Raw genomic sequence first — 57,671 nt, 5'->3', positions numbered from 1 at the left:
AGTTCGTCGACGGGGATGGAGGAGGTGTTGGTGATCAGCAGGGTTCCGGGCCGGACCAGTCCGGAGACCTCGGACAGGACGGCGGCCTTGACGGCGGCGTTCTCGGTGACCGCCTCGATGACCGCGGTGGAGCCGCCGACGGCCTTGAGCGAGGTGCCGGTGGCCAGGGTGCCGGGGGCCGTCCCGGCGGGCAGGGCTCCCATCAGCTCGGCCAGCCGGAGTTCACCCTCGATCAGCTCCCCGGCCCGGTCCAGCCGTTCGCGGTCGGTGTCGACCAGGTGGACCGGCAGGCCGTGTCCGAGGGCGAGGACGGTGATGCCGACGCCCATCACCCCGGCTCCCAGGACGGTGAGGGCGGGGCGCGGGGGCGGGTCGTCGTACGGGGCCGCGGTCAACGGGTTCTCCTTCGTCTTCACAGGTCGTCGGGGGTGCGGAGGGTGGTGCCGAGCCAGTCGGCGACGGCGTCGCCGGTGGTCGCGACATGCTCTTCCATGATCGAGAAGTGGTCTCCGGGGACATCGAGGACGGTGTCGGCACCGGCCCACGACGAGCGCCAGTCGCCGGCTCCGGCGGACGGGCGGCCGAGCGGGGTGGAGGCGCGCACCAGCAGCAGCGGGGCGCGGACCGGCGGTGGGGTCCAGTCGTCGAGCAGACGGAAGTAGCCGCCCATCGCGGTCAGCCGGGTTCCGTCCATCGGGGCCGCCCGGTCCTCGCGGGCGAACATGCCGCCCAGCAGGACGTCGTTGAACTGGGTGATGCCCTGGTTGTCGGAGAGGTAGGTGTCCAGCAGCACCACGGCCGCCGGGCCCTCGCCGCGCTGTTCCAGCGCGGCGGCCACTCCGTGGGCGAGCGTGCCGCCGGAGGAGGAGCCGGCCAGGACGAGCCTCCGTCCGGGCAGCTCCCGGAGCAGGGTCGTGGCCTGGAAGTCCAGGAGGGCCGCCATGTCGGCGGGCAGTTCCTCCTCGGGGGTGAATCCGGGGGCGTCCAGGGCGGCGACGGCGTAGTGGTCCCGGAAGCGGGCGGCGAAGCGGGCGTACTGGTGGGCGCCGCCGAGGGCGACGACGGAGCCGAAGCAGACGAGTACGGGGGCGTCGGCGCGTTCGTTCAGGCGCAGCAGCCGGGGGCCGGTGCCGGTGGCCGCGAGGTCGCCGCCGCGGTGGAAGGCCGGACGGAGGGCGGAGGCGTTCTTGAGCAGGGCGATGCCCTCGTCGGTCCGGCCGAGTGCGCAGGCGCGGCGGAACAGCACGCTCACCGGGTCGTCGGGGTCGGATGCGGCGGCGGTCACGGGTGCGGGTGCCGCCGCGGGCCGGTGGGGGTCGTCCGTACGGGCCTCGGCGGCGAGGCGGGCCGCGAGCGCGGCGGGAGTGGCGCTGTCGAAGACGGCGGAGGGCCGCAACCGCAGTCCGGTGAGGTCGGCCAGCCGGTTGCGGAGTTCGACCGCCGTCAACGAGTCGAATCCGACGGAGAGGAAGGGCTCCGTCGCGGAGAGCGCCCCGGAGTCGGTGTGGCCGAGGACCTCGGCGGCCTGGGCGAGGACGAGTTCACGCAGGATCAGCTCGCGTTCCGGTGCGTCGGCGGCGGAGTCGAGCCGGTGCCGCAGCGCCGCGGCGGCACTCGGCGCCCCCTTCGCCCCGGTCGCCGCGGCCGGGCCGCGCCGGACCAGGGAGCGCAGCATCGGGTGGACCGGCCCGTCGCCGCGCGCGGTGAGGTCGAGGTGGGCCAGGACGACGGGGCTGCCGTCCGCCGGCGGGGCGGCGTCGGCGGCGCACACCGTGTCCAGCAGGGCCATGGCCTCCTCGTCGGAGAGGCCGCGGGCGCCGCGCCGGTCGATCCGCCGCCGTTCGGCACCGTCGAGGCCCGCCGTCATTCCGCCGACCCGCTCCCAGGGCCCCCAGGCCAGGGACAGGCCGGGGAGACCGAGCCGCCGACGTTCCGCGGCGAGGGCGTCGAGCGCGGCGTTGGCGGCCGAGTAGGACGCCTGGCCGGGGCTGCCCAGCACACCCGCGGCGGAGGAGAAGACGATGAACGCCGAGAGGTCCGCCCCGCGTGTCAGCCGGTCGAGGTGGTGGGCGGCGTCGAGCTTGGGCCGCAGGACGGCGGTCACCCGCTCCTCCGTCAGCCCGTCCAGCAGACCGTCGTCGAGCACTCCGGCGGTGTGGACGACGGCGCACAGCGGATGGCGTTCGGGGATGGCCGCCAGCGCGACGGCCAGCGCCTGATGATCCGTCACATCACAGCGTACGGAGGTCAGTTCGGCTCCGGCTTCGGCCAGCTCCGCCGTCAGCTCCGGCAGGCCCGGGGCGTCGGCGCCGCGACGGCTCAGCACGCGGAGGTGGCGTACTCCGTGCGCGGCGACGAGATGGCGGGCCAGGACGGCGGCGAGAGCACCGCCGCCGCTCAGCAGCACGGTCCCCTCGGAGGGCCCGAACGGGCCGTCGGGCCGGGCCGCCGCCGAGGCGGGGGCCGTGGGAGCCGGTAGCCGGACCAGCCGGGGCGCGTACAGGACACCGCCACGCAGGGCCGCCTGGGGTTCGCCCGTGGCGAGGAGGTCGGCGAGCGCGCCCCCGAGACCGTCCGGGTCGGCACCGTCGGTGTCCAGCAGCACGAACCGGTCCGGGTGTTCGAGCTGGGCCGCGGCGAGCATGCCCCGGACGGCCGCCGCGCCCAGGTCCGCCGGCCGCGCCCCGAGCGGGCCGGTCGCCCCCCGGGTGAGGACCACCAGGGGCGTACGGGCGGTGCTGTCGTCGGCCAGGTGGGCCTGGAGGCGGTCCAGGACCCCGGACACGACCGCGTGCACCGCCTCGGGGTCCGTGTCCCGGGTGGGGGCGCTCCCCGTCCCACCGGCCGGGGTCCCGGTTCCGGTGCCGTCGGACGGGGGGCAGACCAGCAGCATCGCGTCCGGGGCCGCGGGCAGGGGTTCGGCGGGGAATCCGGCCGGCAGCAGCCGCTCGTCCCGCGGGCCGAGGAGCCCCCAGCGGGTGACCGGGCGCGGGCCGGGCCCGGTGGTGACCGGCGTCCAGCCGACGTGGAGGACGGAGCCGGCGGAGGCCCGCAGCGCGGCGGTGGAGGCCGTGCGCAGGGTGAGCGCGCCGACCGTCGCCACGGTACGCCCCGAGGGGTCGGTGATCCGCGCGGCGACGGTGTCCGGGCCGTCGGGGCGCAGCAGGACCCGCAGGACCTGCGCGTCGGAGGGCTCGATCCCGACGCGCTGCCAGGAGAACGGCAGGGGGACCCCGTCTGCGGGCTCCCCGGTGCTTCCGCGCAGACCGGCCGTCTGGAGGGCCGCGTCCAGGAGGGCCGGGTGCACGGCGAAACCGTCCGCCCCGCTGCCGGGGAGGCCGTCGGGCCGGGCCACTTCGGCGTGGATCGCGTCCGGGGTGCGCCAGGCGGCGCGCAGGCCCCGGAACGCCGGGCCGTAGCCGACGCCCCGGGCTTCGAGGAGCCCGTACAGCTCGTCCACGTCCAGGGGGACGGCGTCGGGCGGCGGCCATGCGCCGGCCGGTTCGGCGGCCGTGTCGTCGACATCGACGTCGGCCGAGGGGTCCTGGGGGCCGACCGTACCGGTCGCGTGCCGAGTCCAGGGCGCGGCCTCGGCTCCGGGGGCGGGCTCGGGCCGGGAGTGGAACTCCACCGGGCGGCGCCCCGTGGAGTCCGCCGCCCCCACCCGTACCCGCAGGTGGACTGCGTGGTCGCCGGTCGCGTCGCCGGGCAGCAGCAGCGGGGCGGCGAGGGTCAGTTCGTCCACGAGGGCGCAGCCGAGGCGGCGGCCCACGTGCGCGGCCAGCTCCACGAGGGCCGCGCCGGGCACGATCACGGCCCCGGCCACGGCGTGGTCGGCGAGCCAGGGGTGGGTGGCCGGGGAGATCCGGCCGGTGAAGAGGGTGCCCGCGTCGTCGGGCAGTTCGACCTCGGCACCGAGCAGCGGGTGGTCCACGGCCGACTGCCCGGCGGCCACCGGGTCCCGGCCGGCCGGGAGGGCGTCGAGCCAGTAGCGTTGTCGCTGGAAGGCGTAGGTGGGCAGGTCCACCCGCTGGCCGCCGGTCCCCGCGAACAGCCGCTCCCAGTCGACCCGCAGGCCCCGGACGTGTGCCTCGGCCAGGGCGGTCTGGAACCGGCGGAGCCCTCCGGCCCCGCGCCGCAGGGTGTCGAGCACCAGCGTCTCCGGGGCGCCCGTGTCGGCGGCCGTGTCCTCGATCCCGTACATCAGGGCGGGCTGGGGGCCGACTTCGACGAAGACGCGGTGCCCGGACGCCAGGAGCGATCGGGTCGCCCGCTCGAACTCGACGGTCTGCCGGAGGTTGCGGTACCAGTACCCGGCGTCCAGGGCCTCCGTCTCCAGCAGACCGCCGGTCACGCCGGAGTAGTACGGCACGGCGCCCGGGAGGGGGGTGATGCCGTCCAGGTCGGACAGCAGGCGCTCACGGATCTCGGCCACGTGCGAGGAGTGCGACGCGTAGTCGACCTCGATACGGCTCGCCCACACCCCCTCTTCCAGAAGTTCCCCCACCAAAGCCGCGACCGGATCCGCGTCGCCCGAAACCACCGTCGACGAGGGGCCGTTGACGGCTGCCACCGACAACCGGCCCGCCCACGGGGCGATGCGCTCGCGCACCACGTCCACCGGCAGCGGGACCGACGCCATGCCACCGCGTCCCGCCAGCTCCCCCACCGCACGGGAGCGCAACGCCACCACGCGTGCCCCGTCGTCGAGGCTCAGACCGCCCGCCACACAGGCGGCCGCGATCTCGCCCTGGGAGTGGCCGACGACGGCGTCCGGAACGACGCCGAACGACCGCCACACCTCGGCCAGCGACACCATCACGGCCCACAGCACCGGCTGCACCACGTCGACCCGCGCCAACAGCCGCTCCGAACCCAGCGCCTCCGCCAACGACCAGTCGGTGTAAGGCTCCAACGCCCGCCCGCAGTCGGCCATCCGCTCCGCGAAGACCTCCGACTCCGCGAGCAGTTCCGCGGCCATCCCCACCCACTGCGAGCCGTGGCCGGGGAAGACGAGCACCGAGCGGCCCGGGAGCCGGCCGCCGCCGGACACCAGTCCCGCCGCGCCCGCGCCGCGCGACAGGGCGGCGACACCGGCCAGCAGTTCGTCCCGGTCCGCACCCACCACCACGGCACGCTCCGCGAATCGCGAACGCCCCACCGCCAGCGCACGGCCCACGTCCACGACGTTCAGCCCCGGTTCCGCCACCACCCGCTCGTGCAGCGCCGCCGCCTGGGCGCGCAGTGCGTCCGGGGTGCGCGCCGACAGTATCCAGGGGACGGCGACGGGCACCGGTCCCGGCGCCTCGGTCGGGCCGACCGGCTTGTCGGGGGCGGCCGTCGGGGTTGCGGGGGCCTCTTCGAGGATGACGTGGGCGTTGGTCCCGCTGGCGCCGAAGGAGGACACCCCGGCCCGGCGCGGCCGTCCCGTCTCGGGCCAGGGGGCGGCCTCGGTGAGCAGGGAGACGGCTCCCTCGGTCCAGTCGACGGCGGGCGAGGGACGGTCGATGTGCAGGGTGCGCGGCATCACTCCGTGCCGGATCGCCAGCACCGACTTGATAACCCCGCCGACACCCGCGGCGGCCTGGGTGTGGGAGAGGTTGGACTTCAGCGACCCCAGCCTCAACGGGCGGTCGGCGGGCCGGTCCTGGCCGTACGTGGCCAGCAGCGCCTGGGCCTCGATGGGGTCCCCGAGCACGGTGCCGGTGCCGTGCGCCTCCACCATGTCCACCTCCGACGGGGCGAGTCCGGCACGGGTGAGGGCCTGGCCGATCACGCGCTGCTGCGCGGGCCCGTTCGGGGCGGTCAGCCCGTTGCTGGCGCCGTCCTGGTTGACGGCCGAGCCCCGGATGACCGCCAGGACGGGGTGGCCCGCGCGCCGCGCGTCCGAGAGGCGTTCCAGCAGGAGCAGGCCCAGGCCCTCCCCGAACCCGGCTCCGTCCGCAGCGGAGGAGAAGGACTTGCTGCGGCCGTCGGGTGCCAGGCCGCGCTGACGGCTGAATCCGGCGTACAGCCCGGGGGTGGACATCACGGTCACCCCGCCGGCCAGGGCCAGGGTGGTGTCGCCGGAGCGCAGTCCCTGGCAGGCGAGGTGGACGGCGACCAGGGAGGACGAGCAGGCGGTGTCCAGGGTGACCGCCGGGCCTTCCAGGCCCAGGGTGTAGGCGATCCTCCCCGAGGCGACGCTCGGGATGCTGCCGGTGCCGAGGAAGCCCTCCACCTCGTCGGGCACGCGTTCGAGGCGGGACGCGTACTCCCCGTAGATCACTCCGGTGTAGACGCCGGTGCGGCTGCCGCGCAGGGTCGTCGGGTCGATGCCCGCGCGCTCCACCGCTTCCCAGGACGCTTCCAGCAGCAGCCGCTGCTGCGGGTCCATGGCCAGGGCCTCGCGCGGGGAGATGCCGAAGAAGCCGGGGTCGAAGCCGGTGGCGTCGTGGAGGAAGCCGCCTTCCCGGACGTAGAAGGTGCCGGGGGCGTCGGGGTCGGCGTCGAAGCCGCCCTCGACGTCCCAGCCCCGGTCGGTGGGGAACGGCGAGACGGCGTCGCGTTCCTTGAGCAGCAGCTCCCACAGGTCCTCCGGGGTGCGCACACCCCCGGGGTAGCGGCAGCTCATCGCCACGATGGCGACGGGCTCGGCGGATTCGTCGCGGAGCCGCCGGTTCTCCTCCCGCAGGCGCTGGTTGTCCAGCAGCGAGGCGCGCAGGGCGGCGACCACCTGGTCCGTGTCGGCGGGCATGGGGTTCGGCTTCTCCTTCTGCGGCTGTCGGTCAGTCACGTTCGCCGTCCAGGGCCATCCGGACGAGTTCGTCGACGGCCATGTCCTCGATGCCGTCGGCGCCGGGAGTGCCGGTGCCGTCCACCGGGGCCGCCGGAGCCGCCGGGTGGCCGACGAGGTCCAGGAGCGTGTCGAGGAGACCGGCCCGGCGCAGGGCGGCGGGCGGGACCGTGGCGAGCAGGGAGCTGATCTCGTGGTCCGGCGTCCCGGCCGCCCTGCCGCCGACGGCGGGTCCGCCCGGCCCGTCGGGTACCAGGCGGGTGCTGAGGTAGGCGGCGACGGCGGCGGGGGTGGGGTGGTCGAAGACCAGGGTCGCGGGCAGCCGGCGGCCGGTGGCGGCGCTGAGCCGGTTGCGGAGTTCGACGGAGGTGAGCGAGTCGAAGCCGAGGTCCTTGAACGGCTGCTCCGGGTCGATGGACCCGGCTCCGCCGTGGCCGAGGATGTCGGCGCCCCGGCTCCGTACCAGGTCGAGCAGGGCCGCGAGGCGGTCCTCCGGGGAGAGGCCGGTCAGCCGGCGGAGCAGCGAGTCCGCCGCGGCGGCGTCCGCCCCGGAGGCCGGGCGGCGTACGGTGCCGGGGACCAGGGCCGAGAGCAGGGCCGGGACGGGCGCGGTCCGGGCCGCCGTCCGGAGCCGTCCGAGGTCGATCCTGACCGGCACGAGCAGCGGTTCGTCCAGGGTGAGGGCCGCGTCGAACAGCGCCAGGCCCTCCTCGCTGCCGATGGCCGCGGTGCCTCCCCGGGACATGCGCCGCAGGTCGGCGGCGGTCAGCGTCCCGGTCATGGTGCTACGGCGCTCCCACAGGCCCCAGGCGAGTGACTGGGCGGGCAGCTTCAGGGCCCGGCGGTGCTGGGCGAGCGCGTCGAGGAAGGCGTTGGCCGCCGCGTAGTTGCCCTGACCGGCGTTGCCGACCGTGGCGGACGCGGAGGAGAACAGGACGAAGGCCGACAGCGGCAGATCACGGGTGAGGTCGTGCAGATGGAGGGCCGCGTCGACCTTGGGCCGCAGTACGTGGCGCATCCGCGCGGGCGTCAGCGACTCGACCGTACCGTCGTCCAGGACACCGGCCGCGTGGACGACCGCGCTCAGCGGACGGTCGGCGGGGATACCGGCGAGCAGGGCGGCGAGCGCGTCCCGGTCGGCGACGTCGCACGCCTCCACGTCCACCCGGGCGCCGTGTCCGCGCAGTTCGGCGGCGAGGCCGGCCAGGCCCGGGGCGTCCGCGCCGCGCCTGCCGACGAGCAGCAGGTTCCGCACGCCGTGCGCGGTCACGAGGTGCTGGGCCACCAGACCGCCGAGCGCGCCGCCCGCTCCGGTGACGAGGACGGTGCCACCGGGCGCGGCGATACCGGACGGGGTGTCGGGGGCGGAGGCGGGAGCGGGGCCTGCGAGCTCGTCCGGGGCCGGGGGGTGAGGGCCTGTGCGTGCCTCCGGGTCCGAGGCCGGATGGGGGCCGGTGAACATGCCCTTGTCCGGGTCCGGGCCGGGGCGCGTGTCCGTACCCCGGTTCGGGTCCGTCGTGATGGTGGCCCTGGTGAGCCGGGGCGCGAGGAGTCGCCCGGCGCGGATCGCCAGTTGGGGTTCGGTGCCTGCCAGGGCCCGGGGCAGCAGCCCGGTCACGGCGGCCGGGTCGTCGGTGTCGATCAGCAGGAAGCGGTCCGGGTGCTCGGACTGGGCCGAGCGGACGAGGCCGCGGACGGCGGCACCGGTGAGGTCGGTGACCTCCTCACCGGCCGCCGTGGAGACCGCGCCCCGGGTGACGAGGACGAGCCGGGTGCCGTCGTCCCAGCGCGGATCGGCCAGCCACTCCTGGACGAGCCGCAGGGCGTCGTCCAGTGCGGTGTGTACGGATGCGGCGTCGGGCGGGGAGACAGGGTGCGGGGTGGGGTCGCACCAGGCCAGCACGGCGGCGGGCGACGGTGCTCCCCCGTCCAGCGCGGCACCGAGCGCGGCCGGGTCCGGATAGCTGTCCGCGTCGGGGAAGCCCGACCGATCGCCGAGGGCGGCCCAGTGTCCGAGAGGGGCGGCGGCTGCGGTGTCGGGAGCCGCCGGCCACTGGAGCCGGTAGAGGGATTCCGGGCCGCCGGCCGGGCGGAGGGCGTCGAGATCGACCGGGCGGACGGCGAGCGCCCCGACCGAGGCGACCGGGAGGCCGTTCGGGTCGGTCGCGTCGATCGCCACCGACCCGTCCGGCCGGAAGCCGAGCCGTACCCTGAGCGCGGTGGCCTCGGAGGCGTACAGCCTGACCCCGCTCCAGGAGAACGGCAGCCCGGCGGACGGCCGGTCCGGGCCCGGTCCGCTCGCCGGCCGGTCCCGCAGGAACAGTCCCTGGAGGGCGGCGTCCAGCAGAGCGGGGTGCACGCCGAAGGCGGCGGCGGCCCGGTGCTGGTCCTCGGGCAGGCGTACCTCGGTGAAAATCTCGTCGCCCCGGCGCCAGCCGCCGGTGAGACCGCGGAAGGCGGGGCCGTAGCCGTAGCCGGAGGCGTCGAACCGGTCGTACAGGTCGTCGACGGGGATCGGGACGGCGCCGGGCGGCGGCCAGGAGCCGGGGTCGTCCGGTGCGGGCGGTGGCTTACGGGTCGCGGCGTCGGCGGTGAGTACCCCGGTCGCGTGCGCGGTCCAGTGCGGAGTCGTCGCGTCCTCACGGCAGGAGAACAGGTCCAGGGAGCGGCTGCCGTGCGCGTCCGCCGCGCCGACCCGCACCTGCAGGCGTACGGCGGTGTCGGCGGGGATCAACAGGGGTGACTGGAGCGTCAGTTCCTCGACCGTGTGGCATCCGGCCTCGTCCGCCGCGCGTACGGCGAGTTCCGCGAAGGCCGCACCCGGCAGCAGGACCGTACCGGCCACGGCGTGGTCGGCGAGCCAGGGGTGGGTCCGCAGCGACAACCGGCCGCTGAGCAGCAGTTCACCCGTGTCGGCCAGCTCGGTGGCCGCTCCGAGGAGGGGGTGGCCGGCGGGGTCGAGCCCGGCCGATCCCACATCGGCCGCCGTGGTGAGCGCGGGTTCGGGCCAGTAGCGGCTGCGCTGGAAGGCGTACGTCGGCAACTCGACCCGCCGCGCCCCCGGGAACACCCCCGACCAGTCCACGCCCAACCCCCGCTCCCAGGCACGGCCCACCGCACGCAACACCTGCTCCTGGCCGCCCTCACCGCGCCGGAGCGTCCCCAGTACCGCCGCCTCCACACCGGCGGCCTCCACCGACTCACCCACCGCCACACCCAGAACGGGGTGCGGACTGGCCTCGACGAAGAACCGGAATCCATCGGACAACAGCGCCTCCGTCGCCTTCCCGAGCTCGACGGTCTCGCGCAGATTCCGGTACCAGTACTCCGCGTCCAGACCCTTCGTGTCCAGCCAGCCACCCGTCACCGTCGAGAAGAACGGCACCGCACCGGACTGAGGCGTGATCCCGGCCAGATCGGAAAGCAACTGCTCGCGGATCTCCTCCACATGCAAGGAATGCGACGCGTAATCCACCTCGACACGACGGGCCCGGACCCCCTCACCGGCCAGCGCTTCCAGGAGCCCGGCGACGGCGTCGGCATCGCCTGAAACAACTGTCGAGGAAGGGCCGTTGACCGCCGCGACCGACAACCGGCCGCCCCATCCGGACAGACGCTCCCGCACCACGTCCACCGGCAACGGCACCGAGGCCATGCCACCACGCCCCGCCAACACCCCCACCGCACGAGAACGCAACGCCACCACCCGCGCCCCGTCCTCCAGGCTCAACCCACCCGCCACACACGCAGCGGCCACCTCACCCTGCGAATGACCCACCACGCCATCCACAGCCACCCCGAACGACCGCCACACCTCCGCCAACGACACCATCACCGCCCACAACACCGGCTGCACCACATCAACCCGCGCCAACAACCGCTCCGAACCCAACGCCTCCGCCAACGACCAATCCACATAAGGCGCCAGAGCCCGCTCACACTCCGCCATCCGCCCCGCGAAAACCCCCGACTCCCCCAACAGCTCCGCAGCCATCCCCACCCACTGCGACCCCTGACCAGGGAAAACCAGCACCGAACGGCCGTCGGCCGTGCGGCCGCCGTCCCCCGCTCCCGATGCGTCGTCAGCCATCTCGCCCAGCAGGGTGCGGAGTTGGTCCCGGTCCCCGATCAGCACCCTCCGGCACTCGAAGGCGGTGCGTGTGTTCAGGGCGGACCCGATGTCGCGCGGATCGGATGCGGGGCTGCCGTCCAGGTGGCGGCGTAAACGGTCGGCCTGGGCGCGCAGTGCCTGCGGGCTCTTCGCCGACAGCAGCCAGGGGACCGTCGGCAGGGGGGCACGCTCGGCAGGCGGGCCGTCGTCGTCCTGGGGGGCGTGTTCGAGGATGGTGTGGACGTTGGTGCCGCTCAGGCCGAAGGAGGACACTCCGGCCCGGAAGGGACGGCCTCGGTGCAGCGGCCAGGGTTGCTGCTCGGTCGCGAGGGCCAGGGCTCCGCGTGTCCAGTCGACGTGGCAGGAGGGCCTGCCGACGTGCAGGGTGCGGGGTACCTGCCCGTGCCGCATGGACAGCACCGTCTTGATGACTCCGGCCACCCCCGATGCCGCCTGGGCGTGGCCGAGGTTGGACTTGAGCGAGCCGACCAGCAAGGGCCGTTCGGCGGGCCGGTCCTGGCCGTACGTCGCCAGCAGCGCCTGCGCCTCGATCGGATCGCCGAGCGTGGTGCCGGTACCGTGCGCCTCCACCACGTCCACGTCCGCCGCGGTCAGCCCGGCGTCCGCCAACGCCGCACGGATCACGCGCTGTTGGGAGGGCCCGTTGGGGGCGGAGAGGCCGTTGCTGGCGCCGTCCTGGTTGACGGCGGAGCCGCGTACCACCGCCAGGACCGGGTGTCCGTTGCGGCGGGCGTCCGAAAGCCGCTCCAGCAGCAGGACGCCGACGCCCTCGCCCATGCCCATGCCGTCCGCGTCGTCCGAGAACGCCTTGCAGCGGCCGTCCTCGGCCAGCCCCCGCTGACGCGAGAAGCTGATGAGGGCACCGGGGGTCGCCATCACGGCGACGCCGGCGACCAGCGCGAGCGAGCAGTCCCCGCCGCGCAGCGCCCGACCGGCGAGGTGCAGGGCGACGAGGGAGGAGGAGCAGGCCGTGTCGATGGTCACCGCGGGGCCTTCGAGGCCCAGGGTGTAGGCGACCCGGCCGGATACGACGCTGGGGGCGCTGCCGGTGAGCAGGTGGCCGTCCCCTTCCTCCGACTGGGCGACGACGGCCGCGTAGTCGGCGTAGTTGACGCCGGTGAACACTCCGGTGCGGCTGCCGCGCAGGGCGGCCGGGTCGATGGCCGCGCGCTCGATCGCCTCCCAGGTGGTCTCCAGGAGCAGCCGCTGCTGCGGGTCCATGGCCAGGGCCTCGCGCGGCGAGATGCCGAAGAACTCCGCGTCGAAGTCGGCCGCATCGTGGAGGAAGCCCCCGTGCCGGGTCGTCGAGGTGCCGGGGTGGTCGGGGTCGGGGTCGTAGAGGGCTTCGATGTCCCAGCCCCGGTCGGTGGGGAGGTCGGAGACGGCGTCGCCGCCGTCGGCAAGGAGGCGCCACAGCTCTTCGGGGGTGCCGATGCCGCCGGGGAAGCGGCAGGCCATGGAGACGATCGCGATCGGTTCGTCGTCGGGCGCGGGCGGATGCGCGGCGGCGTCCGTGACGGAGCGGGCCGGGTCGGAGAGGTGCGGGGCGGAGGGGTCCGGGTCGGTGGTCCGGCGGCCGAGCAGTTCGGTGCGGATCTCCCGGGCGAGCGCGGTGGACGACGGGTGGTCGAAGATCAGGGTGGACGGCAGCCGCAGTCCGGTCGCCGCGTTGAGCCGGTTGCGGAGTTCGACGGCGGTGAGGGAGGCGAAGCCCAGGTCCTGGAAGGCTCTGCCGGGGCGGATCGCGTCCACCGTGGCATGGCCGAGGACGGCTGCGGCGTGGGTGCGGACCAGATCGAGCAGCAGCCGGTGCTGTTCGGATTCGACGAGGGCGGCGAGCCGTTGACGCAGCAGTGCGGCGGCGGGCGCCTCCGCCTCTCCGGCCGTGGCCTCCAGGGCGCGGCGGGCTTCGGGGATGCCGGTGAGCAGCGGGCTGGGGCGGGCGGAGGTGAAGACGGCGGCGAACCGCTCCCAGTCCACATCCGCGACGGTGAGAACGGTCTCGTCGTCGTCGAGCGCCTGGCGCAGGGCGTGGAGGGCGACGTCGGGGGCGATCCGGGGCAGGCCGTGCTGCTCCAGGTTGAACAGGTCGGCGTCCTCTGCGGCGACGCGGTCCTGCCAGGGGTTCTCGGCCTGCCAGATGCCCCAGTCGATGGTGGTGGCGGTGAGGCCGCGTGCCCGGCGGTGCTGGGCCAGGGCGTCGAGGTAGGCGTTGGCGGCGGCGTAGGCGCCGTGGTCGCCGCTGCCCCAGACTCCGGCGATCGAGGAGAACAGGACGAAGGCGTCGAGTTCGCGGTCGAGCAGCGCGTCGAGGTGTTCGGCTCCGGCGGCCTTGGCCGCGACGATCTGCTCGAACGCGGACATCGGGGTGCCGTCCAGCGGGGCGAGCGCCACGAAGGCGGCCGCGTGGACGACCGCGGTGACCGGGTCGCCCGCCGTCTCCAGGCCGGTGAGCAGCTCCGCCACCGCCTGACGGTCCGACAGATCGCAGACGGGCAGGGTCAGTCGTACGCCGAGGGCGGCCAGTTCCGCGGTGAGTTCGGACGCTCCGGGCGCCTGGGGGCCACGGCGGCCGGGCAGGACGAGGTGGGTGGCGCCGCTGCGGGCCAGCCAGCGGGCGAGGTGCGGGCCGACGGCTCCGGTGCCGCCGGTCAGCAGGACGGTGCCCCGGGGCTTCCAGTGCCTCGTGGGGGTGCCGCTCCGGGGGGCGCGCCGGAGGCGGCGGGCGAGGATGCCGGTGGGGCGCAGGGCGAGCTGGTCCTCGCGGCGGACGCCGCCGCCGGTGCCATCGCCGCTCGTGCCGGATCCAGCTGTGCCGACGCCGTTCGCTCCGGTGCCGCCCGTGCCGGATCCGCTCGCACCGGGGCCACCCGTGCTGGGTCCGCCCGTGCCGGGGACGGAGGCCGTCAGTACGGCGGCGAGCCGGGTCCTGGCCCGGGCGTCCAGCTCCGGTGGCAGGTCGATCAGTCCGCCCCAGCGGGCGGACAGTTCCAGTGCGGCCACCAGGCCGGTGCCCCAGACCAGCGCCTGGCGGGGCCGGGTGACCGGGTCGTCCGGGCCCGTGGACACCGCCCCGGTGGTGGCGCACCAGAGGGGTGCCGTGAGGCCGAGGTCGCCCAGGGCCTGCACCAGGGCGACGGTGAGCGCCGTCCCGGTGGGCAGGGCCGGGTGGTCGGGGTGGGGCCGGTCGGCGGCGGCCAGCAGCGACAGCACGCCCGTCGGGACGAGGCCGCCGAGGGCGGTGGCGAGCGTGTCCGCGAGGTCCGTGCGGTGGACGGCGTCGGCTGTGAGTTCCGCCGTGACGACGGTGGCGCCCGCTTCGGTGAGCGCGAGCAGCGGGCCCCGTACCCGAGGGTCTTCGTCTCCGGCGGGCAGGACGACGAGCCAGGTCCCTGCGGGGGCGGCGGCCGACGGGTCGGGCAGGGGCTGCCAGCCGATGCGGTAGCGCCAGGAGTCGATGACGCTCTCGTCGCGCCGTTGTGCGTGCCAGCCGCGCAGGGCGGGGAGTACGGGGGCGAGGGCCTCCTCGTCGACGGCGAGGCGGGCGGCGATCTCGGCCGGGGCGTCGTGGTCGACCATGTGCCAGAAGGCCGTGTCGTGCGGGTCGGCGGCCGCTCCGGTGCCGGGCGCAGTCTCCGGCTCCAGCCAGTAGCGCCGCAGTTGGAAGGGGTAGCTGGGCAGGGCGGTCGGGCGGGCGTCGATACCGGCGTACACCGCGGACCAGTCGACGGCCGCGCCCGCCACCCACAGCTCGGCGGCCGAGCGCAGGGCCCGGCGCAGCCCGCCGTCGTCGCGGCGCAGGGTGCCGACGACCACGGGCGGCTCCACGGCGCCGGTGGCCTCGGCGGTGTCCTGGAGGGCCATGGTCAGGACCGGGTGCGGCGACACCTCGACGAAGACCTCGTGGCCCTGCTCGACCAGGGAGCGTACGGCGGCGTCGAAGCGGACGGTCCCGCGGAGGTTGCGGTACCAGTAGTCGGCGTCCATGACCGTGGTGTCGAGCCGGTCGCCGGTGACGGTGGAGAACAGCGGTGTCCGGGCCGGGAGCGGGCGTACGTCGGCGAGCGCGGTCAGCACCTCGGACCTGATCCGTTCGACCTGGGCCGAGTGGGAGGCGTAGTCCACGGGTACGGACCGGGCCCGTACGCCCTGTGCGGCGCAGCGGGCGAGCAGCGCGGCGAGGGCCTCCGGCTCTCCCGAGACCACCACGGCGGCGGGCCCGTTGACGGCGGCCACCGACAGCTTCCCGGCCCAGGGGGCGAGCGCGGCGCGGACCTCGTCCTCGGGCAGGGAGACCGCGACCATGCCGCCGAGTCCGGCCAGCGCCCGGATGGCCCGGCTGCGCAGGGCGACGACCTTCGCGCCGTCCTCCAGGCTCAGCGCTCCCGCCACCACGGCGGCGGCGATCTCTCCCTGGCTGTGCCCGACCACGGCGTCGGGCCGGACGCCCCAGGACTCCCAGTGCGCGGCCAGGGACACCATCACCGCCCACAGCACCGGCTGCACCACGTCCACCCGTTCCGGGTCGGGCGCCCCGGGCGCTCCCTCCAGAACGGCGGGGAGCCGCCAGTCGACATGGGCGGAGAGCGCGGCGTCGCAGGCGGCGAGACGGTCCCGGAAGGCGGGGCTGGTGGCGAGCAACTCCCGGGCCATACCGGTCCACTGGGAGCCCTGACCGGGGAACACCAGTGCCGTCCGGCCCTCGACGACCCGGCCGGTGCCCATGACGACATCGGCGGGGACGGCGTCGGAGGAAGCGGTGGCGTCGGAGGAGGTGGCGTCCGGGGGCGTGGCGGGGAGGTCCGTGCCCGGGGCGGCGGGGAGGTCCGGAACGGGTGCCGTGGAGAGGTCCGGAACGGGTGCCGTGATGAGGTCCGGGACAGGTGCGGTGGAGACGTCCGGAGCAGGTACGGCGGGGAGCTCCGGGACAGGTGCGGACACGGCGGCGAGTCCGTTCAGCAGGGCGTGGTGATCGGCGCCGATCACCACGGCCCGGTGCTCGAAGGCGGACCGGGTGGCCGCCAGCGAGAAACCGATGTCGGCCGGCCGTGCGGGCGAGCCCGTGGCGAGCCGGGCGCGCAGTCGGGCCGCCTGGTCCCCGAGCGCGGCGGCGGTGCGGCCGGACAGCACCCAGGGCAGCACGGCCCCGGGCGCGCCCGTCGGCTCCGCCGACGGTCCATCGATCCGTGCTTCCGGCGCGCCGGTGACCGTTTCCGGCCCGCCGGCCGCTTCCGGTGCCGACTCGGCCGGTTCCGGCGCCGGTTCAGCCGGTGCCGGTGCCAGCTCGACCGGCTCCGACTCCGGTGCCGGTGCCGGTTCCGGTGCCTGTTCGAGGACGAGGTGCGCGTTGGTGCCGCTCATGCCGAACGAGGACACCCCGGCCCGGCGCGGCCGGTCGACGGCGGGCCAGGCGCGGGCCTCGGTGAGGAGTTCGACGGCGCCCGAGGACCAGTCGGCGTGCGGGGTGGGCGCGTCCAGATGCAGGGTGCGCGGCAGGACACCGTGCCGCAGGGCGAGGACCGTCTTGATGACCCCGGCGACCCCGGCGGCGGCCTGGGTGTGCCCGATGTTCGACTTCAGCGAACCCAGCCACAACGGGCGGCCGGCAGGCCGGTCCTGGCCGTACGTGGCCAGCAGCGCGTCGGCCTCGATCGGATCGCCGAGCGTGGTGCCGGTACCGTGCGCCTCCACCGCGTCCACGTCGGACGCCGTCACGCCCGCGTCCGCCAGCGCCGCCCGGATCACCCGCTGCTGGGAGGGGCCGTTGGGGGCGGTCAGGCCGTTGCTCGCACCGTCCTGGTTGACCGCCGAACCGCGCAGCACGGCCAGCACCGTACGGCCGTTGCGGCGCGCGTCCGACAGCCGCTCCAGCAGCAGCATCCCCACGCCCTCGCCCCAGCCGGTGCCGTCCGCCGCCGCCGCGAACGGCTTGCAGCGGCCGTCGGGGGACATCGCGCCCTGCCTGCTGAACTCGACGAACACCGCCGGAAGCGCCATCACGCTGACGCCGCCGGCGAGCGCGAGCGAGCACTCACCCGCCCGCAGGGCCCGCGCCGCGAGGTGCAGCGCCACCAGCGAGGCCGAACAGGCGGTGTCCACGGTGACGGCGGGGCCTTCCAGGCCGAGCGCGTAGGACACCCGTCCGGACATCACGCTCATCGAGTTCCCCGTCATCAGGAACCCCTGGACGGCCTCGGCGGCTCCCGGACCCAGCGTCGCGTACCCCTGGTCGATGGCCGCCGCGTACACCCCGGTACGGCTGCCCCGCAGGGTGAGCGGGTCGATGCCGGCCTGTTCGACGGCCTCCCAGGACGCCATCAGCAGCAGCCGCTGCTGCGGGTCCATGGCGACCGCCTCACGGGGCGAGATGCCGAAGAACTCCGGGTCGAAGTCGGCCGCGCCCTCCAGGAACGCGCCCCGCCCGGGGACCGTGCCGCCGGACGGCCAGACGGACTCCCAGCCCCGGTCGCCGGGAACGGCCGCGACGGTGTCGCGGCCGTCGGCGAGCAGGTCCCACAGGTCTTCCGGGGTGCGGACACCGCCGGGGAAACGGCAGGCCATGGACACGATCGCGATGGGCTCACTCGTACGGGCCTCGGCCTCCCGCAGCCGCTGCCGGGTGTTCCGCAGGTCGATGGTCACCCGGTTGAGGTAGTCGCGCATCCTCTGGTCGCTCACTGGACACCGCTGCTTTCGTCTCGGGCTGCTCGGGTCTCGTCTCCGGGTGCGCGGGGTGCGCGCACGGCGCGTACGCAAACGGCGTGAAGTACAAGGAAGTTCGGGAGTACGCGGACGGCCGGGAGTACGCGTACGGCGTGGGGCGCACGGACCGGTGCCCCGCTCATGCCGGCCCCAACTGGCGGTCGATGTAGTCGAACATCTCGTCGTCGGTGGCCGCCTCGATCAGTTCGGGGGCCAGCTCCTCCGCTCCGTCCGTGGGGCGGGCGGTGGCGGCCGGTGTCCCGCCGGGCAGCGGGCGGGCCAGCACTTCCCTTATGCGGGCGGCGAGTTCGTCGCTGACACCGTCCGGCGGCAGGGCGTCGAGCAGGGTCTCCAGGGTGTCGAGCCCGGCCCGGACCGCCGCGTCCGCGGTCGGGCGGGCGGCGGTGGCCCGCCCGGCGAGGTGCCGGGCCAGCGCCTCCGGGGTGGGGTGGTCGAAGACGAGCGCGGGCGGCAGCCGCAGCCCGGTCGAGGAGGCCAGCCGGTTGCGCAGTTCGACCCCGGTGAGGGAGTCGAAGCCGACGTCCTTGAACGGGCGGGCCGGGCGGACCAGGTCGGGCGAACTGTGGCCGAGCACCGCAGCGGCGGTGCCCCGCACCAGGTCGAGCAGGGTCCGGTGCAGCTCGGCCTCGGGCAGCTCGGCGAGCTGCCGGGCCATCGAGCGGGCCGGTGCGGCGGCGGGGGCCGCGGTGGTACGGGCGGGGCGGACCAGTCCGCGGAGCACGGCGGGCAGCCGGTCGTCCGCCCGCAGCGCGGACGGGGCGATCCTGGCCGCGAGCCGGTAGGCGTACGGGGAGTCCAGCGCCGCGTCGAACAGGGCGAGGCCCTCCACCGAGGTCAGCGCGCCCGCCCCGGTGCCCCGGCCCGCGTCCACCCCTGCGGTCATCCCGCTGCGCTCCTCCCACAGGCCCCAGCCGATGGACAGTCCGGGCAGTCCCTCGGCCCGGCGCTCGGCGGCGAGGGCGTCGAGGACGGCGTTGGCGGCGGCGTAGTTCGCCTGCCCCGCCGCACCGAACTGGGCGGCGCCCGAGGAGAACAGGACCAGCGCCGCGAGGTCGAGGTCCCGGGTGAGTTCGTGGAGGGCCAGCGCCGCGTCCGCCTTGGGCCGCAGGACGCGGTCGAGCCGGTCCGGGGTCAGGCCGGTGACCGTGGCGTCGTCCAGGACACCGGCCGCGTGGACGACGGCGGTCAGCGGGTGCGCGGCGTCCACCGACCCGAGCAGGGCGGCGAGCGCGGCGCGGTCGGCGGTGTCGCAGGCGGCGACGGTCACCGACGCCCCGAGCCCGGTCAGCTCCCGCACCAGCTCCGGAATTCCGTCGGCGGAGCCACCCCGGCGGCCCGCCAGCAGCAGGTGCCGGATGCCGTGCGCGACGACCAGGTGCCGGGCCAGGAGCCGCCCCAGGGTGCCGGTGGCCCCGGTGATCAGGACGGTCCCCTCGGGGTCCGGGGGCGTGGGGAGCAGCAGGACGTTCTTGCCGACTCCCCGGGCCCGGCTGAGCGAGCGCAGGGCGGCCGGGGCCTCCCGGACGTCCCAGCCGGTGACGGGCAGGGGGCGCAGGACGCCCTGCTCGAACAGGCGCAGGACGTCGGTGAGCATCTCTCCGATCCGCTCCGGGCCGGCCTCCATCAGGTCGAACGCCCGGTAGCGCACCCCGGGGTGCAGGCGGGCGACCGCCTCGGGGTCGCGGACGTCGGTCTTGCCCATCTCCACGAACCGGCCGCCGTTCGGCAGCAGCCGCAGACCGGCGTCGACGAACTCCCGCGCCAGACTGTCCAGTACGACGTCGACGCCGCGCCCGCCGGTGGCCGTCAGGAACTTCTCCGCGAAGTCGGTGGTCCGGGTCGAGGCGATGTGCGCGTCGTCCAGCCCACCGGCCCGCAGAACGTCCCACTTGGCGGGCGAGGCCGTCGCGAACACCCGCGCCCCGGCGTGCCGGGCGAGCTGGACCGCCGCCATGCCGACACCGCCCGCTCCGGCGTGGACCAGGACCGATTCCCCGCGCCGCAGCCCCCCGAGGTCGAAGAGGCCGTAGTAGGCGGTGAGGAACACCACCGGCACGGAGGCCGCGCGGGCGAAGGACCAGCCCGCCGGTATCCGGGCGACGGTACGGCGGTCGGCGACGGCGGTCGGGCCGAACGCGCCCCCGAAGATCCCCATCACCCGGTCCCCGGGCGCCAGGTCGTCCACCCCCGGGCCCACCTCGATGACGGTCCCGGCGCCCTCGCTGCCCAGGCCCTGCTGTTCGGGGTCGGGGTCCAGGCCGAGCGCGGCGATGACGTCGTGGAAGTTCAGCCCGGCGGCGCGCACCGCGATCCGTACCTCGCCCTTGCCCAGCGGGGCGAGGGCCTCGGGAGCGGGCTTGGCCGTGATGTCCTCCGGGGAGCCCCGGCCGTCGGTGGTGAGCCGCCAGGCCCTGCCGTCCGGCAGGGACAGCGTGCCGTCCGGCCGTCCGCCGCGCACCAGCCGGGGCAGCAGGGGCGGCCCGGTCCGCAGCGCCAGCTCGGGTTCCCCGGCGGCGAGCGCGGCGGGCAGCAGGTCCGCCGGATCGGCGGTCCCGGCCGCGTCGACGAGGACGAAGCGCCCGGGGTGCTCGGCCCGCGCGCTGCGTACCAGGCCCCACAGGGCGGCCTGGGCGGGATCGACGGGCCGGTCGACCGGCCCGGTGCGGACCGCGTCCCTGGTGAGCAGCGCCAGCCGGGCCCCGGCGAACCGCTCGTCGGCCAGCCACTGCTGTACGAGGGCGAGGCCCCGGTGCGCGGTGGCCCGGACCCGGTCGGCGGCGTCGGGCAGGTCGGCGGTGGCGACGGCCGCCACGATCACCTCGGGAAGGGCTGCGCCCGCTTCGAGGGCGGCCCCCAGGGTGTCGAGGTCCTGCCACGACACCGCGCCGGGGACGGCATCGCCGAGGGCGCCCCAGGAGGACGGGGCACTGTCGGCGGGGCCGGCGGCCGGCGTCCAGTCGAGGCGGTACAGCAGGTCGGTGTGGGCGGACGTGGGGAGCGGCCCGCCCTCGGCCGGAGGCCGCAGCAGCAGGGACTCCACCCCGAGCACCTGACGGCCCGACAGGTCGTGGGCGTGCAGGGTCACGGCGTCCGGAGCGTCGGCGGCGAGCCGTACCCGCAGTGTGGTGGCCCCGCCGATCCCGCCGGTCACCCCGTTCCAGCTGAAGGGCAGCCGGGCCCGGCCGTCCTGGTCGGGCAGCAGTGCGGCGGTCTGGAGGGCCGCGTCCAGCAGCGCGGGGTGCAGTACGCATCCGGCGGCGTCGGCGTGCTGCGGCTCCGGCAGCACCACCTCCGCGAACACCTCGCCGCCCCGGAGCCATGCGGCACGGATCCCGCGGAAGGCGGGGCCGTAGTGGTGACCTGCCTCCGCGAAGCGCTCGTAGAGGTCGCCGGTCTCCACGGGTTCGGCACCGGCCGGCGGCCAGCTCAGCAGACCGGCCGGGTCCCCGGCGGGCCGGGGCGCCAGCGTCCCGGTGGCGTGCTCGGTCCAGGGCACGTCGGCGTCCCGCGCCGTACGCGCGAAGACGCTGAGCCGCCGTCGGCCGTCGCCGTCGGGCGCGGCGACCCGGAGCTGGAGGTGGACGGCGCCCTCGTCCGGGAGCGCGAGTGCCGATCCGAGGGTGAGCTCCTCGACCACCGGGCACTCCGCCTCGGCCCCGGCACGCAGCGCGAGTTCGAGAAAGGCCGTGCCGGGGAAGAGGACGACGCCCGACACCGCGTGGTCGGCGAGCCAGGGGTGGGTGTCCAGCGAGATCCGGCCGCTGAGCAACAGCTCATCGGCGTCCGCGACCTGCGTCGCCGCGCCGAGCAGCGGGTGCCCGGTCGTGGCGAGCCCCGCCGAGGCGACATCCCAGCTGGTGGTCGGAACGTCGAGCCAGTAGCGGCTGCGCTGGAAGGCGTACGTCGGCAACTCGACCCGCCGCGTCCCCGGGAACACCCCCGACCAGTCCACACCCAGTCCGCGCTCCCAGGCACGGCCCACCGCACGCAACACCTGCTCCTGGCCGCCCTCACCGCGCCGCAGGGTGCCGAGCACCGCGGCGTCCACACCCGCCGCCTCCACCGACTCCCCCACCGCGACACCCAGAACGGGGTGCGGACTGGCCTCGACGAAGAACCGGAACCCATCGGACAACAGCGCCTCCGTCGCCTTCCCGAACTCGACGGTCTCGCGCAGATTCCGGTACCAGTACTCCGCGTCCAGACCCTTCGTGTCCAGCCAGCCACCCGTCACCGTCGAAAAGAACGGCACCGCACCGGACTGAGGCGTGATCCCGGCCAGATCGGAAAGCAACTGCTCGCGGATCTCCTCCACATGCGAGGAGTGCGACGCGTAATCCACCTCGATCAACCGCGCCCGCACCCCTTCGGCGACAAGCCCCTCCACCAGCTCTGCGACGGCGTCCGCATCACCCGAAACCACCGTCGACAAAGGGCCGTTGACCGCCGCGACCGACAACCGGCCGCCCCACCCGGACAGACGCTCCCGCACCACGTCCACCGGCAACGGCACCGACGCCATGCCACCACGCCCCGCCAACACCCCCACCGCACGGGAACGCAACGCCACCACCCGCGCCCCGTCGTCCAGGCTCAAACCGCCCGCTACGCAGGCAGCGGCCACCTCACCCTGCGAATGACCCACCACCCCGTCGACGGCCACCCCGAACGACCGCCACACCTCCGCCAGCGACACCATCACCGCCCACAACACCGGCTGCACCACATCCACCCGGCCCAGCAGACGCTCCGACTCCAACGCCTCCGCCAACGACCAATCCACGTAAGGCGCCAGAGCCCGCTCACACTCCGCCATCCGCCCCGCGAAAACCCCCGACTCCGCCACCAGCTCCGCAGCCATCCCCACCCACTGCGACCCCTGACCCGGGAAAACCAGCACCGAACGGCCGGAGGCCAAGCTGTCGCCGGACAGCGCGGCCCTCTGTGACAGCGCGGTCAGGTGCTCGGCGAGGTTCTCCTCCGTGCCCACGAGCGCCGCGCGGTGGCCCAGTGCGCTGCGGCCCGTGGCCAGGGAGAAGGCCACGTCCGCCGCTCGGACGCCCGACCCGTCGGTGATCCGGGCCGACAGCGCGGCGGCCTGGGCGCGCAGCGCCTCCGGAGTGCGGGCCGAGAGGAGCAGGGGTACGGCGGCGGGCACGCTCTCCCGTGCTGCGGGCTCCGGTTCCACGGGCTCGGGTCCTGCGGACTCCGGGGTCCCCGGCCTGTCGACGAGCCGGCCTGCGGCGGCTGCTGTCGGGTCGGCCGGGGCCTGTTCGAGGATGACGTGGGCGTTGGTGCCGCTGACGCCGAAGGAGGAGACACCCGCGCGGCGCGGGCGGCCCGTGTCGTCCCACGTACGGGCCTCCGTCAGCAACTGCCCTGCCCCCGCCGCCCAGTCCACCTCGGGCGTCGGCCCGTCCACGTACAGCGTCTTGGGCATCACCCCGTGCCGCAGGGCGAGTACGGACTTGATGACCCCCGCCACACCGGCGGCTGCCGAGGCGTGTCCGATGTTGGACTTCAGTGAGCCGATCCAGACGGGACGGTCGCCGGGCCGGTCCTGCCCGTACGTCGCCAGCAGGGCCTGCGCCTCGATCGGGTCACCCAGCCTGGTCCCCGTACCGTGCGCCTCCACCACGTCCACATCCGACGCCACCAGCCCCGCGTCCGCCAACGCAGCCCGGATCACCCGCTGCTGGGAGGGGCCGCTCGGCGCCGTCAGGCCGTTGCTCGCGCCGTCCTGGTTGACCGCCGAACCGCGCACCACCGCCAGCACGGGATGCCCGTTGCGGCGGGCGTCCGACAGCCGCTCGACCAGCAGCATCCCCACGCCCTCCCCGAAGGCGGTCCCGTCGGCTGCCGCCGCGAAGGACTTGCAGCGGCCGTCCGGGGCGAGCCCGCCCTGCCGGCTGAACTCCACGAAGAGTTCGGGGCTGCACATCACGTTGACACCGCCGGCCAGGGCGAGCGAGCACTCGCCCGACCGCAGCGCCCGGACCGCGAGATGCAGGGCCACCAGCGAGGACGAGCACGCCGTGTCCACGGTGACGGCGGGGCCTTCCAGGCCGAAGAAGTAGGCCAGGCGTCCGGAGACGATGCTTCCCGAGTTTCCGGTGCCGAGGAACCCTTCGACGTCCTCGGGGATGTAGGGCAGCAGCCGGGCGGCGTAGTCCTGCTGCATCAGGCCGACGTACGTGCCGACCGGGGCGCCGCGCAGGGTGGACGGGTCGATGGCCGCGCGCTCGAAGAGTTCCCAGGTGGTCTCCAGGAGCAGCCGCTGCTGCGGGTCCATGGCCAGGGCCTCGCGCGGCGAGATCCCGAAGAACTCCGCGTCGAAGTCGGCCGCGTCGTGGAGGAAGCCCCCGTGCCGGGTGTAGGAGGTTCCGATGCGCTCGGGATCGGGGTCGTAGAGCGTGTCCAGGCTCCACCCCCGGTCGGTGGGGAACCCGGAGATGCCGTCGCGGCCCTCGGCCAGCATCCGCCACAGGTCCTCGGGTGAGCGGACACCGCCGGGGAGGCGGCAGGCTGCGGAGACGATGGCGATCGGGTCGTCGTCCGCGTCCTGGTTCCGGCCGGCCGGCCTCGCGGGTGCGGAGGGTGCGGGGGCCGTCGTCGTGGCCGCTGCCGGGGCCGTGAGTCCGGCGCCGAGGAAGTCCGCGAGCGCCGCCGGGGTCGGGTGGTCGAACACCAGGCCCGCGGGCAGGCGCAGGCCGGTGGCGGTGTTCAGGCGGTTGCGCAGTTCCACCGAGGCCAGCGAGTCGAATCCCAGTTCGCGGAAGGCCCGTCCGGGGTCGAGGGTGTCCGGGGAGGGGTGGCCGAGGACGGCCGCCGCATGAGTGCGGACGAGTTCGACGAGCAGCCGGGTCCGTCCGCCCGCGTCGAGGGCCGCGAGGCGGTGGCGGAGGGCGTTGTCGTCGGCCGCCGCCTCCGTGCCCGTGGCCGCCCGGCGCGGCGGGGTGCGCACCAGGCCGCGCAGCAGCGGTGGCAGGGTGCCGGCGCCGGCCGCGGACCGGAGGGCGGCGGTGTCGAGGCGCATCGGGACCAGGGCGGCCCGGTCCACGGTGAGGGCGGTGTCGAAGAGCGCGAGTCCCCGCTCGGTGGAGAGGGGCGGCATCCCGGACCGGGCGAGGCGGCGTACGTCGTCCTCGTCCAGGTGTCCGGTGAGGGTGCTGGGCTGCTCCCACAGGGTCCAGGCCAGCGACTGTCCCGCCAGTCCCGCCGCCCGGCGCCGGACGGCGAGGGCGTCGAGGAAGGCGTTGGCGGCGGCGTAGTTGGCCTGTCCGGGGCCGCCGAAGGTGCCCGCGGCCGAGGAGAAGAGCACGAAGTGGGTGAGGTCGAGGGCGCGGGTCAGTTCGTGCAGGTGCAGGGCGGCTTCGGCCTTGGGGCGCAGGACGGCGTCCACGCGTTCGGGCGTGAGCGCGGTGACGACGCCGTCGTCGAGGGCGCCCGCCGTGTGGATCACGGCGGTCAGCGGGTGGGCGGGCGGCAGGTCCGCGAGGACGGCGGCCAGCGCGTCCCGGTCGGCGGCGTCGCAGGCGACGACGGCGATCTCGGCGCCCAACTCGGCTATCTCGGAACGCAGTTCCTCCGCTCCGGCGGCGGCCGGGCCACTGCGGGAGAGCAGCAGCAGATGCCGGACGCCGTGCCCGGTGACCAGGCGGCGGGCGATGTGGGAGCCGAGCAGGCCGGTGCCGCCGGTGATCAGGACCGTACCGTCCGGGTCGAAGGACGGGAGGGGCCCGGCCGCCTCCTCCGAGGGGTCCGGGGCGTTCCCGGGGACCCGGACCAGCCGGGGTACGCGGACGTCGCCGCCGCGCACCGCCAACTCCGGTTCCGCCGAGGCGAGGGCGGCGTCGGCGCCCGGTGAGGTGCCGTGCTCGTCGTCGGCGTCGAGGTCCAGCAGGGCGAAGCGCCCGGGATGTTCGGAGCGGGCCGAGCGGACCAGCCCCCAGAGCGCGCTGTGCGCGGGGTTGCGTACGTCCTCCTCTTCCCCGGCTCCTCCGGCGCTGACCGCGCCCCGGGTGGCGAACACCAGGCGCGCGCCCGCGAAGCGGTCGTCGGCGAGCCAGGTCTGTACGTCGGTGAGGGCCTGGTGGACGGCGGCGCGGACCGCGGCGGCCGGTCCGGTCGCGTCCGGCCTCCCGCAGAGGAGCAGGACCGTGCTGGGCACCGGGGCTCCGGCGTCGACGGCGGCCGTCAGGGTGGCCAGGTCGGCGGTGCGGTGGACGGGTGCGCCGCCGGAACGCGGGGGCGCGGTGACCCATTCCGTGGCGTAGAGGTCCTGGTGGCGGCGGCCTTCAGACGCTCGGTCGGCGCCCAGGGCGAGGGTTCCGGCGGGCCGCAGGACCAGCGCGTCGACGGTCGCCACGGGGGCACCGGTCGCGTCGGCGACGGCGAGCGTCACCGCGTCGGGTCCGGCCGGGGCGAGCCGGACGCGGATCACCCCGGCGCCGGTGGCGTGCAGGGTGACACCGTTCCAGGAGAACGGCAGCCGTCCCCCGGGGTGGGCGTCCGCGCCGGGGGCGCCGGGCACGCCGGTGGCGTGCAGGGCCGCGTCCAGCAGGGCCGGGTGCAGGCCGAAGCGGTCGGCGTCGGGGGCGGGCACGGTGGCCTCCGCGAACAGTTCGTCGCCGCGCCGCCAGGCCGCGCGCAGACCCTGGAAGGCGGGGCCGTAAGCGAATCCGCCCGCCGCGAAGCGGTCGTACAGCCCGTCGAGGTCGAGGGGTTCGGCGCCGGGCGGCGGCCACGGCATCGGTCCGTCGGCCCCGGTGGCTTCGGCGCCGGTGGCTTCGGCGCCGTCCGGGGCCAGGACGCCTTCGGCGTGCCGGGTCCACGCGTCGTCGGGGTCTCCGTCGGCGGGGGTGTCGGGCCGGGAGTGCAGGCTGAGCGGTCGGTGGCCCAGGGAGTCGGGGGCGCCCACGGTGAGGCGCAGTACGGTGCCGCCGTGCTCGGGCAGCACCAGGGGGGCCTCCAGGGTGAACTCCTCGACCCTGGGGCACCCGACGCGGGCTCCGGCCTGGAGTGCGAGTTCCAGGAAGGCGGTGCCCGGGAGGAGTGCCCGGCCGCCGACGGCGTGGTCGGTGAGCCACGGGTGGGTACGGGCCGAGAGGCGGCCGGTGAGGAGCAGGCCGTCGCTGTCGGCGAGGACGACGACGGCGCCCAGCAGCGGATGGCCCGCGGGGGTCAGTCCGGCGGAGCCGACGTCGGCGGTGGGCGCGGCGCCGTCCTCCAGCCAGTACGGGGCGCGTTGGAAGGCGTAGGTGGGCAGCTCCACCCGTCCGGGGCGGCGGCCGGTGAAGACGGTGTCCCAGTCCGGGGAGACTCCGCGCAGGTGGAGTTCGGCCAGGGACTCGGTGAACCGGCGCGGGCCGCCGTCGTCGCGGCGCAGGGTGCCGAGGGCGGTGGCGTCGGCGCCCGCGTCCTCGACGGTCTCCAGCATGCCGACGGTGAGGACCGGGTGCGGGCTGCTCTCCAGGAGGACCTGGTAGCCGTCCGCGAGCAGGGCGCGGGTGGCCTGTTCGAAGCGGACGGTGCCGCGCAGGTTCCGGTACCAGTAGTCGGAGTCGAGGACGGTGGTGTCCTCCAGCAGCGCGCCGCTGACCGTGGAGTAGAAGGGCACGGCGGACGGACGCGGGGTCACCCCGTCCAGCTGGGCGAGCAGTTCCGTGCGGAGGTCCTCGACGTGGGCGCTGTGCGAGGCGTAGTCGACGGGGATGCGCCGGCTGCGGATGTCCAGGGCCGTGGTCCGGTCGAGGAAGGCGTCGAGCGCGTCGGTGTCGCCGGAGACGACGGTGGAGGCGGGGCCGTTGACGGCGGCGACGGAGAGCCGCCCGGCCCAGGGGGCGAGGTGTCCGGTGACCTGCTCGGCGGGCAGGGCCACCGAGGCCATGCCGCCGCGTCCGGCCAGGGCGCGGATGGCCCGGCTGCGCAGGGCGACGATCCGTGCGGCGTCGTCCAGGGAGAGGGCTCCGGCGACGCACGCGGCGGCGATCTCGCCCTGGGAGTGGCCGATGACGGCGCCGGGGGTGATGCCGTGGGAGCGCCACAGTTCGGCGAGGGAGACCATGACGGCCCAGAGCACCGGCTGCACCACGTCGACGCGTTCGGCCGGCGGGGTGCCGGGGGCGCCGCGCAGGACGGCTTCCAGGGACCAGTCGACGTAGGGGGCCAGGGCGGCCTCGCACTCCGCGACGCGGGCGGCGAAGGCGGGGGCGGAGTCGAGGAGTCCGAGGGCCATGCCGGCCCATTGGGAGCCCTGCCCGGGGAAGACGAGGGCGACCTGTCCGCCGGTTCCGGCGGTGCCGCTGACCAGGCCGGGGACGGTGCGTCCGGCCGCCAGGGCGTCGAGGCCGTCCCGGAACTCCTCGGGGCGGGCCCCGATCAGGACCGCCCGGTGCTCGTGGGCGGCCCGGGTCGTGGCGAGGGCGTGGCCGACCTCGGCCGGGCCGGGTCCGGGGTGCGCGTCGAGGTGGTCGCGGAGCCGTGCGGCCTGGGCGCGCAGGGCTTCGGCGGTACGTCCCGAGAGCACCCAGGGGAGGACGGGCGGCGGTGTGCCGTGCGGGGCCGGGGTGTGCCGGGGCGTGTCCTGGCCGACGGGGGCGTCGGCGCTGCCCCGGGCGGCCGGTTCTCCGTGTCCGGCGGGGTCCTCGGGGAGTCCGGGGGCGTCCGCCCGCTCGTAGTCCGCCCGTTCGTCGTCCGCCCGTTCGTCGTCCGCCTGCTCCAGGACGACGTGTCCGTTGGTGCCGCTGACGCCGAAGGAGGAGACCGCCGCCCGGCGCGGCCGTCCGGTCTCGGGCCAGGGGGTGTTCGCGGTGACCAGGCGTACCGCGCCCGCCGTCCAGTCGATCTGCGGGGAGGGGTCCTGCGCGTGCAGGGTGGGCGGGACGGTGCCGTGCCGCATGGCCAGGACGGTCTTGATGACGCCGCCGACTCCGGCCGCCGCCTGGGTGTGCCCGATGTTGGACTTCAGCGAGCCGAGCAGCAGCGGTCGGCCGTCCGCGCGGTCCTGCCCGTAGGTGGCCAGCAGGGCCTGGGCCTCGATCGGGTCGCCCAGGGGGGTGCCGGTGCCGTGCGCCTCGACCACGTCCACGTCGGCGGGGGTGAGTCCGGCGTTGGCCAGGGCGTGGCGGATGACCCGCTGCTGGGCGGGGCCGTTGGGGGCGGTGAGCCTGCTGCTGGCACCGTCCTGGTTGACGGCGGTGCCGCGGATCAGGGCGAGGACCGGGTGGCCGTTGCGCCGGGCGTCGGAGAGGCGCTCCAGCAGGAGCATGCCGACGCCCTCGCCCCAGCCGGTGCCGTCGGCGGAGGCGGCGAAGGACTTGCAGCGGCCGTCCCGGGCCAGGCCGCCCTGGCGGCTCATCTCCACGAAGGGGACGGGTGTCGACATGACCATCGCGCCCCCGGCCAGGGCCAGCGTGCAGTCGCCGGACCGCAGGGCCTGGGCGGCGAGGTGGAGGGCGACCAGGGAGGAGGAGCAGGCGGTGTCGACGCTGACCGCCGGGCCCTCCAGACCGAAGGTGTAGGCGACGCGGCCCGAGGCGACGCTGTCGGAGCTGCCGCTGCCGACGTAGCCGGCGACGTCGTCGGGGACCTGGCGCAGCCGTACCGCGTAGTCCTGGTACATCACTCCGGCGAAGACGCCGGTCCTGCTGCCGCGCAGGGTCGCGGGGTCGATACCGGCCCGTTCGAACGCCTCCCAGGTGGTCTCCAGGAGGAGCCGCTGCTGCGGGTCCATCGCGAGTGCCTCGCGCGGGGAGATGCCGAAGAACCCGGGGTCGAAGTGGCCGACGTCGTCGAGGAAGCCGCCGAGGGCGGTGTGGCTGGTGCCCTCGCGCAGTTGTTCCGGGTCGTCCAGGTGGTCGAGGTCCCAGCCCCGGTCGCGGGGGAAGCCGGTGATGGCGTCGGTCCCGTCGGTGACCAGGCGCCACAGGTCCTCGGGGGACCGTACGCCGCCGGGGTAGCGGCAGCTCATCGCGACGACCGCGATGGGTTCGCGGCCCGCTTCCTCCGCTTCGGTCAGGCGGCGGCGGGTGCGGTGCAGGTCCGCCGTCACGCGCTTGAGGTAGTCCCTCAGCTTGTCGTCGTTCACCATCGGGAGCCGCCGTCCTGGTTCGCGTATCGGTTCGGTGTCATGACAGGCCGAGCTCGTTGTCGATGAGGTCGAAGAGTTCGTCGTCGCTGGCGCCGTCCATGCGGTCCTCCAGGGAGCCGGCAGCCGTACCGTCGGCCTCGGCGGCCGCCGGGTCGAGGCGCCCCAGGAGTTCCCGGAGCCGGCCGGCGAGCCGTTCCCGGTCCGCCGGGTCGTCGACGCCGCCGTCGAGTGCGCCTTCCAGGCGGTCCAGTTCGGCGAGGCCGGGGGCCGGGCCGGGTGCGGCGTCGGGGACCAGCTCGGCGGCGAGGTGCGCGGCGACGGCGGACGGGGTGGGGTGGTCGAAGAGCAGGGTGGCCGGCAGGGGGTGGCCGGTGGCGGCGCGCAGCCGGTTGCGCAGCTCCACCGCCGTCAGCGAGTCGAAGCCGACCTCCAGCAGGCCGCGTCCGGGCTCGACCTCGGCCGGACCGCTGTGGCCGAGGACCAGGGCGGCGTGGGTGCGGACCAGGTCGAGGAGGACCCGGCCGCGCCGGGTCTCGTCGAGGGAGCCGAGGCGCTGCTTCAGCGCTTCGGGGCCGTCGGGACCGGTGCCGGTGGCGGGGCCCGCGACCGTGCGCCGGGCGGCGGGGCGCACCAGGCCGCGCAGCAGGGCGGGTACGCCGCCTGCGGCGGCCTGGGCGCGGACGGCGGCGGTGTCGAGCCGCAGCGGCAGGAGCACCGGCTCGTCGACGGTGGCGGCCGTGTCGAACAGGGCCAGTCCCCGGTCCGGTGCGAAGGCGACGATCCCGCCCCGGGCGATCCGTCGCAGGTCGGCCTCCGTCAGCCCGCCGGTCATCCCGGTGCTGTTGGCCCACAGGCCCCAGGCGAGGGAGCGGCCGGGCAGCCCGTCGGCGCGGCGCCGGTGGGCCAGTGCGTCGAGGAAGGCGTTGGCGGCGGCGTAGTTGCCCTGGCCCATGCCGCCGAAGACTCCGGCGATGGAGGAGAAGAGGACGAACTCGGAGAGGGCCTGCCCGGCGGTGAGTTCGTGCAGGTTGACGGCGGCGTCCACCTTGGGGCGCAGGACGAGGGCCAGTTGCTCGGGCGTCATGGTGGCGACGACACCGTCGGCCAGCACCCCGGCCGCGTGGATCACCCCGGTCAGGGGGTGTGCGGGCGGCACGGCGGCCAGCAGGGCGGCCAGGGCGTCGCGGTCGGCGGCGTCGCAGGCGGCGACTTCGGCGTGCGCGCCCAGGGCGGCGAGTTCGGCGACGAGTTCCGCCGCGCCGTCGGCGGCGGGGCCGCTGCGGCTGGTCAGCAGCAGGTGCCGGACGCCGTGTTCGGCGGCCAGGTGGCGGGCGACGTGGGCGCCGATGGCGCCGGTGCCGCCGGTGATCAGGACGGTCCCGTCACCGGACCAGCCGGGGGTGCGGCCGGGGGCGGCCAGCGGTACGCGGGCGAGCCGGGCGGTGTGGACGGCCCCGGCCCGGATCGCGAGCTGGGGCTCCCCCGACGCGAGGGCTTCGGCGAGGACGGCGGGCGGGGTCTCGTGGTCGTCCAGGTCCAGCAGGACGAAGCGGTCGGGGTTCTCGGTCTGGGCCGAGCGGACCAGGCCCCAGAGCGCGGCCGGGGCCGGGTCCGGGACGTCGTCGCCGGTCACCGGCACCGCGCCCGCGGTGACCAGGACCAGCCGGGAGCCGGTCAGGCGCTCGTCGGCCAGCCAGCCGCGCAGCAGGGCGAGGACCGTGGCGAGTCCGTCGTGGACCGCGTCGCGGAGGGTGCCGGGCGGCGCGTGCGGGACGGGTCCGTGCGGGCAGGGGGCCAGGACCAGCCGGGGCGGCTGCTCGCCCGCGTCGAGCAGGGCGGAGAGCGCGGCGAGGTCGAAGACCGTACGGCCTGGGAGCGGCGCGGCGCCGGGCAGGGGGGTCCCGGTGCCGAGCACGGTCCAGGACTCCGGGTCGGGGACGGTGTCCGCCGCCGTCCCGGTGCGCTCGGGCAGGGCGTGCCACTCGGGGCGGAAGAGCTCCTCGTGGTGTCCGGTGCGCGTGGCCCGGAAGCGGTCGGGCGAGACGGGCCGCAGGACGAGCGAGCGGGCCGAGACCACCGGCCGCCCGGTGGCGTCGGTCGCCCGCACGGTGACGGCGTCGCGGCCGGTGGGGGTCAGCCGCAGCCGGAGTTCGGTGGCGCCGGAGGCGTGCAGGCGCACCCCGTTCCAGGAGAACGGCAGCCAGCCCTGCGCGGGTCCTTCCAGTACGTCGAAGACCAGGGCGTGCAGGGCCGCGTCCAGCAGGGCCGGGTGCAGGCCGAACGCGGCGGCGTCCGGCCGCTGTTCCTCCGGCAGGCTCGCGACGGCGTACACCTCGTCGCCGAGCCGCCAGGCCGCGCGCAGGCCCTGGAAGGCGGGGCCGTAGGCGAAGCCGCCGTCGGCGAAGCGGTCGTACAGGCCGTCCGTGTCGAGGGGTTCGGCTCCGGGCGGCGGCCAGGCCTCGGGGTCGCCGTCCGGGCCCTCCGGCTCGAAGAGGTCTGCCGGGCCGGGGTTCCGGGCGGGGGTGAGCAGGCCGCTCGCGTGCCGGGTCCAGGGGGCGTCGGGGCCGTCGTCGGCGGGGCGGGCGTGGACGCTCAGCGGGCGGGTGCCGGAGGCGTCCGGGCTGCCGACGGTGAGCTGGAGGGCAACGGCTCCGCCCTGCGGGAGCACCAGCGGTGCCTCCAGGGTCAGTTCCTCGACCCGGTCGCAGCCGACCTGGTCGCCGGCGCGGACGGCGAGTTCCAGGAACGCGGTGGCGGGGAACAGCACCCCTTCGTAGACGCCGTGGTCGGCCAGCCAGGGGTGGCTGCGGACCGAGAACCTGCCGGTGAAGAGGAAGCCGTCGGAGTCCGCGAGTTCCGTTCCGGCGCCGAGCAGCGGGTGGTCGACGGTCCGGAGTCCGGCCGCGGGCAGGTCCGCGGTGGCCGGACCGGCCGCCAGCCAGTAGCTGCCGCGCTGGAAGGCGTAGGTCGGCAGGTCGACGGCGGGGCGGGACGGGCCACCGGAGTGGACGGCGCTCCAGTCCACCGGGACGCCCGCGACGTGCAGTCGGGCCAGGGCGGTGGCCGCCGCGGGTGCCTCGGGCCGGTCCTTGCGCAGCAGCGGCAGCAGCAGGGGGGTGCCGGTGAGGGCGGCGGTACCGGTGCCTTCGGAGTCTCCGACGGCCGTGGCGGTTCCGGTGGTCCCGGTCAGGCAGTCCTGGCCCAGGGCGGTGAGCGCGCCGTCGGGTCCGAGTTCCAGGAACGCGGTGACACCGTCGCGTTCCAGGTGCCGTACGCCGTCCTGGAAGCGGACGGTGCCGCGCACGTGCTCCACCCAGTAGTCCGGTGAGCCGAGCTGCCCGGAGGTGGCCGGCTCGCCCGTCAGGTCGGAGATCACGGGGATGGTGGCCTCCCCCGGGACGACCTGGGCAACGACCTCGCGGAACTCGCTGAGCATGGGCTCCATGAGGGGCGAGTGGAAGGCGTGGGAGACGCGCAGCCGACGGGTCTTGCGCCCGCGCTCGGCGAGTACGGCGGCGATCTCGTCCACCGCCGCCGCGTCACCGGAGATCACGGTCGAGGCCGGGCCGTTGACCGCGGCGAGGCCGACGGCGCTCTCGCGGCCCGCGAGCAGCGGCAGCACCTCCTCCTCCCCGGCGGCGAGGGCGGCCATCGCGCCGCCCTCCGGGAGAGCCTGCATCAGCCGTCCCCGCGCGACCACCAGCCGTGCGGCGTCGGGCAGGGTGAACACGCCCGCGACATGGGCGGCCGCCAGCTCGCCCACGGAGTGGCCGAGCAGCCGGTCGGGCCGTACGCCCCAGTGCTCGACGAGCCGGAACAGGGCGACGCCGAGGGCGAACAGCGCGGGTTGGGTGTACTCGGTACGGTCCAGCAGACCGTGGTCCGGGTCGCCGGGGCCCGCGTCGATCACCTCCCGCAGCGGGCGGTCCAGCAGCGGGTCGAGTTCCGCGCAGACCGCGTCGAAGGCGTCGGCGAAGACCGGGAACCGCGCGTACAGTCCGGCGCCCATGCCGGTGCGCTGGCTGCCCTGGCCGAGGAAGAGGAAGGCGGTCTTCGCCGCCGGACCGGTGACACCGCTCACCAGGTCCGCCGACGGCTCTCCGGCGGCGAGGGCGGCGAGCCCCTGGAGCAGGGCCCGCCGGTCCGTGCCGGTGAGGGCGGCCCGGTACTCGAAGGTGCTGCGGTTCAGGGCCAGGGAACGGCCCAGGTCCGCGACGGCGAGGGCCGGGTGCCGCTCAACGTGCCGCAGCAGCCGGGCGGCCTGGGCGCGCAGCGCGGAGGCGCTGCGCGCGGAGAGCAGCCAGGGCAGGGCGGGCGCGGTGGTGGGCGCCGGGTTCGGCGCGGGGGTGGCGGGCAGGGACGGGCCGGGGGTGTCGGGGACGGCGGAGGCGTCCTGGACGGCGAGGGCGCGGGGCCGAACGGCGCCGGAGGCCTCGGGGGCGGCGGCCTGCGCCGGTTCGGGGTCAGCGGGCGCTCCGGTCCCGGCCGGTTGGGATACGTCGAGGCCGACGGACGCTCCGGTCCCCGCCGGTTCGGATACGTCGGAGACAGCGGACGCTCCGGCCCCGGTCCGTTCGGACGCGGCGTGAAGGCCGGGCGCGGCGGAGGCGTCCTCCGGAGCCTGCGCCGGGCCGGCGGCCGACGCCGGTGCGGCGGCCTGCGCCGGTGCGGCGGCCTGCGCCGGTGCGGCGGCCTGCGCCGGTGCGGCGGCCTGCGCCGGTGCGGCGGCCTGCGCCGGTGCGGCGGCCTGCGCCGGTGCGGCGGCCTGCGCCGGTGCGGCGGCCTGCGCCGGTGCGGCGGCCTGCGCCGGTGCGGCGGCCTGCGCCGGTGCGGCGGCCTGCGCCGGTGCGGTGGGCTGCGCCGGTGCGGTGGGCTGTTCCAGGATGGTGTGGGCGTTGGTGCCGCTGACGCCGAACGACGACACGGCGGCCCGCCGGGGGCGGCCTGTCTCCGGCCACGGGGTGTCGTCGGTGAGCAGCCGGACCGCACCGGACGACCAGTCCACGTGGGGGGTCGGTGTGTCGACGTGCAGGGTGCGCGGCAGCGCGCCGTGCCGCATGGCCTGGACCATCTTGATGATGCCCGCGACTCCGGCGGCCGCCTGGCTGTGCCCGATGTTCGACTTCAGCGATCCCAGCAACAGCGGCTCCCGCGCACCGCGTTCCCGGCCGTACGTGGCCAGCAGCGCCTGGGCCTCGATCGGGTCGCCGAGACGGGTGCCGGTGCCGTGCGCCTCCACCGCGTCGACCTCGGAGGCCGTCAGCCCGGCGTCCGCCAGCGCGGCACGGATCACCCGCTGCTGGGAGGGGCCGTTGGGGGCGGTCAGGCCGTTGCTCGCGCCGTCCTGGTTGACGGCGGAGCCGCGTACGAGGGCGAGTACGGGGTGGCCGTTGCGCCGGGCGTCCGAGAGGCGTTCCAGGACGAGCAGTCCGGCGCCCTCGGCCCAGGAGGTGCCGTCGGCGGCGGCGGCGAACGGTTTGCAGCGGCCGTCCTCGGCCAGCACCCGTTGCCTGCTGAACTCCACGAACGCGCCCGGGGTCGACATCACGGTGACTCCGCCCGCGAGCGCCAGCGAGCACTCGCCGGAGCGCAGCGACCGGGCCGCGAGGTGGACCGCGACCAGCGAGGAGGAGCACGCCGTGTCGATGGTCACCGCGGGGCCTTCGAGGCCGAGGCTGTAGGAGATCCGCCCGGACGCCACGCTGCCCGCGCTGCCGATGCCGAGGTAGCCCTCGAACTCCTCGGAGGGTTCGGTGACGCGCGACCCGTAGTCGTGGTGGCTGCATCCGACGAAGACGCCGCTCGGGCTGCCCTTGAGCGACAGCGGGTCGATGCCGGCCCGTTCGAAGGCCTCCCAGGAGAGTTCCAGCAGCAGCCGCTGCTGGGGGTCGATGGTCAGCGCCTCGCGCGGGGAGATCCCGAAGAAGGCCGGGTCGAAGCGGTCGGCGTCGTGGAGGAAGCCGCCCTCCCGCGCGTAGGTGCTGCCGACCCGGTCCGGGTCGGGGTCGTAGAGGCCGTCCAGGTCCCAGCCCCGTCCGGTGGGGAAGCCGGTGATCGCGTCCTGCCCGCCCGCGACGAGCTCCCACAGCTCCTCGGGGGTGCTGACGCCGCCGGGGTAGCGGCAGCTCATGGCGACCACGGCGATGGCCTCGTCCTCGGGTACCGCGACGGCCGCGGACGGCTGCCGGGGGATGGCGGGCGCCTCGGTGGCGGGCGACCCCGGCAGTTCGGTGCGCAGGTGTCCGGCCAGGTCCGTGGCGGTGGGGTAGTCGAAGGCCAGGGTCACCGACAGCCGCAGGCCGGTGGCGGCGGCGAGCCGGTTGCGCAGTTCGACGGCGGTCAGCGAGTCGAAGCCGATGTCCTTGAACGCCTGGTCGGGTCCGACCGCCTCGGGCCCTGGGTGGCCGAGCACGGCGGCGACCTCGCGGCGGACCAGGTCCAGCAGCGCCCGGTCCCGTTCCGCCGGGGGCAGTGCGGCCAGCCGCAGGGCGGCGGGCGGCCCGTCGCCGTCGGCCGTGCTCCGGGGCCCGTCCGGGGCGTCGAGCACCTCCCGTACCTCGGGCAGGTCCCCGAGGGCGGGGCTGGGCCGGAGCGCGGTGTACGCCCGGGTGAAGCGGTCCCAGGCGAAGTCCGCGACGAGGACGGCCGTGTCGTCGTGGTCGAGGGCCCGGTGCAGCGCGACCGTGGCCGTGGCGGGGTCCATGGCGGGCAGGCCGTCGCGGATCAGCCGTTCGGCGACCGCTCCGGAGGCGAGGCTGTCGCCGCCCCACAGGCCCCAGGCCACCGAGGTGCCGGGCAGTCCGAGGTCGCGGCGGTGCCGGGCCAGGGCGTCGAGGTAGGCGTTGGCGGCGGCGTAGCTGCCCTGGCCGGTGCCGCCGAGCGTGCCGGCGAGGGAGGAGAAGAGCACGAAGGCGGTGAGGTCGAGCTCCCGGGTCAGTTCGTCGAGGTTGCGGGCGCCGTCGAGCTTGGGGCGCAGGACCCCGGCCGCGCGTTCGGGGGTGATCGTGTCGATCACCCCGTCGTCGAGGACGCCCGCGGTGTGCAGCACGGCGCGCAGCGGGCGCTCGGCCGGAAGGCCGGAGAGCAGGTCCGCCAGCGCGTCGCGGTCGGCGACATCGCAGGCCGCGACGGTGACGGTGGCGCCGAGTCCGCGCAGTTCGGCCAGGAGGTCGTCGGCCCCCGGGGCCTGGGCACCGCGTCGGCTGGTGAGCAGAAGGTGTGCGGTGCCCGTACGGGCGAGCCATCGGGCGATCTGGGCGCCGAGGCCGCCGGTGCCGCCGGTGATCAGGACCGTGCCCTCGGGGGTCCAGTCGCGTGCGGGGGCGGTGTCACCGAGTCCGGCGTGGACGACCCTGCGGCCGTGGAGGCCGGTGGCGCGTACGGCCAGTTGGTCCTCTCCCTCCGGGCCCGTCAGCGCTCCGGCGAGCCGGGTCGCGGCCCGGTCGTCGAGCCGTCGCGGCAGGTCGACCAGGCCGGCCCAGCGCTGCGGGTACTCGACACCGGCGACCCCGCCGAGCCCCCAGACCAAGGCCTGGAGCGTGCTGCCGATCCGGTCGGAGCGGCCGACCGACACCGCGCCCCGGGTGGCGCACCAGAGCGGGGCGCCGGTGCCGAGGTCGCCCAGCGCCTGGAGGAGCGCGACCGTCAGGGTGAGGCCGCGGGGAAGCGCCGATCCCCCGTCGTGGGGCTCCTCGGCCAGGGCGAGCAGCGACAGGAGACCGGCGGGCGGCCCGTCGGTGCGGTCGTGGGCGTCGCGGAGGAGGGCGGCGAAGCGTGTCCGGTCGGTCGCGTCGGGGCCCGCCTCGACCAGGACGGGGGTGGCGCCGTGTCCCCGCAGGGAGTCCACGGCGAACGTGACGGCCGGGTCGTCGGCGGCACCGGCCGGGGCGACGACGAGCCAACTGCCCGTGAGGCGGGGGCGTTCGGGGGTGGGCAGGGGCTTCCAGGCGACCCGGTAGCGCCAGCTGTCGGCGGTCCGGTCGTCGGCCCGGCCGCGCGCCCACGCGGCGAGGGTGGGCACCAGGGAGGCGAGGGAGGACCGCAGTTCCCCGTCCTCGACCCGCAGGGTGGTGGCGAGGCCGTCCAGGTCCCCTCGGTCGACGGCGCTCCAGAAGCCGGAGTCGGCCGGGCCGGCGCCGACCGCGCCGGGGCCGGTCGTGGTGGTGGCGGACCGGTCGGGGGCGGTGGGCTCCAGCCAGTAGCGCTGCTGCTGGAAGGGGTACGTGGGCAGGTGCCGCGTACGGGCTCCGGTTCCGGCGAACACCGTGTCCCAGTCCACCGGCACTCCGCTCACGTGGAGTTCGGTGAGCGCGGCGAGGAAGCGGCCGGGGCCGCCCTCGGTGCGGCGCAGGGTGCCGACGACGGCTCCGTCACCGATCCCGGCCGCTTCGACGGCCTGCTGGAGCCAGACGGTCAGCGCGGGGTGGGTGCTGCACTCGACGAAGACGTGGTGTCCGTCGGCGATGAGCGCGTCGACCGCCCGTCCGAACTCCACGGGGCGGCGCAGGTTCTCGTACCAGTACGCGGCGTCCAGGCCCAGGGTGTCCACGGGGCCGCCGCTGACCGTGGAGTAGAAGGGGATGGCGGATGTCCGGGGCGTGGTGGCGCCGAGCAGGGTGAGCAGTTCCTCGCGGATCTCCTCCACCTGGGGCGAGTGGCCGGCGAAGTCCACACCGGGGACCGGCCAGGTCAGGACGCCCTCCTCGGCGTACCGCTCGCTCAGCCGTTCCAGCGCCGCCGGGTCGCCGGAGACCGTCACCGACGTCGGCCCGTTGACGGCGGCGATGTCGAGCAGTCCGGCGTGGTCGGCGAGCGCTTCGCGTACGGCTTCGGCGGGCTGCGGTACGAACAGCATGCCGCCGCGGCCGGTCAGGGCCAGCAGGGCCCGGCTGCGCAGGGCGACGATGCGGGCCGCGTCGTCCAGCGAGAGGGCACCGGCCACGCAGGCGGCGGCGATCTCCCCCTGGGAGTGGCCGACCACGGCGTCGGGGACGACCCCGTGCGCCCGCCACAGCTCGGCCAGCGACACCATCACGGCGAACAGCACGGGCTGCACCACGTCCACCCGGTCCAGCGGGGGCGCGTCGGGCTCCTCGCGCAGGACGGCGAGCGGCGACCAGTCCAGGTGCGGGGCGAGGGCGCGTTCACAGGCCGCGATCCGGTCGGCGAAGGCCGGGGCGTGGTCGAGCAGTTCCCGGGCCATCCCGGCCCACTGGGACCCCTGGCCGGGGAAGACGAGGACGGTCCTGGACGACCGGGCGACGGTGCCCTCGACCAGGCCGGGCGCGCGGTCCCCGGCGGCCAGCGCCGCCAGGCCGCCCAGCAGGGCCGTACGGTCGTCCCCGACGACGGCCGCGCGGTGCTCGAAGGCGGTTCTGGTGGTGGCCAGCGAGTGGCCGATGTCGGCGGACGACAGCTCCGGATGCTCCGTCAGATACGTGTGCAGCCGCTCCGCCTGGGCCTTCACCGCCTCGGCGGTGCGCCCGGACAGGACCCACGGGACGGCGGTGCGCGGGGTGCCCTCGGCCTTCTCGCCGGGCCCGGCGGGGAGTTCGGGCACCGGCGCGGCGGGCGACGCGGGCGACGGAGGTGCGGGCTCGGCGGGCGGCTGCTCGATGACGACATGGGCGTTGGTGCCGCTCAGGCCGAACGAGGACACCCCGGCGCGGCGCGGCCGGCCGGTCTCCGGCCAGGGTGCGGCCTCGGTCAGCAGCTCGACGGCGCCCGCCGTCCAGTCGACGTTCGGGGACGGCCGGTCGATGTGCAGGGTCCGGGGCAGCTCGCCGTGCGCCATGGCCAGCACCATCTTGATGATGCCGCCGACCCCGGCGGCGGCCTGGGTGTGCCCGATGTTCGACTTCAGCGAACCCAGCCGCAACGGGCGGTCGGCAGGCCGGTCCTGGCCGTACGTGGCCAGCAGCGCGTCGGCCTCGATCGGATCACCCAGCCGGGTACCGGTGCCGTGCGCCTCCACCGCGTCCACGTCGGCGGCCGTCAGCCGGGCGTCGGCCAGCGCGTCACGGATCACCCGCTGCTGGGCCAGGCCGCTGGGCGCGGTCAAACCGTTGCTGGCGCCGTCCTGGTTGATGGCGGAGCCGCGCAGCACCGCGAGCACCGGGTGGCCGTTGCGGCGGGCGTCCGAGAGGCGTTCCAGGACCAGCAGGCCCACGCCCTCGGCCATGCCGAATCCGTCGGCCGAGGCGGCGAAGGACTTGCAGCGCCCGTCCTCGGCGAGCCCCCGCTGGCGGCTGAAGCCGGTGAACGACAGCGGGGTGCCCATCACCGTGGCGCCGCCCGCCAGGGCCAGCGTGCACTCGCCCGAGCGCAGCGACCGCGCGGCGAGGTGGACCGCCACCAGGGACGAGGAGCAGGCCGTGTCCACGGTCACGGCGGGTCCCTGGAGGCCGAGTTGGTAGGCGACCCGGCCGGACAGGACGCTGGTGGAGATGCCCGCGACGAACAGGCCCTCCAGCTCTTCGGGGACCTCGCTCAGGGTGCCGCCGTACCCCTGGTAGGAGGCCCCGGCGAAGACCCCGGTCGGGGTGGAGTGCAGGGTCGTCGGGTCGATACCGGCGCGCTCGATCGCCTCCCAGGAGGTTTCGAGCAGCAGCCGCTGCTGCGGATCCATGGCCAGGGCCTCGCGCGGGGAGATCCCGAAGAAGGCCGGGTCGAACCGGTCCGCGTCCCGGATGAATCCGCCCGCGGCGGCGTAGCTCCTGCCGGGCCGGTCGGGGTCCGCGTCGTACAGCGCGTCGAGGTCCCAGCCCCGGTCGGACGGGAGCCCGGAGACGGCGTCGCGTCCGTCGGCGACCAGGTGCCACAGGTCCTCGGGGGTGCGTACGCCGCCGGGGTAGCGGCAGCTCATGGAGACGATCACGATGGGGTCGTCGTCCTCGGCGGGTGCCGTGGGCGGGAGCTGCCGGGCGGGCGCGGGCTCCTCGGCGGCGCCCAGCAGTCCGGTCTCCAGGTGCCGGGCGAGCGCGGTGGCCGAGGCGTAGTCGAAGACGACGGTGACCGGGAGCCGGAGTCCGGTGGCGGTGTTGAGCCGGTTGCGCATGTCCACGGCGGTCAGTGAGTCGAAGCCCAGGTCGCGGAAGGCGCGGCCGGGGGTGACCGCGTCCGGCGAACCGTGGCCCAGCACGGCGGCCGCGTGGGTCCGGACCAGGTCGACCAGCACCCGGGTCCGCTCGGCCGCGGGGAGGGGCTCCAGCCGGTCGCGCAGCGCCGAGGAGGTCTCCTCGGCCCCGGTTCCGGCAGTCGCCGGTTCGGCGGCCAACGCGGTTCGCACCTCGGGGAGTTCACCGATCAGCGGGCTGGGGCGGGCCGAGGTGAACACCGTCGCGAAGCGGTCCCAGTCGATGTGGGCGACCACGGTCACCGTCTCGTCGTGGTCCAGGACCTGCTGGAGCCCGGTGATCGCGACCGCGGGCGGCATGAAGAGCACGCCGTGACCGCGCAGGTTCTCCTCCACCAGTTCGGCGGCCATCCCGGCCCCGCCCTCGGGGTTCCAGATCCCCCACACCACGGAGGTCGCGGCGAGACCACGGCTCCGGCGGTCCTCGGCGAGGCCGTCGAGGTAGGCGTTGGCGGCGGCGTAGGCGCCGTGGACGGCGCTGCCCCACACCCCGGAGATGGAGGAGAACAGGACGAACGCGTCGAGCGTGTCCCGGTCGAAGAGCAGGTCCAGGTTCCGGGCCCCGCCGGCCTTGGCGTGGAGGGTGTCGGCGAACTCGTCCACGTCGGTGTCGGGCAGGGGCACCAGGAGCCCGGCCCCCGCCGCGTGGAAGACGGTGCTGATCCGGTGGCCGTCCTGTTCGAGGCCGTCCTTCAGGGCGCGCAGGGCGTCCAGGTCCCCGACGTCGCACGAGGCCAGGGTGACCTGCGGGCCGAGGGCGGCCAGCTCCTCGGCGAGATCCCGCGCACCGGGCGCGTCCGCTCCGCCCCGGCTGACCAGCACCAGGTGTCCGGCGCCCCGCCGGGCCAGCCAGCGCGCGATCTGCGCGCCGATCCCGCCGGTGCCGCCGGTGATCAGCACGGTGCCCCCGGGCCGCCAGCTCCGCCCCGGCGCGGTGTCGCCCAGGGCGGACCGGACCAGCCGCCGGCCGTGGCAGCCACCGGCCCGTACGGCCACCTGGTCCTCGTCCCCGGCCGCACCGGCGAGCACCCGGCACAGCCGGGGGCCGGTGTCCGCGTCCAGCACCTCCGGAAGGTCGATGAGACCGCCCCAGCGCTGCGGGAACTCCAGCGCGGCGACCCGGCCCAGCCCCCACAGCAGACTCTGGGCGGCGCTGACCGGGCTCCCGGTGTCCGGGCCCCCGACCGACACCGCGCCCCGGGTCGCCCACCACAGGGGCGCGTCGATCGCGGCGTCACCGAGGGCCTGCACCAGGGCCAGGTTGAGGGCGGTGCCCAGCGGGACGGAGGGGTGGACGGAGTGCGGGCGCTCGTCGAGACCCAGCAGCGACAGCACGCCCGTCACCGGGCCGGGCAGCGCGTCGAGGGAGACACGGAGCCGTTCGGCCAGCACGGCGCGGTCGGCCTCCGCCTCGGTGAGCCGTACGTGGACCACCGAGGCTCCGGCCCGCTCCATGACGTGGACGGCCGCCTCCGACCGGCGCTCCCCGTCCTCGGGCCGGCCGTCCGACGACAGGACGAGCCAGCTGCCCTCCAGCGCGGCGGCCGGGGGGCCTTCGGGCAGGGCCCGCCAGGTCACGCGGTAGCGCCAGGAGTCCACCGCCGAACGCTCGGTGCGCTCGGTGCGCCAGGTGGCGAGCGCGGGGAGCACCACGTTCAGCGGGTCCTCGGGCGCAACCCCGAGGGCCGTGGTGAAGCGGTCCAGGTCGCCCCCGCCCAGGGCGTCCCAGAAGTCGTCGCCCTCCGTCGGCGTCCCGGCCCCGACGCCTGCCGCCGGGGCGGTGTCCTCCAGCCAGTACGGGCGGCGCTGGAAGGGGTAGGTGGGCAGGGGGACGCCGTCCGTACGGTGCCCGGCGAACACCCGGTCCCAGTCGGGCGTCAGACCGCCCGCGTAGGCCTCCCCCAAGGAGGTCAGGAAGCGGTCGAGGCCGCTCTCGCCGCGCCGCAGCGTGCCGACGACGACGGCGGGGCCCTGTGCGGAGCCGGCGGTGTCGGCCCGGTCGGCGGTCTGCTGGACACCGAAGGTGAGCACGGGGTGCGGGCTGGCCTCGACGAAGAACCGGAACCCCTCCCCCAGCAGCGCCTCCGTCGCCTTCCCGAACTCGACGGTCTCGCGCAGATTCCGGTACCAGTACTCCGCGTCCAGACCCTTCGTGTCCAGCCAGCCACCCGTCACCGTCGAGAAGAACGGCACCGCACCGGACTGAGGCGTGATCCCGGCCAGATCGGAGAGCAACTGCTCGCGGATCTCCTCCACATGCGAGGAGTGCGACGCGTAATCCACCTCGACCGACCGCGCCCGTACCCCCTCACCCACCAACTCGTCGACCAGCGCCGTGACGGCGTCCGCGTCGCCTGAAACCACCGTCACCGACGGGCCGTTGACCGCCGCGACCGACAGCCGTCCCGCCCACGGGGCTATGCGCTCCCGCACCTCTCCCACCGGCAACGGGACTGATGCCATGCCACCCCGGCCCGCCAGCACCCCCACCGCACGGGAACGCAAAGCCACGACACGGGCCCCGTCGTCGAGGCTCAGCCCACCCGCTGCACAGGCAGCCGCCACCTCCCCCTGCGAATGGCCGACCACCCCGTCCACGGCCACACCGGACGAACGCCACATCTCCGCCAGCGACACCATCACGGCCCACAGGACCGGCTGCACCACATCGACCCGCGCCAACAACCGCTCCGAGCCCAGCGCTTCCGTCAACGACCAGTCGACGTACGGAGAGAGCGCCCGCTCGCACTCACCCATCCGCCCGGCGAAGACCTCCGACTCCCCCGACAGCTCCGCGGCCATCCCCACCCACTGCGACCCCTGACCGGGGAAGACCAGCACCGAACGGCCCGACGACACCCCCTCGCCCCGCACCAGCCCCGGCACCGAGCGGCCCTCGGCCAGGGCCTTCACGCCGTCGATCAGCCGGTCCTGGCCGGTTCCCACGACCACGGCACGGCGCTCGAAGGCGGTACGGGTGAGGGCGAGGGCGCGGCCGGTGGCGGCGGGCCGCAGGGGTCCGGGGCCGGCGCTCAGGTGGGCCAGCAGCCGGGCCGCCTGGTCGCGCAGCGCCTGCTCGGTCCGCCCCGAGAGCACCCAGGGCAGCGGGTACACGGCACCGCCGGCAGCGGCTCCGGCCACCGGTTCGGCATCCTCCGCCGGGGCCTCCGGGGCCTGCGGGTCTGCCGGGGACTGCTCCAGGGGTGCCGGAGCCTGTTCCAGGATCAGATGGACGTTGGTGCCGCTGACGCCGAAGGCGGACACCCCGGCCCGGCGCGGACGGTCCGGAGCGTCCCAGGCGCGGGCCTCGGAGAGAAGTTCCACGGCCCCCGACGCCCAGTCCACCATGGGCGTCGGCCGGTCCGCGTGCAGGGTCCTGGGCAGTTCGCCGTGCTCCATCGCCAGCACCATCTTGATGACGCCGCCCACTCCGGCCGCCGCCGAGGTGTGGCCGATGTTCGACTTCAACGAGCCGAGCCACAAAGGCTGTCCGGCGGGCCGGTCCTGGCCGTACGTGGCCAGCAGCGCCTGCGCCTCGATCGGGTCGCCCAGGGTCGTACCGGTGCCGTGCGCCTCCACCACGTCCACCTCGGACGCCGTGAGCCCGGCGTCCGCCAACGCCGCCCGGATCACCCGCTGTTGGGACGGGCCGCTCGGCGCCGTCAGGCCGTTGCTCGCCCCGTCCTGGTTCGTGGCCGAACCCCGGATGACGGCCAGCACCTGGTGCCCGTTGCGGCGGGCGTCCGACAGCCGCTCCAGCAGCAGCACGCCGACACCCTCCGACCAGCCGGTCCCGTCCGCGTCGGCCCCGAACGCCTTGCAGCGGCCGTCTGCGGAGAGTGCGCGCTGGCGGCTGAACGCCACGAACGCGTCGGGGGTCGCCATCACCGACACCCCGCCCGCCAGGGCCAGCGCGCAGTCACCGGCCCGCAGTGCCCTGATCGCCAGGTGCAGGGCGACCAGGGAGGAGGAGCAGGCCGTGTCCACGGTGACGGCGGGCCCTTCCAGGCCCAGGGTGTAGGCGATCCGGCCGGAGACCACACTGCTCGCGGTACCGGTGTCCAGCAGGCCCTGGACGTCGGGGAGGTGGCGCGAGCCCGCGCCGTAGCCGTTGCCGATCGCCCCGAGGAAGACGCCCGTTCCGGTCCGCCGTAGCGTACGGGGGTCGATCGCGGCCCGCTCGACCGCCTCCCAGGCGGTCTCCAGCGCCAGTCGCTGCTGGGGGTCGGTCGCCAGCGCCTCGCGCGGCGAGATGCCGAAGAACTCCGCGTCGAACTCGGCCGCGTCGTGGAGGAAGCCGCCGTGCCGGGTGTAGGAGGTGCCGGGCCGCTCGGGGTCGGGGTCGTAGAGGCCCTCCAGGTCCCAGCCCCGGTCCACCGGCCAGGCGGAGATCGCGTCGGCGCCCCGGGAGACCAGGTCCCACAGGAGTTCGGGCGTATGGGCTCCGCCGGGGTAGCGGCAGGCCATGGAGACGATGGCGATCGGTTCGTGGCGGGCCTGCTCGGCCTCGCGGAGCTGCCTCCGGGCGTCACCGAGGTCCGCGGTGGCGCGCCTGAGGTAGTCGAGCAGCTTCTTGTCGTCGGACATCAGTGCCAGCTCTCTCTCAGGCGTTGCCGAAGTCGTTGTCGAGCAGGGCGAACAGCTCGTCCGCCGTCGCTGTATCCGTCACCGTGGCGGTGTCGCCCACCGGTCCGGGCGGTGGTGCCGTGCCGTCCGGTGTGCCGGTGCGCCGGTCCCAGCCGCGCAGGAGTCCGTCGAGCCGTCGGCCGACCTCCTCCGTGTCGGCCGCTCCGGGCGGGACGGCCGCGAGGAGCGCGGCCAGCCGGTCCAGTTCGGCCAGCAGCGGCGAGGGCGGTCCGGGCGCGGCGGACAGCTCCGCGTCCAGGTAAGTGGCGAGCGCATCGGGCGTCGGGTGGTCGAAGACGACCGTCGGCGGGACGGCCACCCCGGTGGCCTCGCACAGCGCGTTCCTGAACCGCACCGCGAGCATCGAGTCGAAGCCGACCTCGGAGAAGGAGCGTTCCGGGCGCACCGGGCCGGCTCCGGAGTGGCCGAGGACGGCCGCCGCGTGCCGGATGACCAGGTCGAGGACCGTCTGGCGGCGTGCCTGCCGGTCCAACGGGGCCAGCCGGGCGGCCAGTCGGACGGCGGGGGTGCGGTCGTCGTCGAACGCGGCCTCCGCCGTGCTTTCGCGCCTGGCCTCCGCAGTGGCCGCGCCCGTGGCCAGCGCTGTCTTCCCGGCCGGCGCCCCGGTGGTGGCCTGGGCCACGGTGGAGGCCGTCCGGCCCGGTGTGGGCAGCCAGTACCGGTCGCGTTCGAAGGGGTAGGTCGGCAGCGGGAGGAGGGGCGGGCCACCCGGCTCGGCGCTCCCCGTCCAGGGCGACCAGTCCACCGGACCGCCCCCGGCCGCCCAGGCCTCGGTCAGTGCGGCCAGCAGCCGGTCGCGGCCGCCGTCGCCGCGCCGCAGTGTACCGACCGCCGACACCTCCCGCCCGGCCTCCGCGGCCGCCTCCTCGATCCCGGCGAGCAGCACCGGGTGCGGGCTGACCTCGACGAAGAGGGTGTGCCCCGCCTCCAGCAGGGTGCGGGTGACCCCGGCGAAGCCGACCGGCTCGCGGAGGTTGCGGTACCAGTAGGCGGCGTCGAGCGACTCCCCGGCGACGGGTTCCCCGGTCACCGTCGAGTGGATCGGGACGGCCGAGGCGCGCGGGCGTATCCCGGTCAGGGCTTCACGCAGTTCGTCCTCGATCTCGGCGACCTGGGCCGAGTGGGCCGCGTAGTCCACCGGGATCGCCCTGGCCCGGATCCCTTCGCGGTCGCAGGCCGCGATCAGGGCGGCCAGCTCCTGGGGCTCCCCGGCGACGACCACGGCCCCGGGGCCGTTCACCGCGGCCACGCACACACCTCCACCGGCGGGCAGCAGACGCGTGGTCCGCTCGGCGGAGGCGGCGACCGACACCATGCCCCCGCGTCCCGCCAGCTTCAGCAGAGCCCGGCTGCGCAGCGCCACCACGAGGGCCGCGTCGTCGAGCGACAGTGCTCCGGCGACGCAGGCGGCGGCGATCTCGCCCTGGCTGTGTCCCACGACCGCGTCCGGGGTGACCCCGGTGGCGCGCCAGTGCGCGGCGAGCGCGACCATCACGGCGAAGAGCACCGGCTGGACGACGTCCACGCGGTCGAGCGCCGGGGCACCGGGTGTGCCGCGCAGCACCTCGGTCAGGGACCAGTCGGTGTGCGGGGCGAGCGCCCGTTCGCAGGCGGCGATGGCGGTGGCGAACGGGTCGGAGGTGTCGAGCGCGGCGACGGCCATGCCGGCCCACTGCGAACCCTGGCCGGGGAAGACGAAGACCGTACGGCCGCCGCGCGCCCGGTCCCGTACGGTGTCGGGCGCGGGCTCTCCGGCCGCGAGGGCGTCCAGCCGGCCGAGGAGCGCTTCGCGGTCGCGGCCGACGGCGGCGGCCCGGAAGGGCAGGGCGGGGCGAGTGGTGGCGAGGGCGTGCGCCGGTCCGGCGGTGCCCCCGTCGGGGTGGGCCCGCAGGTGCTCGCCCAGTCGGCGCGCCTGTCGGCGCAGGGCCGCGGGGGTCATGGCGGAGAGGAGCCACGGGACCGCGGTCGCGGTGTCACCGGACGGTTCACCGGACGCGCCACGGGACCCGCCGTGGGGCGCCGGGGCGCCGGGTACTTTCTCCAGGACGGAGGCGGCATCGGTCGCTTCCTCCGGGGCGGAGTCGGCGCCGGTCGCTTCCTCCGGGGCGGAGTCGGCGCCGGGTGCCTGCTCCAAGGCGGAGGCGGCATCGAGGGTGTCCTCCACGATGCGGTCGGCAGCCGGTGCTTCCTTCAGGACGGAGGCGGCGGCGGGTGCTTCCTCAAGGATCGCGTGGGCGTTGGTGCCGCTCATGCCGAACGCGGAGACTCCGGCCCGGCGCGGCCGGTCCCCGTCCGGGGCGTCCCAGGGGCGGGCGTCGGCAAGCAGCCGTACGGCACCGGCCGACCAGTCCACCCGGCTGGACGCCTCCTGGGCGTGCAGGGTGCCGGGGAGCACGCCGTTCCGCAGGGCGAGGACCGTCTTGATGACCCCGGCGACCCCGGCGGCGGCCTGGGTGTGCCCGATGTTCGACTTCAGCGAACCCAGCCACAACGGGCGGCCGGCAGGCCGGTCCTGACCGTACGTGGCCAGCAGCGCCTGGGCCTCGATGGGGTCCCCGAGCACCGTGCCGGTGCCGTGTGCCTCGACCAGGTCGATCTCGGCGCCGGACAGCCCCGCCGTGGCGAGCGCGGACCTGATCACCCGCTGCTGTGCGGGGCCGCTCGGGGCGGTGAGGCCGTTGCTGGCACCGTCCTGGTTCACGGCCGTGCCCCGGACGAGAGCGAGGACCGGATGGCCGAGGCGGCGCGCGTCCGAAAGGCGTTCCACGAGCAGGACGCCCACACCTTCGCCCCAGCCCGTGCCGTTCGCCCCTTCGGCGAAGGAACGGCAGCGGCCGTCGGGGGACAGGCCCTGCTGGCGGCTGAACTCGACGAAGACGTCCGGGCTCGCCATCACGGCGGCGCCGCCGACCAGGGCGAACGAGCAGTCACCGGCGCGCAGTGCCTGGCCGGCCAGGTGCAGGGCCACCAGCGAGGACGAGCAGGCCGTCTCCACGGTGACGGCGGGGCCGCCGAGTCCGAGGGTGTAGGCGATGCGGCCGGAGGCGACGCTGGTGACCGTGCCGCTGAGGAGGTGCCCCTCGATCTCGTCGGCCGGATCCTGCGGGCCGGTGCCGTAGCCCTGGGCGGCGACGCCCACGTAGACACCGCCCTCGCTGCCGCGCACCGACGAGGGATCGAGCCCCGCCCGCTCCAGCGCCTCCCAGCTGGTTTCGAGCAGCAGCCGCTGCTGCGGGTCCATGGCCAGGGCTTCTCGCGGGGAGATGCCGAAGAACTCGGCGTCGAACTCGGCCGCTCCGTCCAGGAATCCGCCGCCGGTGGTGTAGAAGGTGCCCGGGTGCAGGGGGTCCGGGTCGTAGAGGGTCGCCAGCGACCAGCCGCGGTCGTCGGGCAGCCCGGTGACCGCGTCCACTCCGTCGGCAACCAGCCGCCACAGGTCGTCGGGTGAGCGGACCCCGCCCGGGAACCGGCAGGCCATGGAGACGATCGCCAGGGGCTCATCGGCCGCCACGGGCCCGGCGGGGACGCCGAGGGCAGCCGCGGAGCCCGCCTCGGCGGTGGCGGCCGGGCCGCTGGTGCCGATCGGGCTGCTCGCGCCGGTCGTGCCGCTGAGGTCGCTCGGGCCGGTGGCCCCGGTCGTGCCGTCTGCGTTCGGTTCCGTGCCGTTCAGCTCGGTGAAGAGGTACGCGGCGAGGGCGGCGGCCGTCGGGTGGTCGAAGACGGAGGTGAGCGCGAGCGGCAGGGCGGTCGCCGCGACCAGCCGGTTGCGGAGTTCGACGGCGGTGAGCGAGTCGAAGCCGACCTCGCGGAACGGGCGGTCGGCGGCGAACCCGGCGGCCGATTCATGGCCCAGCACGGTGGCCGCTTCGCTCCGGACCAGCTCCGTCAGCAGTTTGCGGCCCTCGGGCCCGGACAGCAGGCTCAGCCGGTGCCGCCACGGCGGTTCGCCGCCCGTACCGGGTCCGGACCCGGTGGCGGTGTCCGCCGTCCGGGGCTCCGGGGCGGTCGGCAGGCCGCGCAGCAGCGCGCTGTCCCGCACCGAACCGAAGGTGGGCGCGAAGCGGTTCCAGTCCAGTTCGGCGACGATCGTCTCGCCCTCGTCCAGGGCGAGCGCCAGGCCGAGCGCGGAGAGGGCCGCCTCGGGTGCCATCGGCACCAGCCCGTGGCGGCGCAGCCCTTCACCCACGGCGCCGGCGGCCATGCCCGCACCGGCCCAGGGGCCCCAGGCCACCGAGGTCGCCGTCAGGCCCCGGCCGCGCCGCGCGGCGGCGATGCCGTCCAGGTAGGCGTTGGCCGCCGCGTACGCGCCCTGGCCGCCGCTGCCCCAGGTGCCCGAGATGGAGGAGAACAGGACGAAGGCGTCCAGGGGTCGGCCGTCGAACAGGGCGTCGAGGTGGGCCGCGCCGAGCGTCTTGGCCTCCGTCAGCCGGGCCAGTTCCTCCGGTGTGCAGTCCATCAGCGGGGTGTCCGAGGTGAGTCCGGCGGTGTGCACGACGGCCCGTACGGTGTCGCCCGCGTCGTGCAGCCGCTCCAGGACCCGTTCCAGCGCGGCGCGGTCGGCGACGTCGCAGGCCAGTACGGTGCTCCGGGCGCCGAGCGCCGACAGGGCGTCGGTCAGCGCGTCGGCTCCGGGGGCCTCGGGGCCCCGCCGGCCGAGGAGTACGAGGTGTTCCGCCCCGCGCTCCGCGAGCCAGCGCGCCACTTGGGCGCCGAGACCGCCGGTGCCGCCGGTGACGAGGACCGTGCCGCGCGGTGTCCACGGTGCGGGCGCGGGTGTCGCGGGCTCCGGCGCGGGGACGAGCCGGCGTCCCAGCGGCACGGGAGCGCGTACGGCCACCTGGTCCTCGCCGTCCAGTCCGGCCAGCACCGCGCACAGTCCGTCCAGCGCGGGCCCGTCCAGCGGTTCCGGCAGGTCGACCAGGCCTCCCCAGCGCAGCGGGTGCTCCAGGGCCGCCACCCGGCCCAGGCCCCACACCTGGGCCTGCTCGGGACGGACCTCCTCCGTTCCGTCGACCGCCACCGCGCCACGGGTGGCGCACCACAGGGGGGCGTCGATGCCGCTGTCGCCCAGCGCCTGGAGCAGCAGCAGGGTGCCGGCCGGACAGGCGTCCGGCGTCTGCGGACCGGGGTGGGGGTACTCGGCCGGGGCGAGCAGGGACAGGACACCCGCCAGTGCACCGAACTCCGGCAGCATCAGTGCCAGTTCGGCCCGTTCGACGGCGGCCCCGACCCGGATCACGACCACGTCGGCACCGTGTCCGGCGAGGGCCTGTTCGCAGGCGAGTGCGGTGTCCTCGGCACCGGGCCCGTCGGGGGTGACGAGCAGCCAGCGACCGGAGAGACGCGGCTTCTCGGATACGGCGAGCGGCTCCCAGGCGATGCGGTAGCGGCGGGGCCCGGCGGCAACCGCGCTGCTCCGGCGGCGCCAGGCGGCGGGGGCCGGGTCGGCGGCGGCCTCCGGCCAGAAGCGCCTGCGCTGGAAGGCGTAGGTGGGCAGATCGACCCGCCGTACGTCGGTGCCGCTCCAGCCCACCGACCAGTCCACCTCCACGCCCCGCAGGTGGAGCGAGGCGAGTGCGGCGCGGACCGCGTCCGGCTCGTCGCGGCCGTCGCGCAGCAGCGGCACCGTCCCGGTGTCACCGGGGTCGGGGGCAGGGGTGCGGCCGAGGCCGGCGCCGGGTTCGGATGCGGGGTCGGATGGGAGGTCGGCCGCGGGGTCGGAGAGGCAGCCGTGGAGCATGCCGGACAGCACACCGCCCGGTCCGATCTCCAGGTACGTCGTCGCGCCCCCGGCACGCAGCCGACGGGCCCCTTCCAGGAAGCGCACGGTCCCCCGGACGTGGCGTACCCAGTGGTCGGGCGAGCGCAGCTCCGCGGCCGTGGCCGTACGCCCGGTCAGGTTGGAGACGATCTCGATGCCGGGGGCGTGGTACGTCAGCGACTCGGCCACGTCCCGGAACGCGTCGAGCATCCCGTCCATCCGGGCGGAGTGGAACGCGTGGCTCACGCTCAGGCGCCGGGTCCGCCGCCCCCGGGAGCGGAACGCCCCGGCCAGGCGCCGTACCGCGTCCGCGTCACCGGACAGGACCACCGACGCGGGCCCGTTGACGGCGGCGATGTCCACCCCGTCCCGGTCCCGCTCCCGGTCCTGCTCCCGCTCCGGTGCGGGGTGCCCGGTGAGGTCGTCCAGCAGGGCCTGGCGCACTTCGTCCTCGGTGGCCTCCACCGCCACCATCGCCCCGCCTCCGGGCAGTTCGTCCATGAGCCGTCCCCGGGCCGCCACCAGCGCGCAGGCGTCGGGCAGGTCCAGGACGCCCGCCGCGTGGGCGGCGGCGAGTTCACCGATGGAGTGCCCCATCAGCAGGTCGGGCCGCACGCCCCAGTGCCGTACGAGCCGGAACAGCGCCGTCTCCAGGGCGAACAGCGCGGGCTGGGTGTACCGGGTGCGGTCGAGCAGCTCGGCACCGGGTGTCCCGGGTGCGGCGAACAGGATGTCGCGCAGGGGGAGGTCGAGGTGCGGGTCCAGGCCGGTCAGCACCTCGTCGAGGGCGTCGGCGAACACCGGGTCGTCACGGTAGAGTTCCGCGCCCGCTCCGGCCCGCTGGCTGCCCTGCCCCGGGAAGAGGAAGGCGGTCCGGCCGGAGCGCACGGGGCCTCCGGTGAGCAGCCGGCCCGCCGACGTGCCGCGCGCGAGCGCGGTGAGCGAGCGCCGGACGGCCGCCCGGTCCCGGCCCAGGACGGCGGCCCGGTGTTCGAGCGGGGCTCGCCCCGTGGCGAGCGAGTAGGCGACGTCCGCCGGTTCGAGGTCCGGGTCGGCGTCGAACCGGCTCACCAGCCGGCCGGCCTGGGCCCGCAGGGCCTCGGGGGTCCTGGCAGAGAGCAGCAGCGGGATGGGCGGGCCGGTACGGCGGGCGGTGGGGGTGGCGGTGACTGCGGCGAGGGCTGTCGCGACGGTGGCGACGGTGTCCTGAGTGCGCGTGGTCGGAGTGGGCGCGTCCGAGGCGGGCGTGTCGGGAGTGCCGGACCGGTCGTGGGCGTCGGCCGGGACCGCGGCATCGATCCGGCCGGGGACTCCGGCCCGGCCCGGGGCATCGATCCGATCCGGAGCTTCGGTACGGCCCGGGGCACCGGGTCCGCCCTGATCATCGGCCCGGTCCAGGGCGGGCACGGCTGCGATGGCGGGGGCCTGCTCGATGATCACGTGCGCGTTGGTGCCGCTGATGCCGAAGGACGACACACCCGCCCGGCGCGGGCTCCCGGTCTCCGGCCACGGGGTGTGTGCGGTGAGCAGGCGGATGCCGCCGCCGGACCAGTCCACGTGCGGGTTGGGCGTCCCGGCGTGCAGGGTGCCCGGCAGTTCGCCGTGGCGAATGGCCAGCACCATCTTCATCACCCCGGCCACCCCGGCCGCCGCCTGGGTGTGCCCGATGTTCGACTTGACCGAGCCGAGCCACAGCGGGCGGTCCGCCGGGCGGGCCGGTCCGTGGACGGCCTGGAGCGCCTGCGCCTCGATGGGATCGCCGAGCTTCGTCCCCGTACCGTGGGCCTCGATCGCGTCGATCTGGTCGGCCCGCAGCGCGGCATCGGCCAGGGCGGCGCGGATGACCTGCTGCTGGGACGGGCCGTTGGGGGCGGTGAGCCCGTTGCTGGCGCCGTCCTGGTTCACGGCGGTGCCGCTGATCAGCGCGAGTACGGGATGGCCGTGGCGCAGGGCGTCGCTGTGGCGCTCCAGCAGCAGCACCCCGGCGCCCTCGCCCCAGCCCGTACCGTCGGCCTCCGCCGAGAACGCCTTGCACCGTCCGTCGGCGGCGAGCCCGCGCTGGCGGCTGAACTCCACGAAGAGGCGCGGGGTGCTCATCACCGACACCCCGCCCGCGAGGGCCTGCTCGCAGTCGCCGCGCCGCAGCGCCTGCACGGCGAGGTGCAGCGCCACCAGCGACGAGGAGCACGCGGTGTCGACGGTGAGCGCGGGCCCCTGGAGGCCGAGGACGTAGGACAGCCGGCCCGACAGCACGCTGGCCGTGTTCCCGGTCAGCAGATGGCCCTCGGAGATCCCCTCGGCGCCCTCCAGCAGCGCGGAGTAGTCCTGGCCGTTGGTACCGATGTAGACGCCGACCTGCCGGTCCTTGAGCGCGGTCGGGTCCTGCCCGGCGCCCTCGACCGCCTCCCATGCGGTCTCCAGGAGCAGCCGCTGCTGCGGGTCCATGGCCAGGGCCTCGCGCGGCGAGATGCCGAAGAACTCCGCGTCGAAATCGGGGACATCGTGGAGGAAGCCGCCCTGCCTGCTGTACGTGGTGCCGGGGCGGTCGGGATCGGGGTCGTACAGGCCCTCGGTGTCCCAGCCCCGGTTCGACGGCCAGTCGCCGACGGCGTCGATGCCGTTCGAGACCAGGTGCCAGTAGTCCTCGGGGCGCGCGACCCCGCCGGGGAAGCGGCAGCCCATTCCGACGATCGCGATCGGCTCGCCGCTGCCGGGCTCCGCCGCCCGGCCCGGCCCGTCGCCGGCGTACCGGGCGGAGCCCGCGGTGTCGCTCGGCGCGTCCGGGAGGTCCGGGTCCAGGCCGAGGTCCGCGAGGAGCCGGTCGGCCAGTGTCGACGGCGTGGGGTGGTCGAACAGGACGGCGGCGGGCAGGGCCAGCCCGGTGGCGGCGGCGAGCCGGTTGCGCAGTTCGACCGCTGTCAGCGAGTCGAAGCCGAGCGCGGAGAACGCCTTCGTGGACGGGACCGCGTCGGCGTCGGGGTGGCGCAGGACCGCCGCCGCCTGGGCCCGTACCAGTTCGGTGAGGGCTCCGACCCGGTCCTCGTGGCGCGGCAGTACGGCGATCCGCTCCCGCAGCGCGTCGGCGGAGCCGCCGTCCGCGCGGGCCGCCGACGGTGTGGTGCCGGCGGCGGGGGCGGGGCTCGCGGCGGCCGGGTCCGGTATCCCGTCGAGCAGGGCGGCGGAGCGCAGGCCCGTGCTCGTGGCGAAGCGCCGCCAGTCGACATCGGCGACCACCACCAGCGCGTCGTCCTCCGCGAGTGCCCGGCCGATCGCGGTGACGGCCGTTTCGGGCTCCATCACCGGCATGCCGAAGTCCCGCAGCCGCGCGGCGACTTCGTCCGCCAGCAGGCCCGGCCCGGCCCAGGCTCCCCAGGCCACGGACGTACCGGGCAGCCCGGCAGCCCGGCGGGCGGCGACGAGTGCGTCCACGGCGGCGTTGGCGGCGGCGTAGTTGCCCTGCCCGGCGTTGCCGACGACGCCCATCACCGACGAGAACACCACGAAGGCCGACAGGTCGAGGTCGGCGGTGGCCTCGTGCAGGTTGCGTGCGGCGGTGAGCTTGGCGCGCAGCACCGCGGCGAGCCGCGCGGGGTCCAGCGCGTCGAGCACACCGTCGTCGAGGACACCCGCCGCGTGGACGACGGCGGAGAGCGGGTGGCGCGCCGGGATGCCGGCGACCAGCGCCGCCAGGGCGTCCGGGTCGGCGACATCGCAGGCCGCGAAGGCCACTTCGGCGCCCAGCGCCGTCAGTTCCGTCCGCAGTGCGTCCGTTCCGGGGGCGTCGGCACCGCGGCGGCTGACCAGCAGCAGCCGCTCCGCGCCCTGACCGGCGAGCCAGCGCGCCGTGTGCGAGCCGACGCCGCCGGTACCACCGGTGACGAGGACCGTACCCGTCCACAGCGGGCGCGTACGTGCCCGGCCGGCACCGCCGCCCCGGGCGGCCTTCGGCGGCACGGACGGCGGGGCGGGCCGGAGGCGACGGCCGTGGACCCCGGTGGAACGCACCGCCACCTGCTCCTCGTCGGCCACGGCTCCCCCGAGCACCGCGCACAGGCGGCGGGCCGCCCGTACGTCCAGCACCTCGGGCAGATCGACCAGCCCGCCCAGGCGGTGCGGGTGCTCCAGTGCCAGCGTCCGCCCGAGGGCGACGGACGCGGCCTGGCCGACGTGTCCGGGCCGCTCGGCGCCCCCGAGGACCGCCGTTCCCCTCGTCAGCGTCCAGAGCCGGGCGTCGATGCCCGCGTCCTCCAGCGCCTGGGCCAGCGCGAGGGTCAGCGCCGGACCGCCGGGCAGCTCCGGATGGCCGGGGTGCGGGCGCTCCTCCCAGGAGAGCAGGGAGAGCACTCCGGCGATCGGCCGCTCCCCCACGGTCTCCGTGAGCAGAGCGGTCAGTTGCCCTCGGGTCACGCCCGGATCGTCGACGACGCACGGGAGGAGGTCGGCCCCGGCCTCACCGAGGGCGTCCAGGACGGCCGCCGCGTCGTCGCGCGGGGGGCGCAGGGCGAGCCAGCGCCCGGCGAGACCGTCGGCCGGTGCGACCGACAGGGGTGCCCAGGCAACGTGATAGCGCCAGGATTCGGCCGTGCGCTCACGGCTTCTGGTGGAGCGCCAGACCGCCAGGGCGGGCAGGACCTCGTCCAGGGCCGCACGGCCGACCCCGAGGGTTTCGGCGAGCTGGGCGGGGTCCTGCGCTTCCAGCTCGTCCCAGCGGTCCTCGGCGGGGGCGGCCGGGGCTGCGGCGGGGGCGGTCAGCCAGTAGCGGCTGCGCTGGAAGGCGTACGTCGGCAACTCGACCCGCCGCGCCCCCGGGAACACCCCCGACCAGTCCACACCCAGTCCGCACTCCCAGGCACGGCCCACCGCACGCAACACCTGCTCCTGGCCGCCCTCACCGCGCCGCAGGGTGCCGAGCACCGCGGCGTCCACACCCGCCGCCTCCACCGACTCCCCCACCGCGACACCCAGAACGGGGTGCGGACTGGCCTCGACGAAGAACCGGAACCCATCGGACAACAGCGCCTCCGTCGCCTTCCCGAACTCGACGGTCTCGCGCAGATTCCGGTACCAGTACTCCGCGTCCAGACCCTTCGTGTCCAACAGGCCTCCGGTCACGCTCGAATAGAACGGCACCGAGCCCGTACGCGGGGTGATGTCCTTCAGCCCGGCGAGCAACTGCTCGCGGATCGCCTCCACATGGGAGGAATGCGACGCGTAATCCACCTCGACACGACGAGCCCGGACCCCCTCACCGGCCAGCTCCTCAAGAAGCCCGGCAACGGCGTCCGCATCACCCGAAACCACCGTCGACGAGGGGCCGTTGACAGCGGCCACCGACAGCCGACCCGACCACCCGACAAGCCGTTCCCGCACCACGTCCACCGGCAACGGCACCGAGGCCATACCACCACGCCCCGCCAACACCCCCACCGCACGAGAGCGCAACGCCACCACACGCGCCCCGTCCTCCAGGCTCAACCCACCCGCCACACACGCAGCGGCCACCTCACCCTGCGAATGACCCACCACAGCGTCCGGCACCACCCCGAACGACCGCCACACCTCCGCCAACGACACCATCACCGCCCACAACACCGGCTGCACCACATCAACCCGGCCCAGCAGACGATCCGAACCCAACACCTCCGCCAACGACCAGTCCACATAAGGCGCCAGAGCCCGCTCACACTCCGCCATCCGCCCCGCGAAAACCCCCGACTCCCCCAGCAGCTCCGCGGCCATCCCCACCCACTGCGACCCCTGACCAGGGAATACGAGGACCGAACGCCCCGACGACACCCCGCCGCCCCGCACCAGCCCCGGCACCTGGGCCGAACGCCCCTCCGCCAGCGCCCTCACCCCACGGAGCAGCTCGCTCCGGTCGCCGCCCACCACCGCCGCGCGGTGCTCGAAGGACGCACGCCCCACCGCCAGCGAGTAGCCCACGTCCACCGCGTCGAGCGCGGGCTCCTCGGCCACCCGTGCTGCCAGTGCGCCCGCCTGCGCCCGCAGAGCCTCCGCGCTGCGCGCCGACACCGGCCACACCACGGCCCCGGAACGCCGGGCACCCTCCACCGCCGTGGCCGTGGCCGGGGCCTCGGCCGGGGCAGCCTCCAGGATCACGTGGGCGTTGGTCCCGCTGATGCCGAAGGAGGAGACTCCGGCCCGCCGCGGGCGGCCCGTGTCATCCCACGTACGGGCCTCCATCAGCAACTGCCCGGCCCCCGCCGCCCAGTCCACCTCGGGCGTCGGCCCGTCCACATGCAGCGTCCTGGGCATCACCCCGTGCCGCATCGCCAGCACCGACTTGATGACACCGCCCACGCCCGCCGCGGCCTGGGTATGTCCGATGTTGGACTTCAGTGAGCCGATCCAGACGGGACGGTCGCCGGGCCGGTCCTGCCCGTACGT

Annotated in this window: 6 protein-coding genes (2 of these 6 only partly in view); all 6 read right to left on the bottom strand. The window is 75.8% G+C overall.

The window, feature by feature from the left end; genetic code table 11:
• Window positions 1-395 carry the beginning of a 3-hydroxyacyl-CoA dehydrogenase family protein gene (locus ACQ9ZG_RS30395; RefSeq protein WP_099218362.1) on the bottom strand. 475 nt of this gene lie to the left of the window's left edge, so 395 of the gene's 870 nt are visible here — the first part of the coding sequence; its start codon is at window positions 393-395; its stop codon lies beyond the left edge, outside the window.
• Window positions 396-412: 17 nt separating this feature from the next.
• Window positions 413-6,736, bottom strand: coding sequence for a type I polyketide synthase (locus tag ACQ9ZG_RS30390; RefSeq protein WP_499281430.1), 6,324 nt, complete (start codon window positions 6,734-6,736; stop codon window positions 413-415).
• Between the two features lie 31 nt (window positions 6,737-6,767).
• The gene (locus ACQ9ZG_RS30385) at window positions 6,768-17,570 is read right to left on the bottom strand and encodes an SDR family NAD(P)-dependent oxidoreductase (RefSeq protein WP_499281650.1); all 10,803 of its coding nucleotides are present in this window, start codon (window positions 17,568-17,570) and stop codon (window positions 6,768-6,770) included.
• Window positions 17,571-17,748: 178 nt separating this feature from the next.
• A complete protein-coding gene (locus tag ACQ9ZG_RS30380) occupies window positions 17,749-29,721 on the bottom strand; it encodes an SDR family NAD(P)-dependent oxidoreductase (RefSeq protein ID WP_499281429.1) in 11,973 nt (3,990 codons plus the stop codon).
• A gap of 37 nt (window positions 29,722-29,758) precedes the next feature.
• Window positions 29,759-45,442, bottom strand: coding sequence for a type I polyketide synthase (locus ACQ9ZG_RS30375; protein ID WP_499281428.1), 15,684 nt, complete (start codon window positions 45,440-45,442; stop codon window positions 29,759-29,761).
• 16 nt (window positions 45,443-45,458) lie between these two features.
• Window positions 45,459-57,671: the 3' portion of a type I polyketide synthase gene (locus ACQ9ZG_RS30370; RefSeq protein WP_499281427.1), read on the bottom strand. Its footprint extends 2,751 nt past the window's final position; the window shows 12,213 of its 14,964 coding nt (coding positions 2,752-14,964); its start codon lies off the right edge, out of view; its stop codon occupies window positions 45,459-45,461.

This window comes from Streptomyces araujoniae (assembly GCF_050871195.1).
In the GTDB taxonomy this organism is placed as follows: domain Bacteria; phylum Actinomycetota; class Actinomycetes; order Streptomycetales; family Streptomycetaceae; genus Streptomyces; species Streptomyces bacillaris.
This window is presented reverse-complemented; position numbering and strand designations above follow the sequence as displayed.

Bases quoted from the DNA above. Each gene is read 5' to 3' on its own strand.
- ACQ9ZG_RS30375 (WP_499281428.1), bottom strand. From the start codon at position 45,442: ATGTCCGACGACAAGAAGCTGCTCGACTACCTCAGGCGCGCCACCGCG.
- ACQ9ZG_RS30380 (WP_499281429.1), bottom strand. From the start codon at position 29,721: ATGGTGAACGACGACAAGCTGAGGGACTACCTCAAGCGCGTGACGGCG.
- ACQ9ZG_RS30390 (WP_499281430.1), bottom strand. From the start codon at position 6,736: ATGCCCGCCGACACGGACCAGGTGGTCGCCGCCCTGCGCGCCTCGCTG.
- ACQ9ZG_RS30385 (WP_499281650.1), bottom strand. From the start codon at position 17,570: ATGCGCGACTACCTCAACCGGGTGACCATCGACCTGCGGAACACCCGG.